Below are 43,589 nucleotides of genomic sequence, written 5' to 3'. Positions count from 1 at the left end.
ATGGCCCGGGCAATCGACGTGGGCGTAATGACGTTCGGTGGATTCGTATTCGACGTGTGCGGTCGAGATCGTGATGCCACGTGCCTTTTCTTCCGGCGCGGCGTCGATCGACGAGTAGTCCTTGAACTCACCGCCAAAGCGCTCGGCACCGATCTTGGTCAGTGCGGCGGTCAGCGTGGTCTTGCCGTGGTCAACGTGACCGATGGTGCCGACATTGACGTGCGGCTTGGTGCGCTCGAACTTACCCTTGGCCATGGCTGCTTATCTCGAAATCGTCTGAATTGGTAGCACTTAGATGGTGCTCACGAAAGGAATCGAACCTTCGACCTCCTCCTTACCAAGGAGGTGCTCTACCGACTGAGCTACGTGAGCGAGTTTTGTATTATGGCACGAATTTGAATATATTCAAACTCATTCAATGGAGCGGGAGACGGGGATCGAACCCGCACCATCAGCTTGGAAGGCTGAGGTTCTACCATTGAACTACTCCCGCATCGGAAGCTCTTGCCACAACATGAAACTGGTGGAGGGAGGTGGATTCGAACCACCGAAGGCGTAAGCCAGCAGATTTACAGTCTGCCCCCGTTGGCCGCTTGGGTATCCCTCCTTACCACCCTGTCCCGTGGCGCCGAAGCGTTTTCGGTGTGGGGTGGAAGAGCCGTGAATTTTGGGGATAAACGGGGGTTCTGTCAACAACCTTTTTGAACTTTTTCACATGAATGTCGAATTGCCTTGCCGGGACGGGCTATTGGCCCGGCAACGGCAGGGTTTCGGTGGCGAAGATCGCCACATGCGGTACGCCATCGGCACCGATCCAGCCGCGATACATGCCCTGGGTGTTGAACGGGGTCGCCGCGCGGCCGTCGGCGGCGAGCACGATCGCGCCGCCATCGCCACCGAGGGCGGGAATGCGCTCGTTGATCACCGCGCGTCCCGCATCCACCGGCCCCTGCTTGAGGTACTGCATGCGGGCACAGATATCGTGCGCGGCCGCCGTGCGGATGTAGTACTCGCCCCAGCCCGTGCCCGATACCGCGCATCCTGCATCGGCATAGGTGCCCGCGCCGATGATCGGTGAGTCGCCCACGCGGCCATAGCGCTTGTTGGTCATCCCTCCGGTGGAGGTGCCGGCGGCAAGCTTGCCGTCCTTGTCCAGCGCGACCGCCCCGACGGTGCCAAAGTGCCGCGCCGTTTCCAGATCCGCATGGGCCTGGCCGCTGGCCTCTTCCTTCAGCGCCTTCTGCAGCTGCTGCCAGCGCTTGTCGGTGCGGAAGTAGGACGGATCCACCAGGGCAATGCCCTGGCTGCTGGCGAACGCCTCGGCGCCCTGCCCGACCATCATCACGTGCGGAGAATGCTGCATCACCGCTTCAGCGAGCAGGATCGGGTTGCGCACGCGCTGCACGCCGGCCACCGCGCCCGCCTTGAGTGTGGCGCCGTCCATCAGCGAGGCATCCAGTTCGTTGCGGCCATCGTGGGTGAACACCGCCCCTTTGCCGGCATTGAAGGTGGGATCGTCCTCGAGCACGGTGATCGCCGCGGTAACGGCTTCCAGTGCCGGCTTGCCCGCCGCCAGCGCGGCATGGCCTTTCAACAGCGCCTGCTGCAGGGCCGCGCGCGCGGCGGTTTCTTCGGCGGGCGACAGATCCTTGCGCTCCACCCCCGCCCCGCCGTGTATGACCAGTACAGGCTCGGCGGCGGCGGCGGCCAGCGGGAGCGACAGGCACAGCGACAACACCACCACAGCAGAACGCGACATGGACAGGCACTCTCAAGGGACGAGGCCGCATCATGGCACGCGCGACGGGCCACCCACGCGCGTGGCCGCGACCTCACAACGCGCGCGACAGCATCCACGCATGGCGTGGATCTACCGGCGCAGCTGCAGGCGCCCCTCGCGGATATCGGCCGTCATCTCGAACGCCGCGTCGTCCACCTGGAAGCCATCCAGATGCAGGCGACTTCCTTCGCCCACCCCGGTCACCGGAATGGCGAGAAAATCCAGCGGTTTACCGCCGCGCAGGCGATCGGCCGCGCGCTGCGGCATCACCAGCCACGCAAAACCGCCGTCGCGGCTGAACACCTGGCCGGTGCCGTCGGCCTCGACACACAGCGCGGTGTCTTCATCCACGCCGAGGCCGACCATGTTCTGCTGCCCACTGCGCTGGGCGGCACGGGCCACGAAGACGATCAGGCGGCCGAGCCGGTCGCGCTTGCCGAAGTGGGTATCGGTGACCACGTTGGACAGGTACGGCATGGCCAGGAAATCACTGTCCAGGGTCACGGCCCTGCCCATCGGATCGCGCAGCGCGCGGCGGGACGTCACGCTGCCGCCATCCAGGGCGCCGTAGCTGTAGCCCCCCAGGATGGCCAACCCGGCACTGGTGCCGGCGATCGGCCGGCCGGCGCGGACGTGTGCATTGAGCGCCGCGTTCACCGCCGTGCCCTTCCAGAAACGGATATAGCGCGCCTGGTCGCCGCCGGCGATGAAGATCGCATCGGCGGCAGCGATCACCCCCAGCACGGCCGGGTCGTCGGCCGCGCGCCGACTGTTGAACACCAGGGTCTGTACCGATGCCACGCCGCCGATCTCCCGATAGAGCCGGTTCTGCAGCTCATCGGCACCGGACGCGCGCAGGATCACCACCCGGCCATGGCCGGCGCGCGCCACCCACCATTGGAAGGCTGCCGGCACCCACTCGCCGCCGCCCATCAGCATCATCGCCGGCTCGGTGTGGGGCGCCCGCGGGGCCTGCAGGGCGCCGACCTCGTAATAGCGGTAGCCCCGATCCTGCAGACTGCGCGGATTCTGGGCGTGGAGGGGGAGCGAGAGCGCTGCAAGCAGCAACCACAGAAGGGAATGGATCGGCCGGAAACCCTTGTGCACGTTGACCTCCCTAAATAAAACGGGCGTGTAAGCGCTTTCACTCTTTGCCAGAGAAATTGGCAGTGGTCAACCCCGTAAAAAAGGCGTTAAATGCGCGCCGTCCATTCACGAAATGTGAATGGGGGACAGGCCTCCCTCGAGGCCGACACTTTCTTCTCGAGAATTCTCATGCGTAAACAGGCGATGGCGTGGTCGATCCAGCTGGCGTTGATGGGTGTGGCCGCAACTGCGGGCGCCCAGACGCCCGCCCCCGGGGTGCAGCAACTGGATACGGTGCAGGTCACCGGCTCGCGCATTCCGCGTGCGCAGGTGGAGGGGCCGGCCCCGGTCACCGTCATCACTGCCGAGCAGATCCAGGCCAGCGGCTTCACCAGCGTGCCGGACGTGCTGCGCTCGATGACCCAGAACGGGGGCGAGACCCAGAGCCAGCAGTCCTCCAGCGGCGCGGACTTCTCCCCCGGTGCGCAGCAGGTCGACCTGCGCGGCCTTGGCCCCAACCACACCCTTGTGCTGGTCAACGGCCGCCGCATCGCCGATTTCCCGATGCCCTTCCAGGGCCGCAGCAACTTCACCGACGTCTCCAACATCCCGATCGGGATGATCGAGCGCATCGAAGTGCTGACCGGCAGCGCCTCGGCGATCTATGGTTCTGACGCGATCGCCGGCGTGGTCAACTTCATCCTGAAGAAGCAGGTGGATGGCACCACGGTCGACATGCGCATGGGCACCACCAGCGAAGGCGGTGGTGAGTCCTTCGACATGAGCATCGCCAGTGGCTTCGACGCCGGCCGTTTCAGCGCGGTCTACAGCCTGGAACTGCAGTCGCAGACCCCGCTGTGGGCCTATGAGCGTGGGCAGCAGGATTCCACGCTGGACGCGCCGACCGAGAGCGCCCGCGCCCTGCGCCGCGCCTACCTGCGCACCGACTACAACGACGACTACCTGGACCCGGGCCAGGCCACCTGCGATGCGCTGGCCGGCCAAAACAACGGCAGCACCCAGTACGCCGAGCGTGCGCGATATGGCTTCTACTGCGGCAGCGACCGCTCGATCGGCTACGGCACGATCCTGAGCAAACGCCGCGGTGCCAACGGCTATGCCTCGCTGCGCTACGCCTTCGACAACGGCGCGGAATGGTTCGCCGATGTGCAGATGGGTTACCACGACCTGGCGCTGATGCGCGATGTCACCCAGTGGGGCCGCATGGCCGCCGACGGCAACGAGGACGGCTACTTCTACAACCAGGCCACCGACCAGGTCGAGTTCTGGCAGCGCCAGTTCTCCCCCGAGGAAATGGGCGGACTCGACAACGGCATGGTGCGCAGCACCCAGAAGACCTTCAGCGTGACCACCGGCTTCAAGGGCGCGCTCGGTGCGGACTGGGAATACGAGGCGTCGCTGAGCCATTCGCAGTACCAGTCCAGCATCCGCTGGCCGCAGATCATCGCCGCCAAGGCCAATGCACTGTTCCTGGGCGAGCAGCTGGGCGAGTACACCGATGACGACGACAACGTGTTCCCGGTGTTCAACGCCGACCCGGCGCGCCTGTACCGGCCGCTGAGCCGCAGCGAGTACGATTCGATCGCCGCACGCACCACCTATACCCCGAAGTCGCGCACCGAGACTGCCGCGCTGACCCTGACCAATGGCGAGCTGTTCGAGCTGCCGGGTGGCAAGGCCGGCTTCGCGGCGACCGCCGAGTTCGGCAATCAGTCCTACGCACTGAACCCGGACCCGCTGGCCACGCAGTACTACTACTACAGCTGGAAGGATTCGGACGGGCACGGCAGCCGCAACCGCTGGGCGACCGCGGCCGAGCTGCGCCTGCCGCTGCATGACACGTTCAACGTCAGCCTGGCCGGCCGCTTCGACCAGTACCGTTACTCCGGCAACACGATCGGCAAGGCGACCTGGAGCGGTGGCCTGGAGTGGCGCCCGATCGACACGCTGCTGGTGCGCGGCTCCTACGGCACCGCGTTCCGCGCGCCCGACCTGCACTACGTGTATGCCGGCCCGGGCAACGATGAAACCAGTGCCAACGACTATTACACCTGTGCGGTGGACGGCGGCGATGACTGTTCGGATTACGAAGAGAACCTGATCCGCACGCGCGAAGGCAACCGCCAGCTGGACCCGGAAACCAGCACGTCGTGGAGTGCTGGTTTTGTGTGGTCGCCGGCAGCGGGCCTGGATCTGTCCGTGGACTGGTTCGATATCGACATGCGCGACCAGGTGCAGGACATGGATGTGAGCACGATTCTGCGCGACGAGGCGGCCTGCCGCCTGGGCGACGCGGACGCGGCGTCGCCGACCTGCGTGGATGCGATCAGCCGGGTTACCCGCACCAGTGATGGCCGCCTGTATGGCGTGCACGTGAGCCCGATCAACATCGCGCGCGAAACGACCCGTGGCATCGATGTGGGCCTGCGCTACCGCCTGAGCACCGGGATCGGCGATTTCATCCTCAGTGGCAACCACACCTGGGTGAAGACGCACGATTTCCAGCAGTTCGAGGGCGATGTGGTCGAGGACCAGTTCGCGATCAACAGCGGTTTCGACATTCCGCGCACCAAGACCAGTGCGAGCGTGACCTGGGAGAACGCGGCGTGGTCGGCCACGCTGTACGGCTCGCGCCTGGGCAAACTGCCAACCTACGACAGCTATGACCAGAGTTTCGATCCGGACAGCGGCGACAGCCCGTGGATCGGGGCGACGTACCGCTACAACGTGTCGTTGCAGTACCGCTTCGATGATCATTCGCGCCTGTCGCTGTCGGTGGTCAACATCGCCAACAAGCTGCCGCCGAAGGATGTGACGTACACGCCGTATCCGTACTACGACGTCTCCTGGTTCGACACCGTGGGCCGGACGATCAACCTGCAGTACACCCACAAGTTTGGCGGTACGGCGTTGTAAGCGCCGTTTCACTGCCGATAGGGGATCAAGGACGGAGGCATTGCCTCCGTCTTTTTTTTGCGCGTAGCCCGCGATGCGGCGCGGCCACCGTGTTTTCCACACGCCACGTGGAAAGCCATGGGGGTTTGGTGTGGACAAGTGCATGCAAGCCATGCGGCACAATGCTTTCAGGGCGTGGCTATTTTTTGTCCAGCCGCGGATCGCGGTTTTCCACACACACCGTGGAAAGCGATGGGGGTTTGCTGTGGACAACCCCGGGTGAGCGATGCACTGCAACGGTTTTCAGTGGTGGTCAGAAATTGTCCACGTCGCTGGCGGGCGGGTCAGATGGGTTGCCGGCCAGCGGCCGGCACTACCGCGCGCGGGTTTTCCACATGGTGCGTGGAGAGGCGTGGGGGTTTGTTGTGGACAAGTGAGGCGGAGGCATACCAGGCAAGGGTTTCGGTGCCTGGTCATTTTTTATCCAGTCCATGTCGGGTGTGGAATGCGCTCCCAAAAACGCAAACGCCCCGCTCAGGGCGGGGCGTTGCGGGCATCAACGTGCGAGGAACTCAGACGTTGAAGCGGAAGTGCAGGATGTCGCCTTCCTGGACGCGGTATTCCTTGCCTTCCAGGCGCAGACGACCCGCTTCCTTGGCACCGGCCTCGCCCTTGTACTTGATGAAGTCGTCATACGCGATGGTTTCGGCGCGGATGAAGCCCTTCTCGAAGTCGGTATGGATCACGGCGGCGGCCTGCGGAGCGGTGGCGCCCTTGCGCACGGTCCATGCGCGGACTTCCTTCACGCCTGCGGTGAAGTAGGTCTGCAGACCCAGCAGCTGGTACGCGGCGTAGATCACGCGGTTCAAGCCCGGCTCGGACAGGCCCAGGTCGGCCAGGAAGGTGTCGCGGTCTTCGTCGTCGAGCTGGGACAGCTCTTCTTCGATCGCGGCCGACACCGGCACCACCTGCGCGCCTTCCTCGGCGGCACGGGCGCGCACGGCATCCAGATGCGGGTTGTTCTCGAAGCCGTCTTCCAGCACGTTGGCGATGTACATCACCGGCTTGAGGGTGAGCAGGAACAGGTCACGGACCAGCGCCTTCTCTTCCTCGTCCAGGCCAGCGGTACGACCGGCCTTGCCGTCGGCCAGCGCAGCCTGCAGCTTGGCCAGCACCGGCTTGCGGGCCGCGGCTTCCTTGTCGCCCCCCTTGGCAGCGCGCTCGGCGCGGTTCAGCGCCTTCTCGACGCTGTCCAGATCGGCCAGGGCCAGTTCGGTATCGATGGTGTCGATATCCGAGAGCGGGTCGACCTTGTTGTTGACGTGGATGACGTCGGCATTCTCGAAGCAGCGCACCACGTGGGTGATCGCATCCACTTCACGGATGTGGGCCAGGAACTTGTTGCCCAGGCCTTCACCACTGGCCGCGCCGGCGACGAGGCCGGCGATGTCCACGAACTCCACCGCGGTCGGGATGACCTTCTGCGGGTTGATGATGGCTGCCAGCTCGTTCAGGCGCGGATCCGGCACCGGCACGATGCCGACGTTCGGTTCAATCGTGCAGAACGGGAAGTTGGCCGCCGCGATGCCCGCCTTGGTCAGCGCATTGAACAGGGTCGATTTGCCGACGTTGGGCAGACCGACGATGCCGCATTTGATACCCATCTTTGACAACCTCTGGGGTGGTAGGTACCGGCCGTTGGTCGGTACACCGTGGTTATTTCGGGGTGTGGAGGCGCTTCATCGCCTCACTGTAATCGCCGGATACCGCCAGCGGCAGCACGTCGATCGCATCTTCGATGGCATGACCAATCAGCACATCATCGTCTTTGCTGGCGCGCCCCAGCACCCACGGGACCACGCGGTCCTTGTGGCCGGGATGGCCGATGCCGATGCGCAGGCGGTGGAATCTGCCATGGCCGAGCAGGCGGATGGTGTCGCGCAGGCCATTCTGGCCGCCGTGGCCACCGTCGAACTTGAGCCGTGCCACGCCGGGCGGCAGGTCCAGCTCGTCGTGCGCCAGCAGCGTTTCTTCCGGTTCGATCTTCCAGAAGCGCTGCGCCGCGGTGACCGATTTGCCACTGAGGTTCATGAAGGTGGCGGGCTTGAGCAGCCATACCGGCTGGCCGGCGATATCGACCTTGGCGGTCTCGCCGAACAACTTGCTGTCCACGCTCCAGCGCGCGCCGGCCTGTTCGACCAGGGCGTCAATGAAACGAAACCCGGCATTGTGCCGGGTCTGGGCGTGCTCGGGTCCGGGGTTGCCCAGACCAACGATCAATCGCAATCCTGTCATTACTCTTCTTTCGTCGGTACCGGCCCTGTGCCGGTACATACAGAAACGGCGCCTGCCCCGAAGGACAGGCGCCGCAATCACTTACTCTGCAGCCGGCGCTTCGTCGGCAGCTTCTTCCTTGCCGAGCTTGGCGGTGACGATCGCGTCGTCATGGTCCTTGCCCTGGGCCAGGGCCGGGATCTCGACGCCCTTCGGCAGCTTGATGTCCGACAGGTAGATCACGTCACCAGCCTTCAGGTCGGCCAGGTCGACGTCGATCGATTCCGGCAGGTCCTTCGGCAGGCAGGTGATGCTCACTTCCTTCAGTTCGTGGGTGACCACGACGTCGGCAGCCTTGCCGGCCGGCGAGGTGTCTTCGTTGATGAAGTGCAGCGGGACGTTGGCGGTCAGCGCTTCGTTCTCGTTCACGCGCAGGAAATCCAGATGCAGGATCAGCTGCTTGAACGGGTGGCGCTGCATGTCACGCAGCAGCACCTTGGTGACCTTGCCATCCAGATTCAGGTCCAGGATGGACGAGTAGAACCACTCGTTCTGCTGGGCCAGCCAGATTTCGTTGTGGTTGAGCTGGATGACGCTCGGCTCGACGTCGCCGCCGTAGATGATCGCCGGGATCTGGCCAGCGCCACGCAGGCGGCGGCTCGCACCCTTGCCTTGCAGTTCGCGCTGGACGACCTTGATTTCATGATTCTTGGCCATGCTGATTTACTACCTTCGTTGTTTGCCGCGCCATGAGGGCGAGGCGATGAGGGGAGATCCGCGACCAGATCTCCCCGGGAAACCACCCACCGTTGCCGGTGGGCGGAAAAATCAATCCACGTACAGCGAGCTGACCGACTCACCGAAGGCGATGCGGCGCATCGTCTCGGCCAGCATTTCCGCCACGCTGAGCTGGCGGATCTTGCTGCACACCCGCGCCTCTTCACGCAGCGGGATGGTGTCGGTCACCACCAGCTCATCGAGCTGGGAGTTGTTGATGTTGTCCACCGCCGGGCCCGAGAGCACGGCGTGGGTGCAGTACGCGGCGACCTTGAGGGCGCCACGCGCCTTCAGGGCTGCAGCGGCCGCACACAGGGTGCCGGCGGTATCGACGATGTCATCGACCATCACGCAGGTCTTGCCTTCGACGTCACCGATGATGTTCATCACGGTGGAGACGTTGGCGCGCGGGCGGCGCTTGTCGATGATCGCCAGATCGGCATCGTCCAGGCGCTTGGCGACGGCGCGCGCGCGCACCACACCGCCCACGTCCGGGGACACCACGATCAGGTTTTCCGTGCCGTAGGCGCGCCAGATATCGGCGAGCAGCAGCGGCGAGGCGTATACGTTGTCCACCGGCATGTCGAAGAAACCCTGGATCTGATCGGCATGCAGATCCACCGTCAGTACCCGGTCAGCCCCGACAGCGCTGAACATCTTTGCAGCCACCTTGGCGGTGATCGGCACGCGCGAGGACCGCATGCGGCGATCCTGGCGCGAGTAGCCGAAATACGGCACCACGGCGGTGACACTGTTGACCGAAGCGCGCTTGAGCGCATCGATCAGGACCAGCAGTTCCATCAGGTTCTCTGCGCTGGGTGCACAGGTCGGCTGGATCACGAACACGTCCTGCTTACGGACGTTTTCCTCGATCTCGACCTGCACTTCACCATCGGAGAAGCGCGACACCAATGCCTTGCCAGGCCGCACCCCCAGTTCCTTGCAGATGCTCTGCGCAAGGCGCTTGTTGGCGTTGCCGGAAAATACCAGCAGGTTGGGGTGTTCTTGCATCATGACGGTCTCGGGCGGGAGCGATTGGCGGAGAACTGGGCCGCCGGCACCCGGAGGTGTCTGCGGTGACAACACCGCGGCGTATGCACCGCGCCCGCGCAGACATGCGCATGGAGTCGCGGCAGATATCCGCTAGTGGCAGGGGCGGGAGGATTCGAACCTCCGAATGCCAGGATCAAAACCTGGTGCCTTGGGCCTCTTGGCGACGCCCCTGCATCAAAATCAGTAACGCTCGAGTACATCAAGCAGTGGCGAGCGCTCCACGCCCGCAGCCACCCATGCCCGCAGTTCCTTCGGCAATTGCGCCAGGCCCTGCTCTGCAGCAGCGCGCGTGGCGAACTCGACGAAACAACCGCTTCCCGACCCGGTGAGTCGTGCCCGGCCGATACTGCTCAACGCTGCGAGCGCTGCCTCTACGGCAGGTTCGCGGCGGCGCAGGACCGGCTCGAACGCATTCCCGAGCAAAGACCCGGAAGCGAAGTCCGCTATTTTCGCCACTGGGGCATCCCGCGTCAAATCCGGTGATGCGAAAAGTGCGGGGGTCGGCACGTGAACGCCGGGGTGGACCAGCACAAACCAGGCCGGCGGCAGGGCGATCGGGGTCAGCAGTTCGCCCACGCCCTCGGCCCAGGCGTTGTGCCCGCGCACGAAAACCGGCACATCCGCGCCCAGCTGCAGACCCAGCGCGGCCAGCGCATCGACCTCCAGACCGGCGCCCCACAGGCGGTTCAGTGCGACCAGGACGGTGGCGGCATCGGAGGACCCGCCGCCGAAGCCGCCGCCAGCCGGAACGCGCTTTTCGACGCCGATATCGGCACCTTGGGCGATGTTCGCTGCAGCCTTCAACAGGTGCGCGGCGCGGATCGCCAGATCATCGGCCTCGGCAACGCCGGCCACGGAGGGGCCCTCACGGCGGATCCGACCATCGTCGCGGACACGCAGATGGATCCGATCGCCCCAATCCAGCAGCCGGAACACGGTCTGCAACTGGTGGTAACCGTCCGGGCGCCGCCCGGTGATGTGGAGGAACAGATTCAGCTTGGCCGGGGCCGGCCAGGTCGACCCGCCGTCGACTGCATCCAGCCTGCTCATGGCGTGGCCAGCACCCAGCTGTCGACCACCAGGCGGACCTTGGCGTCGCCATTGACCGCTTCGATCCGGCGCGGCAGCACCGGGCGACCAGCCTCGGCCGGGTACCAATCCAGGTATTGGATCTCCCAGCCCAGCTGCTGCACGCGACGCGGGCGGCCTTCGCCGTCGCGCTCGATGCGCTCGGCCGGGGCCGCATCGGCGATCAGGCCGCGCACCCAATCGGGCAGCTGGTTGACCGGGATATCCCAGCCGGTGGCGTCCAGCAGGACCCGCTGGGCATCGTCGCCCTCGCGCGTGCCGCCTTCCAGACCTTCCAGTCGGCCGCCCTCGTGATGGCTGTCGCCGGTCAGCTTCCAGCTCTGCCGGGTGACCGGGGCGCTGAGTTCCACCACATATCCCTGGCCCTGCTGCTGCCAGTCGATGCGGCCGTTGCCACCGTTGCGGCCCTTGCTGATCGCCACCCGGCCCTGGAACGACCAGGCCGGCTGCGCGCGCACCGCAGTGACACGCTCGGCCTCGGCCTGCTGCGCAGCGGGAGAGACGGTGGTGACCACGGTCGGGGCGGAGGGCGCATTGCGCTCATCCAGGGACACGCAGGCGGAGAGCGACAACGCCACGGCCGCGGCAAACGCGGCCTTCAGGGACAGCAGATTCATACGCCGTATTTCTCGATCACGCGCTGCAGGGCGCGGTTGTCCGGGTCCAGCTTGCGAGCCTCCTCAAAGAAGTGGCGCGCCTCGTCCTTCCTGTTCAACACCCACAGCACCTCGCCGACATGCGCGGCGATCTCCGCATCCTTGGCCAGCGTCCAGGCGCGGCGCAGCTGCACCAGTGCTTCTTCGTTGCGGCCCAAGCGATACAGCACCCAGCCGTAACTGTCGACGATGGCGGCGTTGTCCGGCTCGGCCACGCGCGCGCGGTCGATCAGTTCCAAGGCTTCCTGATAACGCTGCGTGCGGTCGGCCAAGGTATAGCCGAGCGCGTTGAGCGCGGCGATGTTCTCCGGATCGGTGACCAGCACCTTGCGCAGGTCGGCCTCGGCGCGCGGGATGTCGTCGCGACGCTCCCAGGCCAGGGCGCGGGCATACAGCAGCGCGTTCTCGTCCGGATACGCGGCCAGGCCACGGGCCAGCGCGTCCAGTTCGCCGGCATCGTCGTTGCCGCGCTGGCGCAGCTCGGCCTCGAGCAGATAGGCATCGCGGCGGGCATCGTCATCGACGGTCGCGTCGGACTGGATCGCGTGTACTTCGGCCAGCGCCTTGTCGGTGCGGCCCAGTTCGTTCTGCGCGTTGGCCGCGCGCAGGCGCGACTCATCGCGCTCCGGGCCACCGGGCACGCTGTGATACCAGTTGACCGCTTCCTCGTAGCGCTTGAGGTACTCGGCGATCTTGCCCAACAGCAGGCGCTGGGCCGGATCCGGCTTGGTCGCCTGCCCGGAGAGTTCGGTATACAGGGCCAGCAGGCCCGGGTCGTCCTTCTGCTTGGCCAGCAGCGAGGCGCGCATGCCGTAGGTCTGCACATCCTGCGGGCCGACCGCCAGCACGCGCTCGGCCGCAGCAGGCTGGCCCATCAGGTCGTAGGAGATCGCCACCGCGTTGCGCAGCTCGGGGTCCTGCGTGGTCTTGGGCTCCACGCCCTTCAACAGGGCCAGCGCCTCTTCAGACTTGCCGGCCTGGTTGAGCTGACTGGCGTGCAGCAGGGCCACGCGCGGCTCGTCCGGGAAACGCTTGACCACCTCATCGACCATGCGCCGGGCCAGCTCGGGCTGCTCCATGCGCATGGCCAGACGGCCGAACTCCTGCCAGACCTCCAGGCGGTCGGGGATGGCATTGGCATCCACCAGCTCGCCCAGCACCTGGGCCGGGACCTTGGGGTCGCTGCCGCCGCTGATCAGGGCGCCGATCGCGAACTTCCAGGCGGTGGGGTCCGGGTCCTTGAGCAGCGCCTGCAGTTCGGTGCGGGCGGCCTTCACCTTGTTCTGGCGCATGTCCAGCGCGGCGGTGCTGCTGCGCATGGCCAGTGAGCGCGGCGCACGCTGCTCCCACAGGGCCAGCGCGCGGGCGGCGCGCTTGTCATCGTTGGCCAGCATGGCGATCCGGGAGGCGCGCTCGGCCAGGCCGGCATCGCCTTCACTGGCCTCGGCCGCCTCCAGGTACCAGCGCGCGGCGTCGCCCAGTTTGCCTGCCTGCAGGGCGAATTCGCCCGCCATGACCGGGGCCAGGGGGACCGCCTCGGCCGTGCTGTTCTTGCCTTTGGCCGGGGCTGCCGGGGGGGCGGCCAGGGCGTTGGCGGTGAACAAAGACAGCAGCAGAACGCTGGAGATGCGAATCAATGCGGGCATCGGGGGCATCTGAGCCTTAAAATGACGACTTGAATGGCCAGCAGCTTATCGCAAGCAACTGAACAATGACCCTGTGGGTGCTCGGACTGAATCACCAGACCGCGCCAGTGGAACTGCGCGAACGCGCCTCCTTTGGCGGCGACGCCCTGCCCCAGGCATTGGCGTCGCTGCGCGATACGCCACAGGTGGCCGAGGCGGTCCTGCTCTCCACCTGCAACCGCACCGAGCTGTACGCGGTGGCCGAATCCGGTGACGCGCTGGCGCAGTGGCTGGAGTCACATGCCGGCACCTTGCATGGGTACCTCTACCAGCACGCCGACGCCGATGCGGTGCGCCACCTGTTCCGGGTGGCCACCGGGCTGGATTCCATGGTGCTGGGCGAGCCGCAGATCCTGGGCCAGGTGAAGGATGCCTGGGCCCTGGCGCGTGATCACGGCCTGCTCGGCCAGCGTCTGGACCGATTGTTCCAGCAGACCTTCTCGGTGGCCAAGCGCGCCCGCACCGATACCCGCGTGGGCGCCAATCCGGTCTCGGTGGCCTCCACCGCGGTGCGCCTGGCGCAGAACTCGTTCGCGCGGCTGGAAGATTCCACCGTGCTGCTGGTGGGCGCCGGCGAGACCATCGAGCTGGCCGCGCGCCATCTCAGCGAAGGGCGCGTGCGTCGGCTGCTGATCGCCAACCGCACCCTCGCCCATGCGCAGGAGCTGGCCAGCCGTCATGGCGGCGTCGCCCTGCCCCTGAGTGAGCTGGACCGTCATCTGGGCGAGGCCGACGTGGTGTTCTCGGCCACCGCCGCGCGTGAGCCGGTGATCACCCGCGCGCACGTGGCCGCCGCACTGAAAACCCGCAAGCACAAGCCGATGCTGCTGTTCGATCTGGCCGTGCCGCGTGATATCGAGGCCGGCGTGGGCGAACTGGCCGACGCCTTCCTGTACACCGTGGATGATCTGGAGCGCGCGGTCGAAGACAACCGTCGCAGCCGCCGGGAAGCGGCGGCCGAGGCCGAAGCGATCATCGAGCTGCAGGTCGCCCGTTTCGTGGAGACCCTGCAGGCCAGCGTGCACCAGGCCCCGCTGCGGCAGCTGCGCGCCTATGGCGAAGCGACCCGCGTGGAGATGCTGGAGAAAGCCCGCCAGCAGCTGGCCCATGGCAAATCACCCGAGGAAGTGCTCGAGCTGCTCGCGCACGGCCTGACCAACCGTCTGCTGCACCCGCCGACCGCCGCCCTGCGCGCGGCCGCGCTCAGCGGCGATACTGAACTCACCCGCGCCGCCGAGCGCCTGTTCCCGGCCAAGCCGGGTTACCAGCACCCTGCCGTGCGCACCGATGTAGCGAGGAACGATGACGCCGACCCTGCGCCGTAAGCTGGAAGCGCTGGCCGAGCGCCGCGAAGAACTGGAACGCCTGTTGTCCGACCCGGCCGTGGTCGGCGACAACGACCGTTTCCGCGCGCTCTCGCGCGAGTTTTCGCAGCTGGAGCCGGTCGCCAACGCGCTGGCCGACGAAGCCCGTGCCAAGGCCGATCTCGCCGCCGCCGAAGCGATGCGCGAGGACCCTGACCTGCGCGAGCTGGCCGACGAGGAAATCACCGCCGCGCAGCAGCGCCTGCAGCAGCTGGACGAAGCACTGGCCCTGCTGCTGGTGCCGCGCGATCCGCGCGATGACGGCAACCTGTTCCTGGAAGTCCGCGCGGGCACCGGCGGTGACGAGGCGGCGATCTTCGCCGGCGATCTGTTCCGCATGTACGCCCGCTATGCCGAGCGCCAGGGCTGGAAGGTCGAGATCGAATCGGACAACCCGGGCGAACATGGCGGCTACAAGGAAGTGGTGGCGCGCGTGGTCGGCCGTGGCGCGTTCTCGCGGCTGAAGTTCGAATCGGGCACGCACCGCGTGCAGCGCGTGCCGGCGACCGAGTCGCAGGGCCGCATCCATACCTCGGCCGCGACGGTGGCGATCATTCCCGAGGCGGATGACGTCGAGGACGTGGTGATCAACCCGGCCGACCTGCGCGTGGACACCTACCGCTCCTCCGGCGCCGGTGGCCAGCACGTCAACAAGACCGAATCGGCGATCCGCATCACCCACCTGCCCACCGGCGTGGTGGTGGAATGCCAGACCGAGCGCAGCCAGCACGCCAACCGCGACAAGGCGATGAAGCGCCTCAAGGCGCAGCTGCTGGATGCCGAACGCAGCAAGCAGGCCGCCGCGCAGGCCGAAAGCCGCCGGCTGCAGGTCGGCAGCGGCGACCGCAGCCAGCGCATCCGCACCTACAGCTTCCCGCAGGGACGGATCACCGACCACCGCGTGGAAGGGCTGACCCTGTACGACCTACCCAACATCCTGACCGGCGATCTTGATGCACTGGTGAGCCGGCTGACCCACGAACACCAGGCCGACGAGCTGGCCCGGCTCGCGGAAGGCAACTGAGCATGCCCGCCCGGGCGCGACCGCGATGAGTGCCGATCCGCAGCGCCTGCAGTTGCGCCAGGCGGTGCAGCGGCAACCGGCCGATTTCATTGCGTGGGTGATGCTGGCCGACGCGGAGCTGGAAGCCGGCGATGTGCGCGCCGGCGAACAGGCCGCCACCCGTGCGCTGCAGCTGCGCGGCGACCATCCCGAGGCCCTGGCCCGGCTGGGCCGCGCACGCTGGATGCAAGGCCGCCATGGCGAGGCCGCCACACTGCTGAGGCAGGCGGCGGATCGCGCGCCCCAGCACCCCGGCATCACCCTGTGGCTCGGCCACGCACTGGAAGACGCGGGGCAACCGGAGGCGGCGGCGGATGCGTATCGCCATGCGCACCGTCTGCTGCCGGGCGAGCCCTACATCACTGCGCAGCTGCTCAACTGGCAGCGCCGGCTGTGCGATTGGCGGGATCTGGAGCGATTGTCGTCGCTCGTGCGCCAGGCCGTCGCGCAGGGCCAGGCGGTGGTCGAGCCGTTCGCCTTCCTCAGCGAAGACGGCAGCGCCGCCGAGCAGCTGGCCTGCGCCCGTCAGCGCGCGGCGGCGCTGGCCGAGGGCATCCCGCGGTTGCCGCCGGCCACGGTGCGCCCGCACGGCACGCTGCGGGTCGGCTTCCTCTCCAACGGCTTCGGCGCGCATCCCACCGGCCTGTTGACCGTCGCCCTGTTCGAACAGCTGCGCGCGCTGGACATGCTGGACCTGCATCTGTTCGCGCTCAGCGCGGACGACGGCAGCAGCATCCGCCAGCGTCTGCAGCAGGCCGCCCACACGTTGCACGATGTCAGCGCGCAGCCGCATCAGGTGATCGCCCGGCGCATCCGCGAGGCCGGGATCGATGTGCTGTTCGATCTGCGCGGCTGGGGCGGCGGCGGCACCCCGCAGGTGCTGGCAATGCGCCCGGCCCCGGTACAGGTCAACTGGCTGGCCTACCCGGGCACCTCCGGCGCGCCGTGGATCGATCATGTGCTGGCCGATGCCTTCGTGTTGCCCGAGGTGCTGGCACCGGCGTTCAGTGAGAACGTGCGGCACCTGCCGCGCGCGTTCCAGCCCTCGGACAACACCCGCGTGCTGGAACCGGTGCCCTCGCGCGAGGACTGCGGCCTGCCCGCGCAGGGCGTGGTGCTGTGCTGTTTCAACAACAGCTACAAGCTCAATCCGCGCAGCATGCAACGGCTGTTCGCGGTGCTGCACGGCGTGCCCGGCAGCGTGCTGTGGCTGCTGTCCGGGCCGGGCACTGCCGATGCACGGCTGCGCAGCGCGGCACGCCAGGCGAAGCTGGATCCGGCGCGGCTGGTGTTCATGCCACGCCTGCCGCACCCGCAGTACCTAGCGCGTTACCAGCACGCCGACCTGTTCCTGGACACGCACCCGTACAACGCCCACACCACCGCCTCCGATGCGCTGTGGGCCGGCTGCCCGGTGCTGACCAGCCCCGGCGCGACGTTCGCCTCACGCGTGGCCGGCAGCCTCAACCACCACCTGGGCATGCACGCGTTCAACGTGGCCGACGACGCGGCGTTCGTGGCTACCGCCATCCAGCTCGGCAACGACCCGGCTGCAATACAGGCCGCGCGCGCCACGCTGGCGCAACGCCGCGAGGACAGCGGCCTGTTCGACATGGCCGGTTTCGCGCGCGACCTCACCGAGGTGATCGAAACGCTCGCACGCGAACGCGGCTGGCAGGGCCCACACATCGCCTGAGCATCGGCTGCGCTAGGCTCGGGCTTCCCTGTGAATCACCGAGGCACGCCGATGGGCAAGCTCAAGCGCAAGGACTACCAGGCCCTGCTGGAACCGATGCAACTGGAACTGGCGGCGATGGCGCGCTGGGTGCAGCACACCGGACAGCGGGTGCTGGTGCTGTTCGAGGGCCGCGACACCGCGGGCAAGGGCGGTGCGATCCAGGCGATCGCCGAGCATCTCAATCCGCGCCAGTGCAAGGTGGTCGCGCTGCCCAAGCCGACCGATCGCGAAAGCACGCAGTGGTATTTCCAGCGCTATGTCTCGCACCTGCCGGCGGCGGGCGAGATCGTGCTGATGGACCGCAGCTGGTACAACCGCGCCGGCGTCGAGCATGTGATGGGCTATTGCACCGAGGCGCAGTACCGCAGCTTCCTGGCGCAGACGCCGGTGTTCGAGAAGCTGCTGATCGATGATGGCATCGTGCTGTTCAAGTACTGGCTCAGCGTGGACCAGGCACAACAGGAAAAGCGTTTTGCCGAGCGCCACCTCGATCCGCTCAAGGGCTGGAAGCTGTCGCCGGTGGACCTGAAATCACGCAGCAAGTACAGCGCCTATACCGAGAGCCGCGAAGCGATGCTGCGCGCGACGCATAACGATGATGCCCCGTGGACGCTGGTGGACTTCAACGACCAGAAACGCGGGCGGCTGGGCCTGATCCGCAACCTGCTCGATCGCCTGCCCGATACCCGCGTGGACGAACCGGTGCTGGCGCTGCCGCCGTTGAAGGGCAAGCTGCACAAGGAGCACTTCGGGGTCTTGAAGCCGATTGAACCCTTCGTCGTCGGGTAGATCCACGCATGGCGTGGATCTACCGGCGCTGCGAGGCACAGGCATGCCGGGTATCCGCCGGCATGCCCGTGAGGATCAGCCTTCCTTGATCCGCGCTTCGATGTCATGCGCGGTGACCGGGCCGAGGAATTCCTTGGCGACCTTGCCATCCGGCGCGATCAGGTAGGTCATCGGCAGGCCGCGCGGGATCGCGAAGTCTTCCGGCGGGTTGTACGTATCCACGATCACGATCGGATAGGTGACCGGACGCTTCTCCAGGAAGGCCTTCATCTCGGCCGGTTCGATGTCCTCGAAGGCCAGCCCGACCACCTCGATTTCATTGCGCATCGCGTGCAGCGCGGAGAGCTCGGGCATTTCCTTGCGGCATGGGGCGCACCAGGTCGCCCAGAAGTTCACCACCACCCACTTGCCGCGGTGAGCGGCCAGATCGTAGTCGGTGCCGTCCAGCGCCTTGGCTTTCAGCGTCGGCTGTTCGACGGTCCTGCGTTCGGTCGCCGGCACGGCTTCGGTCGGCGGCGCGGCGGGCTCGCTGATCGGGGCCGGGACGGCGGGCGCAGTGGCCTCGCTCTGTGCGGCGGGCTTGTTGCAGGCGGCCAGCGTCAGCAGGCCCAGGGCCAGCAGCAGGGGCTTGGCGGTCATGGTTTGTCTCCGGGGGTCGAGTAGATGTCGCTGACGCGGCGTTTGAGCAGTTCGCGCAGCGGCAGGCGCAAGGTGTCCAGCGCGGCCACCGAGGCCGTGCCCAGGCTGTCGTCGCGGTAGGGCAGGTAGGCTTCCTTGATCGGGATCCGCATCTGCGTGGTCTCGTACAGGTCGGCCAGGGTGAGTTTGTCCAGGTCGCGCGCGAGCAGCCATTCGCCCTGCTCGTCGCGGCGCACCACGCGGATTGCTTCCAGATCGCAGAGCAGCGTCTGCAGCAGCGAATCGGTCAGCATCGGCTCCAGCCGCAGGATCTCGTCGTCATCCAGGCTGCGGCCGTCGGCACGGGCCTGGTGGAAGCGACCGATCAGGCGCAGCAGGCCATAGATCTCATACCCCACCGGCAGGCGCAGGTCGGCCGGCTGGTAGCGGAACGCGGCGATCGAGGAGGCAAGCGATGCGCCGAGCAGCACCGAGACCCAGCACAGGTAGATCCACAGCAGCAGGATCGGTACGAAAGCGACCGTGCCGTAGAGCTTCTGGTAGGACTGGAAGCTGCCCAGGTAGGCGCCCATGCCCCACTTCACCAGCTCCAGCATGATCGCGGCCAGGATCGCGCCGGGGACGGCATGCCGCCATTTGACCGTGTGGTGCGGCACCACGCGGTACACCAGCATGATGCAGACGAACTCGATCAGGATCGGCGCGACCGTCAATGAGACGTTGGCCAGCCAGCGGCCTTCGCTGGTACCGAACAGCGGCAGCGCGAACACCCGCGCCGAGACCGCCAGCGAGGCGGCGGCCAGCATCGCGCCGAGGGTGAGCACCGTCCAATACACCAGGAAGCGGGTCAGCTTCGGCCGGGTCGAACTCACCCGCCAGATCTGGTTGAAGGTTTCCTCCACGCTGTTGAGCGTGATCAGCAGCGACACCACCAGGGCGATGAAGCCGGCGGCGGTCAGCTGCCCGGCGCTGGCCGAGAACTGTCGCAGGTAGCCTTCGGCGGCGCGCGCGGCGTTGGGCACGAAGTTGGAGAACACGTAGTCGCTGAGGGTGTCGCTCCAGCGGTCGAACACCGGGAACGCCGAGAGCACCCCGAACACCACGATGGCCAGCGGCACCAGCGCGAACACGGTGGTGTAGGCCAGCGAGGCGGCCGCCTGGAACAGGCGGTCATCCAGGAAACGGCGCCACAGGAAGCGGCCGAAGCTGATCGCGCGCGCACGGTCCCGGACGCGTTCGATCCACAGGTTGATCGTATCGAGAGGTTCCATCGGCGCAAGGGTACCCGATGACGGGTGTGGGGCATGCACGCCCGCCACGGTGCCCAGCCCGGGCACGGACCTCGCCCTGAGCGGGCTGCGTTGCCATACTGCCTGCATCGGACGCAATGAGATGAAAGCGAAATGGCGGAGATCCTGGTGCTGTACTACAGCCGTGGCGGTTCAGTGGCACGGCTTGCCCGCCAGATTGCGCGCGGCATCGGCGAGGTGCCCGGCATGAGCGCGCGGCTGCGCACGGTGCCCCCGGTGGCGGCGGTGACGCAGACCGCGCTGCCGCCGGTGCCCGAGGATGGCGCACCGTATGTGAGCGTGGCCGACCTGGCCGAATGCACCGGGCTGCTGCTGGGCAGCCCGACCCGCTTCGGCAACATGGCCGCGCCGGTGAAGCACTTCCTGGACAGCCTGGGCGCGGAATGGGTCAACGGGACATTGGCCGGCAAGCCGGCGGGCGTGTTCACCTCGACGGCCTCGCTGCACGGCGGGCAGGAATCGACGCTGCTGTCGATGCAGGTGCCGTTGCTGCACCACGGCTGCCTGATCGTGGGTATTCCCTTCACCGAGCCGGCGCTGAGCCACACCACCACCGGCGGCACGCCGTATGGCGCCAGCCATGTGGCCGGGGCGGACGACAACCCGGTGCCGAGCGAGGACGAGAGCATCCTGGCGCGGGCGCTGGGGCGGCGGGTCGCCGATATCGCACGGCGGCTGGCGTGAGTACGCGCGCCCAGGAGATCGTGCTGGCCCTGCTGCTGGTGGCGCTGGCGGTGCTGTTCGCGGTCTGGTTCGCGCAGGACAAGCATTGGCTGGCCACCCAGCTGGTGTTCACGCTGCCGCCGCTGCTGCTGGCGCTGGGCGTGCTGGTGCGGCGTGGCAAGGCGACGTTCTGGGCGGGGGTGCTGGCGCTGTTCTGGTTCAGCCACGGGGTGATGAGCGCCTGGAGCCATCCAGAGGTTGCGCTGTGGGCCTGGCTCGAGCTGGGGCTGGCCCTGGCCGTGATCGGGGTGGCCAGCACGCCGGGGCTGCGGCGCCGCTTCGGGCGCAGGACGCCGGCCGGCTGAGGTCGTTGCGGCGCGGCCCTGCATCGGGCCGGCGGCGGCCGTATCATCTACGGGTCGGCGCGGCGGTTCCGTGCCCTTCTGTCTGGTACCCAGGATGCTTGCAATGGAAGAACTACTGATCATCACCACCGGTGGCACGATCGACAAGATCTACTTCGACGACAAGTCGGACTATCAGATCGGTGATCCGCAGATCGGGATGATCCTGCGCGAGCTCGGCGTGACCTTCCGTTTCAATGTGATCCCGATCCTGCGCAAGGATTCGCTGCACATCACCGACGATGACCGTGAGTTGATCCGGGCGACGATCGCCGCGCAGCCGACGCGCCATGTGCTGGTCACCCACGGCACCGATTCGATGGTGCAGACGGGCCAGGTGTTGAAGTCGATCACCGACAAGACGATCGTGATGACCGGTGCGCTGAGCCCGGCGCGCTTCCGCGGCTCGGATGCGGAGTTCAACATCGGGTGTGCGATCGGTGCGGTGCAGTCGTTGCCGAGCGGTGTGTACATTGCGATGAACGGCCGGATCTGGAATCCGGAACAGGTGCGCAAGAACGTGGCCGCCAACCGGTTCGAAGCTGCGTAATCGGTGTTGATTGAACGAACGCCCCGGCATGCCGGGGCGTTCTGCGTTGGGGCGATGGGAAGGCGATCAGTACTGTGCGGTGAGGGTGACCCCGGAGAAGGTCGAGTAGGCCTTCACCCGCACGTGCCAGGTGCCGGCCGCCGGTGAGGTGATCGTGCAGGTCTCGTTGTTGCCGCTGAGATAGGGGCGGCAGGTGTAGACGGTGTCGGTCGGCGCGCTGCCAGAGCGGACGTAGAGATCGGCATCGCCACTGCCGCCGGCGAGGGTGACCTTCAGCTGGCTACGGCCGGACGGCACGGTCACGGTGTAGGCCAGCGAAGCACCGCTGGCGGCGCCAAGGCCCGTGACCGGAACGTTGTTCTGCAGCACGTTGCCGGTACCCGGGTTGGGGTTGGTCCCGCCCAGGGCCGCCGTCACCGCCGCATCGGCATCGACGATGCCCGCGCCGCAGCCGCCGGAGCAGGCGCCCGGCAACGGCCGTGCGGTGCTCTTGAGCAGGCTTTCGATGGCGGCCGGGCTCAGCGCGGTGGGGGCAACGGACTGGATCAGCGCGACCACGCCGGCCACGTGCGGGGCCGCCATCGAGGTGCCGTTGTAGGAGGCATACGATGCGCTGCCCGGAACCGTGGTGCCGCTGTTGAGGGTGGAGAGGATGCCCTGCCCCGGTGCCGAGATGTCGATGCCGGTGCCGTAGTTGGAGAAGCTCGCACGGGCGCCGGCTGACGTGGTGGCGGCGACAGCGATGACGTTGGCGCAGTTGGCCGGCACGGAGGACGAGACGTTGGTATTGCTGTTGCCCGCGGCGACCACCACGGTGGTGCCGCGCGAGACGGCGCCATTGATCGCGGTCTGGTAGGTGGTGGAGCAGCTGCCACCGCCGCCGAGGGACATGTTGATCACTTCGGCGGGGTTGGCATTGGCCGGGACGCCGCTGACAGTGCCGCCGGACGCCCAGACGATCGCGTCGGCGATGTCGGAGGTGTAGCCACCGCACTTGCCGAGCACGCGTACCGGGACGACCTTGGCATTGAAGGCCGTGCCTGCCACGCCGGTGCTGTTGTTGGTCACCGCCGCGACGGTGCCGGCCACGTGGGTGCCGTGCCAACTCGAGTTGGAGGCCGGAATGCCCGAACCGCATTCGTTGGCGGCGTACCAGTCGCCTTCGTCGTTGGGGTTGTTGTCGCGGCCACCGCCGTCGCGCGCCATCGCCGCGTCGCTGATGAAGTCATAGCCGGGCAGGATGTTCGCATTGAGATCGGGATGGTTGGTGATGCCGGTATCGATCACCGCGACCACCACGCCGGTGCCGGTGGCCTTGTCCCAGGCCGGGCGAACGTTGATCGACGCATTACTGGTGCCGAAGCCCCACTGCTCGGAGAAACGCGTGTCGTTGGGCACCAGGGTGGCCTGCATCAGCTGGTCGACCTCGACGTATTCCACGCTCGGGTCGGCGGCCAGGCGGCGCATCAGCAGCTCGGCCTCGGCGCGGTCCAGCGGCCGGTCGGCCTTGACCACGGTCGGCCCGATCGCCAGCTGACGCAGCTTCTGCAGTCCCAGCGCGCGGCCCTGTGCGGCCGGCACCGCCGCGGCGGCGGCCTTGAGCGAGCTGGCCAGCGCGGTCGGGGTGGCGACCCCGGTGCTGCCGTCCTTGTACTTCACGATGAAGCGCTGATGGGTCGGCGCCGAGGACAGGCCGCTCAACTGCACATCGCCGGCGAACGCCGGGGTAGCCAGCAGCAGGGTCGACAGAACGGACGCGCCCAGTACAACCAATGCACGCTGACGCAAACGGTGTTGCGAGACATGAGACATCGGATTTCCCTTTCAGACAGTGAATGCCGTCGTCGCGGCTGAGAATCCAGGTCCGATCCGGGGGCTGCTGCAATCGATGGCGCGGATCGGCCCGGTGAGTGGATCGGTTCCCCTGAATCAAACCGCCCATCACGACGCTAGTGGCTGACTGGCCGATCAACAATGTTTCAGCTGCACTTCAGTGACATGAAATGTCGGATCTGAGACTTTCCGGGTCGAGGGTTTGTGAAAGTGAAGGAACGGACGCCCGTTCGAGGGGTCCGATTACGCCACGGATTGTCTGAAATGGCTGTCGTCGTCGACAAATTCGGGACACCACTTGCGCATCAATGGCTTACGCCAGTGCCACCGCAGGACAGTCATGCCGGCTGATGGCCGGCGGCCGGCAGTACCGATTGCGAACGCTGCGCCGCCGGTCGTGGGGAGCACCACCGGCGCGGTGCCGAACCGGCAACAAAAAACCCGCCTGTCGCCAGGCGGGTTTCAAGGCTTCAGCTCAGACCCGGAGGACTCAGGCGTCCAGGCGGACCAGCCAGCCATGACGGTCCGGCAGGCGGCCGTACTGGATGTCGGTCAGCTCCTTGCGCAGCGACATCGTCACTTCGCCGGCCGGGGCGTTGATGTCGCCCACCGAGAAGCCTTCGCCCTTGAGCTGGCCGATCGGGGTGACCACCGCAGCGGTGCCGCAGGCGAACGCTTCCACGATCTCGCCGGAGCTCACGCCGTCCTTCCACTCATCAAGGGTGACCTTGCGCTCTTCGACCTTCATGCCGCGGTCGCGCGCCAGCTGCAGGATGCTTTCGCGGGTGATGCCTTCCAGGATGCTGCCCGACAGCGACGGGGTCACCAGGGTGCCGTCCTTGTAGACCAGGAACACGTTCATGCCACCCAGTTCTTCCAGGTACTTGCCCTCGACCGGATCCAGGAACAGCACCTGCGAGCAGCCCTGTGCCTGCGCCTTCTGCTGCGGCAGCAGCGAGGCGGCGTAGTTGCCACCGCACTTGGCCGCGCCGGTGCCGCCCTTGCCCGCGCGTGCATAGTCGGTGGACAGCCAGATCGACACCGGGGCCACGCCCTTGGCGAAGTACGGGCCGGCCGGACTGGCGATCACGTAGTAGCCGGCCTTGTGCGCGCCGCGCACGCCGAGGAAGGCTTCATCGCCGATCATGAAGGGACGGAAATACAGGCTGGATTCGTCGGCCGACGGCACCCACGACGCGTCCACCGCAATCATCTGCTTGAGCGATTCAACGAAGATGTCCACCGGCAGTTCCGGCAGCGCCAGGCGCTGGGCCGAACGCTGCAGGCGGCGGCCGTTGGCCTCCGGACGGAAGGTCCAGATCGAGCCGTCGGCGTGGCGGTAGGCCTTGATGCCTTCGAAGATTTCCTGGCCGTAATGCAGCACCGCGGCGGCCGGGTCCAGCTGCAGCGGGCCGTACGGGCGCACCACGGCATCGTGCCAGCCGGTGTCCTTGTCCCAACGCACTTCCACCATGTGATCGGTGAAGTGCAGACCAAAACCGGGGGCGGCCAGGATGCGCTCACGCTCCTCGCTGCTGCGCGGCTGGGCGGAACGGGTGGTGTTGAAGCTCACGGAAGACTGGGACACCGGATATTTCCTGTTCTGGTTACGGGGAACGCCGTGACGCCGGCTGGCGATGGGCGGTTACAGCATGCCGGTTTCGAGCCGGGCGGCCTCGGACATCATGTGGCGGCCCCACGGCGGGTCGAACACCAGCTCGACGTCGGCCTCGGCCACCGTCGGGATCATTTCCAGCTTGCTGCGCACGTCATCGACGAGGATCTCGCCCATGCCGCAGCCGGGGGCGGTCAGGGTCATCTTGATCTCGACCTCGCGCTGGCCGTCGTCCAGGTGCTTGAGGTCCACTTCATAGACCAGGCCCAGATCGACGATGTTGAACGGGATTTCCGGATCGAAACAGGTCCGCAGCTGCTGCCACACCAGTTTTTCGACCTCCTCGTCGGAGGCATCGGCGGGCAGCTCCAGCGCCGGAGGCGCCTCCTTGCCGATGGCATCGCCATCCTTGCCGGCGATGCGGAACAGATTGCCTTCGACAAAGACTGTATAGCTGCCACCCAGGGCCTGGGTGATATAGCCATAGCTGCCAGCGGGCAGCGTGACCGTTTCGCCCTGCGGGACCATGACGGCCTCGCAGTCGCGTTCGAAGTGGACAGGTTCACTGCTACGGGAATACATGTGGATCGATATGGGGGTCGCGGCCAATTCCCGCAAGGCGACCATTTTAGCCCAGTGGCCGCCCACGCGCCGGTCACCGCGCAAGCCGGTATCCTGTGGGGACTTACAGGAAGATTGCATGTCGCCCACGTCCGTGCCTGTCCGGAGCCGCCACTGGCTCTGGCCCCCGCTGTTTCTGCTTGGTGTCGTCACGGCCGTGCTGGCCTGGTTGTTCATCGCCCTGCTCACCGGCCGCCAGGCCGGCTGGATGGCGGTTCTGGCGGCGTTGGAGATCGCCTTCATGCTGCGTCTGGGGACCCTGCGCGCCGGTACCGCCCGGGTGGTGCTGACCCTGCTGGCCACCGTGCTGGTGGCGCTGGCAGCCAACTGGGGGATCGCCTCGGCCTACCTCGGCGGCGCGATGGGGCTCACCCCGTGGGAATCAGCGTTGCGCATGGGGCCCTATCTGGCCTGGACCCTGAGCGGCCTGGCCAATGGCGCCGTGGAATGGCTGTGGCTGGGCGTGGCGCTGGTCGTGGGCTGGTGGGTGGCGAGGTAACGCCCCCTGCACCCCGCCGCCGCATGCCATCGGTAGTGCCGGCCGCTGGCCGGCTCCTCATGACGTCAGAACGGCAACGCGCTGGCATTCAGGCATCGCGTTGAGCCGGCCAGCGGCCGGCACTACCGCAGGTCCAGTGTCGCCGCAGGTCCGGAGTCGCCGTAGATCCGTGGTCGCCGCAGGTCCGGAGTCGCCGTAGATCCGGGGTCGCCGGTAGGTCCGGAGTCGCCGTAGATCCGGGGTCGCCGGTAGGTCACGACCGTTGGTCGTGACCCTTGCATCCGCGCCTCAATGCCCGCCGTCGAGCGCCTTCAGTTCGCTCACCAGCGCGCTCGCCGCACCGGCACCATCGCCGTACAGCATCCGGGCGTTGTCGGCATAGAACAGCGCATTTTCGATGCCGGCAAAGCCGGTGCCCTTGCCGCGCTTGATCACCACCACGTTGCGGGCGTTGACCACGTCCAGGATCGGCATCCCGTAGATCGGGCTGGCCGGGTCGGTGCGCGCCACCGGATTGACCACGTCGTTGGCGCCGATCACCAGCACCACGTCGGTGTTCGGGAATTCCGGGTTGATGTCGTCCATGTCGGCGATCAGGTCGTAGGGCACGCCCGCTTCGGCCAGCAGCACGTTCATGTGCCCCGGCATGCGCCCGGCCACCGGGTGGATCGCGAACTTCACCTTGATGCCGCGATCGATCAGGCGCTGGGCCAGTTCCCATACCTTGTGCTGCGCCTGGGCCACGGCCATGCCGTAGCCGGGCACGATCACCACGCGCTCGGCGAAGGCCAGCATCGCGGCCACGTCGCTGGCCTCGATCGGCTTCTGCGCGCCGCTGATTTCCTGCGCGACACCGCCGCCGCCGAAGTTGGAGAACAGCACACCGCTGATCGGCCGGTTCATCGCCTTGGCCATCAGGCGTGTGAGCAGGATGCCGGCCGCGCCGACCATCATGCCGGCGATGATCAAGGCCTCGTTGCCGAGCACGTAACCCTCGAAGGCCACCGCCAGACCGGTGAACGCGTTGTACAGCGAGATCACCACCGGCATGTCGGCACCGCCGATCGGCAGCGTCATCAGCACGCCCAGCGCCAGCGCGACCACGAAGAAGCTGATGATCGCCACCGGGCTCAGGGTGACCGCGGCCCAGACGCCCAGCACCACCATCGCCAGGGCAACCAGCAGGTTGAACGCCTGCTGCCCGGGGAAAGTAACGCGCCGGTCGAGTCGGCCGTCCAGCTTGGCCCAGGCGATGATCGAGCCGGACAGCGAGACCGCGCCGATCGCCGAACCGATCACAGCCAGCGCCAGCACGGTGGCCGACGGCTGGCGCGCGGCGAGGTCGGCCAGCGCCTGCTCGCTCCAATGGGTGGTATCGCGGTTGGCCAGGAACGAGAAGCGCAGCAGTTCGACCGCACCGATCGCCGCCGCCGAGCCACCGCCCATGCCGTTGTAGAGCGCCACCATCTGCGGCATGTCGGTGATCGCCACGCGCTTGGCCGACCACCAGGCCACGCCGGTGCCGATCGCCACCGCCGCCAGGATCAGCGGGATGTTGTGCAGCTCGGGCAGGAAGAACGTCGCCACCGTGGCGATCAACATGCCCAGCCCGGCCCAGCGGATACCGCTGCGCGCGGTCATCGGCGAGGCCATGCGCTGCAGGCCGAGCAGGAACAGGGTGGCGGCGACCAGATAGCTCACCTGGACCAGCCACTGCAGCAGTTGCGCGGTGGTCACGTTCAAGGCGTCTTCTCCCCGGCGTCGCGCTTGGCGCTGGGCTTGAACATGTCGAGCATGCGTTCGGTCACCACGTAGCCGCCGGCCGCGTTGCCCGCGCCGAGCACCACCGCGATGAAGCCGATGATCTTTTCCAGTGGGGTCTGCGCGTGCCCCAGCACCACCATCGCGCCGATCAGCACGATGCCGTGGATGAAGTTGGAGCCGGACATCAAAGGGGTATGCAGGATCACCGGCACCCGCGAAATGATCACGTGGCCGGCAATGGCGGCCAGCATGAAGATATACAACGCCACGAACCCGTCGCTCATTGCAGTCACTCTCCCAGGCGGTCATCCCGTCCCCTGCATCATAACCATGCGCTGAACCAATCGGGCGGGCCGGTCAACCGCGGCCGCCCTGGGGCGTTCTCACGGTATCCCCCTGCCGGACCGCTACCCTGTGCTGGTGAGCTCTCCCCTACCGTCGACGGATGCCGACCTGCCCGCGCCTGCCGAGGTGGCGCTGCCGGTGTCGCTGGATGCCTTCCTGGCCGGCATCGGCCCGCGCGCGTTCCGCTTCGCCGAGGCCGGCCTGCGCCAGCGCGACGACGCGCTGGATGCGGTGCAGGACAGCATGTTGAAGATGCTCGGCTACCGCGACAAACCTGCCGCCGAGTGGGCCCCGCTGTTCTGGAGCATCCTGCGCCGCCGCGTCGTGGATCTGCAGCGCCGCCGTGGCTTCCGCCTGAAGTTCTGGCGCAGCAGCGACGAGGCCGGCGGCGACCATGACATCGACTGGGCCGACCAGGCGCCCGGCCCGGCCCAGGCCCATGAGCAGCGCGATCAGTACGCACAACTGGTGCAGGCGCTGCGGGAGTTGCCTGCGCGCCAGCGCGAGGCTTTCACCCTGCGCGTGCTGCAGGACCTGGACGGCGCCACCACGGCCAAGGCCATGGGCTGCAGCGAAGGCGCGGTCAAAACCCATCTTTCGCGCGCCCGCCAGGCGCTGCAGCAGTCTTTGGAGATCGCCCTGTGAACCGCCCCCTGCCCCCTTCGATGCATGACGATGCCGCCCTGCGGCAGCTGCACGCGCAGGCGCTGGATACGCTCTCGCCGGCCACGCTGGCGCGGTTGCGCAGCGCGCGTCATGGCGCCTCGCCCGCCAAGCGGCATGTGCCGTCCTGGTGGATGGCCACCGCCTGTTCGGCGGTGGTCGCGCTCGCGTTGGGCTACAGTTTCCTCCTCGGCGAATCGACCGCCCCGCCGGCACCGGTCGTGGCGAGTGCAGCCGATGACGGCAGCGACGTTCTCGACGAAAATCCCGATCTGTATGTGTGGCTGGGCAGTACTGACCTGGCAATGGAGTGATGATGAAACTGCGACTGTCCCTGGGGCTGGTATTGCTGACGCTGAGTGCGGCCGGCTGGGCCCAGACCGCCCCGCTGCCGGACTGGGACACACTCAGCCCGCAGCAGCGTGAGGCGTTGATCGCGCCCGTGCGTGACCGCTGGAACGACGCGCCGGCGCCGCAACGCGAGCGCATGCTGCAGCACGGCCAGCGCTGGCTGACCATGACCCCGGAACAACGCGCGCAGGCGCAGCGGGGCCGCCACCGTTTCGAGAACATGACGCCGGAGCAACGCGAACAGGCGCGCGCACTGTTTGGTCAGATGCGTAGCATGAGCCCTGAGCAACGGCAGGCGCTGCGCGACCGCTGGGCGCGGATGACCCCGGATGAACGCAAGGCGTGGCTCAAGGCCAACCCCGCACCGCCGCCGCCGCCGAAGCGCTGAGCGCCTTAACAGGGACGGAGGGGATGATTAACTACCTCCGTCCCTGTTGTTTCAGGCGGCGACCCAGCGGGTTTTCGCGAGCAGTTCGTCGTCCCAGTCGAAGCTGACCGCGCCGTCTTTCAGGAACAGCGCAACGAAGTTGTAGACGTTGCGGGCATACATCTCGCTGGCATGCACCGCGCCCTGGCTGGCCAGGTTGAGCGGGCCATCGATGACCACGCCGTCCAGATCCACTACTTCGCCCGGCTGGGTGGCTTCGCAGTTGCCGCCGGTTTCCGCGGCGAGATCGACGATCACGCTGCCAGGTTTCATGCCACGCGCCATCGCGGTGCTGACGATCTTCGGCGCAGGCCGCCCGGGAACGGCGGCAGTGCAGATCACCACGTCCACCGTGCGCAGATGCTCGCCAAGGCGACGCTGCTGTTCGGCACGTTCCTCATCGGTCAGCGGGCGCGCATAGCCGCCTTCGCCGACCGCGCTCACGCCCAGATCCAGGAATTTGCCGCCCAGCGATTCGATCTGCTCGCGGGTTTCCGGGCGCACATCGAAGCCTTCCACCTGCGCGCCGAGACGGCGGGCGGTAGCAATCGCCTGCAGGCCGGCCACACCCGCACCGACCACCAGCACCTTGGACGGACGGATCGTGCCGGCGGCGGTGGTGAGCATCGGGAAGAAGCGCGGCGCACGCTGGGCGGCGATCAACGTGGCTTTGTAACCGGCCATGCCGGCCTGCGAACTGAGCACGTCCATCGATTGCGCCCGCGTGGTGCGCGGCAAGCGCTCCAGCGGAAACGCCTGCAGGCCGCGCGACTGGATAAGACCGGCACGCTCGGCGTCGGCCTGCGGATGCAGCATGCCGATCAGGCTGGAACCGGCTTTCAGCCGGGCCAGACGGTCATTGGATGGAGGCTGCACGCACAGCAGCAGGTCGGCCTGGGCCAGGCGGGTGTCATCGGCGGGCTGCGCGCCCACGTCCTGATACACCGCATCGGGGAAGCCCGCCGCCACCCCGGCACCGGGCTCGAATGCGACGCTCGCCCCCAGCGCGATCAATTTGCGCGCCGTTTCCGGCGTCATCGCCACGCGCCGTTCTCCCGGCGCATGTTCCTTTACCACCAACACCTCGACAGCCATGCCTGTCCCCGACGATCAGCGGATTGTGGGCTGATCGTAACCTGATCGTCAGGCCAGGGTGGCCCCCGGGGTCAATGCACTGTGGCGTTCTTGGTATCCAGGCGATCGATCACGCCCTGCATGGCACTGTCGAAAGCGCCGTCGTCGATATGCGCGCGCAGACGCCCCAGGCGCACCATCACCGCCAGCTCTTCCGGCGAGGCCACGCAGAAGCGCACCCCGCGCCGGTTGACGAACAGCAGCCGCTGGGAAATCGGACTGACCCAGGACAGCTTGCCCGCCTGCACCTTGCCGTCCTTGTCGACGAAATCCAGCCAGCTGCCGATCTCCAGGCCGCGGAAGCGGTCGGCATCGGCATTGTCGAAATCGCTGACATCCACCTTGCTGCCCAGCTCCACCGCCGCCGATTCCTGCGCCGGCGGCGAAGGCAACGCCACCTGCGGCAGCTCGGGCAGCGCGCGTTCCAGCTCGGGGCGCGATTCGGCGATGCCCTGCAGGGTGTCGTGCAGCGCATCGATGGCACTGGTCGCCGCGTCGGCATGCACACCCACGCTGGCGAATACCTTGCGCAGCGCGGGGTGCCAGGCCTGCAGCCACGGCTTGCCGACGATATGCCGGCGCGCCTCGGCCACTTCATCCAGGATCCCATCGGCCAGGCTCAGTGCCTCGCCGACCGAGGCGCCGTCTTCGCCTTCGCGCAGCACGGTCAGGGTCAGGTGGTGCTGCCACGGCTGGCGCAGGAATGCACCGATCGCCTGCGGCAAGGTGGTGTCGCCAATCCGCCGGTCCAGTTCGGTGCTGGCCCGCTGGCGCGCCATTTCGAGCTTTTCCTGGCCGCGCTGGGTCTCGGCGGCACGGCGCTCGGCGATCTCGATCCGGCGCCGGTGCTGGGTCAGGAACTCGCGGAATTCTTCTTCCAGGGTCAGGAAGATGGCCAGGTTCTCGTTGAACTCGGCCACCAGGCGCTCGATGATCTCCTCGACCTTGCCCATCAGCACGCGCTCGGCCTGGCTCTCGCCGGTGTTGCCTTCGCAGGCCTCGGCCAGCGAATTGAGCAGCTTGCGCGCCGGGTGGGTCTTCTGCACGAACATGCGGCGGTCGAGCATGGCGACCTTGACGAAGGGCACCACCAGCCGGCCGATCAGCTCGCGCGAGCGGCCCTCCAGGTCGCGCTCATCGAGCATCACGTCGAACAGCATGCCGACCAGATCGATCGCATCCTCGTCCTGCGGGTCCAGCCGCGCCTGCGCGGGATCGACCCCGAGCCGGGTCGCGCCGGACAGCACTTCGCTCTTCAGGCGCTGCGCCAGCGACTCACCGTCTTCACCGATCGCCGCGCGCAGGGTCGCGCTGGGCGTGGCCTGCAGCAGTGACAGCACCGACATCATTTCGCGCTGGCTCAGCGGCCGCTGCTGGCCGACCGCGACGCTGGCCGCCGAGGTGGCGTCCTCGCGCACATGGCGGGTCTGCTGCAGCAGTTCATGCAGGGCATCGAGCAGCATGCCCTGGTTGCCCCCAGGGCTGTCACCGCCCTCGCCATGTGCCTCGTGCGCGGCATGCCCGCCGCCCTGGAGGCGGCCACGGCTCTCGGCCCAGCGGTCGGCGAAGCGGCGGGCCCAGGCCGGTGCCTGGCCCTCTTCGCCCGCCGATCCCATGCTGCTCTCGGGCTCAAAACCCTCGAACGCATCGCGGTCCTCGCGCGGTGGCGATGGCGCGCGCGGGGCAGGCCGGCGCGCGGCCATCTGCGGCATCACGCCCGCTGCGGCCAGTTGTTCATCCAGATACTCGTAACGCTTGCCGATCGGCTGCTGCAGATCGCGCTCGCACAACTTGATGAGCACCAGCCGCACTTCCGGGGCCAGTTCACAATCGGCGAAGGCCTCGTGGATCGCCACACCGAGGTGCTCGGGGCTGATCGGATTGGTATCGGCCTGCAGTTCCAGCCCCCCGGCGATCATGCCCAGGCGGCGGTCCAGACGCGACAGTACCGGCTTGAAGTCACGCAGCAGCACGGTGGCGAAATTGCGCACCGCCAGCCGGGACTCCAGCACGTGTTCGGGCACCAGGCTCAGGCCATCCTCGATCTGGCCGGCCAGGGTGGCTTCGGCCGACAGCGGCTCGCCCCGCTCCAGCGCCTCCCAGGCCTGGGCCAGGTGGGCGCGGAAGCCGGCCACGATGTCGTCCCGGCGGCGGCGCAGCTCGCGCATACCATCCAGGAACAGCAACTGCGACGCGCCGGCGGTACCGGCACGGTCGAACAGCACGTCGTCGAACCGCGCCAGCACCGTCGAGAACGACTCGACCAGCCCCGGCAGCACGGCCTCACGGGCCATCGTCAACAACGCCGGGTCACGGCCCGGGTGCCCCCCTACATTGGGCGTGGCAATCATGCGAAAAGGCTCCCCACCCTCGCAGGCACTGAGTACAACATGGAAACAACGATCGCCGGCGCACCCCATGCGCCCACGTTCGGATGGTAGGCCGGCCGACCGGTCAGAGACAGTGAAACAGTCGACACTTTAAACCTCGTTACCGGTGGCCCGGCAGGCTTTGTATCGTAAGCGCAGCAGGCCCCGGAAGCGAGTACAGCCACGTGAAGGAAGTCCGCTGATTAGGTGATGTTCATCACGTTTTGTCGCAAATTGCACCGAGATCGCCCAAGGCCGTGTCACAAACGGTCGCGACTATAATCGGGGCACCGTGAAGCCAGATCGAGAGCCCATGTCCGTCCCCCCCGCGCTGCATGCCCTGGACGCCCGCCGTTCGGTCCCCGCCAAGCAACTCGGCGAGCCCGGCCCCGACCCGGCGACCCTGATGCGGATGCTGAGCTCGGCCGTACGCGTGCCCGACCACGGCAAGCTGGTGCCCTACCGCTTCCTGCGGATCACCGGCGATGCGCGTCACAGTCTGGGTGCGTTCCTGGCCGAGCGCGCCGTCCAGCGCGACCCCCAGGTGTCGCCGGCCCAGCTGGACAAGGACCGCCAGCGTTTCTCCCATGCCCCGCTGATCATCACCGTCATCGCCAGCCCGCGCCCGAACCCCAGGGTGCCCGAGGCCGAACAGCTGATGACCGCCGGCTGCGTCTGCTTCGCCCTGCTGCAGGCCGCGCAGGCGCTCGGCTTCGGCGCGCAGTGGCTGACCGCCTGGATGGCCTTCGACCCGTCCGTGCACGCCCACCTGGGCCTGGCCGAGGGCGAGCAGATCGCCGGCTTCATCCATATCGGCACGCCGAAGACCGCGGTTCCCGAACGCGAGCGCCCGGATCCGGCCGCGCTGCTGCAGGACTGGGAGGGCTGAGATGTCCGCCCTTGCCGCCGGCCCCGTCATGGCGCCCCCGCCGCTGCGTGCGCCGCTGTACCTGGTCGACGCCAGTCTGTACGTGTTCCGCGCGTGGCATTCGATGCCCGATGAGTTCCAGGATCAGCAGGGCTGGCCGACCAATGCCGTGCACGGCTTCGCGCGCTTCCTGCTCGACCTGCTCGAGCGCGAACGCCCCGCCAACATCGCCATCGCCTTCGATGAAGCCCTGGACAGCTGCTTCCGGCACCGGATCTACGCGGCCTACAAGGCCAACCGCGACCCCGCGCCGGACGCGCTGCGCCGCCAGTTCGCCCACTGCAAGGCGCTGTGCACCGCGCTCGGCCTGGCGGTGCTGGCCCACCACGAGTACGAGGCCGATGACCTGATCGGCAGCGCCCTGCACGCGCGCCGCGATGCCGGCATGCGCGGGGTGATCATCTCCGCCGACAAGGACCTCTCGCAGCTGCTGTTCGAGCATGACGAACAGTGGGATTACGCGCGCAATCAGCGCTGGGGCATGGCCGGTGTCAAAGCCCGCCACGGCGTGCATGCGCACCAGATCGCCGATTACCTGGCCCTGTGCGGTGATGCGGTCGACAACATCCCCGGCGTGACCGGCGTGGGCGCCAAATCCGCTGCGGTGCTGCTGGCCCATTTCGGCAGCCTGGACGTGCTGTACGAGCGTCTGGATGAAGTGCCCTTCCTGCGCCTGCGCGGCGCGGCGCAGATGGCCGTGCGGCTGCGCGAACAGCGCGAGCATGCGCTGCTGTGGCGCCAGCTGACCACCATCGCGCTGGATGCGCCGCTGGACGGTGCCGCCGTCGATTTCAGCCGGGGCGTGGCCGATGCACAGATGCTGCAGGGCCTGTGCGATGCACTGCGGTTCGGGCCGTTGACCCGGCGCCGCCTGTTCACCGCCGCCGGCCTGTCCGATTCCTCTTCCATTGCCAGCGAGTTCGCATGAGCCCCACTACGCAAGCCCCCAAGGTCGTTTTTGAAGGCAAGTACCAGCGCATGGTCGTGCGCGGCACGTGGGAGTACAGCGAGCGCACCCACGCCGGCGGTCTGGCCGCGATCATCATCGCCGTCACCCCGGACGACACGGTGCTGTTCGTCGAACAGTTCCGCGTCCCGCTGCAGGCCAGGACCATCGAGATGCCGGCCGGTCTGGTTGGCGACATCGATGCCGGCGAGTCGATCGAGGTCTCGGCCGTGCGCGAGCTGGAGGAAGAAACCGGCTGGACCGCCGACCACGCCGAGGTGCTGATGATCGGCCCGACCTCCTCTGGGGCCAGCAGCGAAAAGATCGCCTTCGTGCGTGCCACCGGCCTGCGCAAGGTCGGTGAGGGCGGTGGCGATGCCAGCGAAGACATCACCGTGCACGAGATTCCGCGCGCCCGCGCCGCCGCCTGGCTGGTCGAGAAAATGGGCCAGGGTTACGAGCTGGACGCCAAGCTGTGGGCTGGCCTGTGGATGATCGAACACCACCTGGACGGCACCCCGCGTGGCTGATGCGTTTGCCCCTCCGCACACGGGTGCGTCACTGCTCGGGCCGTCCGACCCGGCACCGTTCACCGTGCATCAGGCGCAGGGTCGCTCGTCGTATCTGCTGATCGCCGACCACGCCGGCCAGCGGGTGCCGGCGGCCCTGGCCGACCTTGGCCTGCCGCAGGCCGAGCTGGACCGTCACATCGGCTGGGACATCGGCATCGCCGGCGTCACCGTGGAACTGGCGCGCCTGCTCGATGCGTGGGCGATCACGCAGACGTACTCGCGGCTGGTGATCGACTGCAACCGGCCGCTGGCTTCGCCCACGCTGATGCCGGCGGTCAGCGATCTCACCGTGGTTCCCGGCAACCAGCGCCTGTCCGTGCTGCAGCGCCAGCAGCGCATCGACGCGATCCATGCGCCCTACCATGCACGCATCGATGCCGAGCTGGACACGCGCCAGGCGCAGGCCCGGCCGACGTTGCTGGTGATGATGCACAGCTTCACCCCGGTGATGAACGACGCTGTGCGGCCTTGGCATGCCGGCGTGCTTTACCACCGGGACACGCGTTTTGCGCTTGCGCTGCTGCAGGCGCTGCGCGAGGAAGGCGACCTGGTGGTGGGCGACAACCAGCCCTACGCGGTCAGCAGCACCAGCGACTATGCCGTGCCGGTGCATGGCGAAGGCCGCGGGCTGGTGCACGTGGAGCTGGAGATCCGCCAGGACCTGATTGCCGATGCCGCCGGGCAGTCGGCGTGGGCGCAGCGCTTGGCCCGCATCTTTACTGCACTGCAGCCGCAGCTGGACGCCTTGCCGCCTGTGTAGGGCGTACTGTCGACCGGTACTGGTAGTGCCGGCCGCTGGCCGGCAACCGCAGGTCACGCCAAGGTCGGCGTATCCATCCACGGAAACGCGCGGTATCCCCGTATTTCCAGCGCGATGCCGGCGGCCTGGAACGGCGCGGCAATGGCAGCGGCACGCATGCGTTCCAGGTCACGCCCGAGGTCCATCGGCAAGGCGCGGCACCATGCCAGCGCCTGGCCCACCGGAACATCCAGCACCGCTGCAACGATGCGGGCAGCGTCCTTCACCATCGATGCCGGGCACTGCACCAGCGCCAGATCGAACGTGGCGAAGATCCCCGGTCCGACGCCGCGCACGCGCGCGGCCTGCTGGTCTTCCACGGATGCCTGGTCCAGGGCTTCATCGATGCCCGCCACCTGCGCGAACGCGTCGTACTCGCTGTAGTACGCCAGCGCCTGCGCGTAGTCATCCAGTGTGGACAGTGGACGCTGGCGCTTCTGCACCTCCAGCACATCGGCGAAGGTGGCGGCCTCCAGATACGTGCTCAGCGCATGCTGGGCGGCGAATGCTTCCACGCGGGCGTCGTCATGCTCAGCGTCATGGTCGGACAACCAGAACACGGCATCACGTTCGTCGCCGTCGGTGGCATAGACCCAGCCATACCGGTCCCACACCTCCCGATCGTTGCTGCATCCCGCGATCGCCTCAAGCGTCTGGCCCAGGCTGAGCAGATTGGTCATCGCCTTATCCTTCACTCGCGCACACCGGTGCCGGCGTCGCCGCATCGTGCTGCGGCCGCAGCCACAGCGCCACGCCCACACCCAGCAGCGCGAACAACGCCGCACCGTACTGCGCATGGATCATGCCCTGCAGCGCCGCCTCACTGCTGGCGCCGGTGCTGCCACGACCCGCATTGGCCAACATCACCAGCAACGCCAGGCCCAGCGCGCCGCCAATCTGCTGCGCCGTGGCGGCCATGCCCGAGGCCACGCCCTGCTGCGCGGCCGGCACGCCCTGCCCGGCCACGATCCACATCGCCGTCCAGGTGATGCCCTGACCGAGGCTGAGCACCACGATGCCCGGCAGCAGTGCCCAGTAGGTCGCGCCATACGGCAGCGCGACGGCGACCGCGGCGATGCCGATCGCGCCCGCCAGCATGCCCACCGTCAGCACCTGGCGCGGCGAACGCTGCGCGAGCATGCGCTCGGCGATGCGGATGCCAAACGTGCACACCAGGGTCGGCGGCAGGAACGCCAGGCCCGCCTGCAGCGCGCTCCAGCCGTAGCCATCCTGGTAGTACAGCGCCAGGAAGTAGTACTGCACGCCGTAGCTGCTCATGAACAGCATCGTCAGCAGCATCGCCGCACGCAGACTGCGCAGGCGCAGCAGCGCGAACTGCATCAGCGGGTCGCGGCTGCGGCGTTCGATCTGCACGAAGGCGGCCAGCATGACTGCCGACACGACCAGGCAGATCAGCGTGCGTGGTGCCAGCCAGCCCCACTCCGGACCCTGCACCAGGGTGGTCACCAGCAGGCTGCCGCCGAGGGTCACGGTGAGGCAGCCGGCCAGATCGAACGAGCGGCCCGCCAGCGGCGCGGGATCGCGCGGCAGCCACCAACCGCCGAGCAGCGCGCAGCCGCCGGCGAACGGCACGATCACCAGCAGGACCGAGGCCCAGCCGAAGCTCTGGGTCAGCACGCCACCGAGCAGCGTGCCCAAGGCCAGGCCGCCGGCGCTGGCCATCGACCAGATCGCCAGCGCGCGGTTGCGCGGCGCACCTTCGGCGTAGATCGTGTTGATCAGCGCCAGCGTGGCCGGGAACAGCAACGCCGCGCCGATGCCCTGCACCGCGCGGGCCGCGATCAGCAACCACGCAATGTTGCTGAACCCGCCGACCAGCGAGGCCAGCGCGAACAGCGCCATGCCCAGCCGATAGACCCGGCGGCGACCCAGCAGGTCGGCCGCACGGCCGCCAAGCAGCAGGCACCCGCCGAACGCCACCGTGTAGCCGCTGACGATCCACTGCAGCTGCTGGGCATTGATGCGCAGCTGCGCGCCCATCTCGTGCAGGGCGACGAAGATGATCGTGGAGTCCAGCGCGATGATCAGCTGGGCGGTGGCCAGCAAGGCCAGGGCCAGGCGCGGAAATGCGGGCGCCGGCGCGCCAGCGGGGGACAGGGGGGAGGTCATGCCGACTCGGTACTGCGTAAGAAGGTGGGCAGTCTCATTGATGACGCTGCAGAAATAAACCCGGATACTTCGATATCTGTCATGCATATCCGCATGAATCGGAGAAATCCATGGACCTCAACGCCGTGCGCATGCTGGTGCAGGTGGCCGACGCACGCAGCTTCACCGTCGCCGCCGGGCAGCTGGGCATCAGCCAGTCCGGGCTGTCGCGGGCGATCAGCCGGCTGGAGAGCGCGCTGGGGGTGCGGCTGCTCCACCGCAACACCCGCAACGTCAGCCTGACCCCGGATGGCCGCCAGTTCGTCGAGCACTGCGCGCCGCTGCTGAGTGGGCTGGAGGATGCCGAGCGCCGGCTGGGCGATCGCCCCTCCACGCCCTCGGGCGTGTTGAAACTGACGGCGCCCTCGATGTTCGGGCGCAAGGTACTGGTGCCGCTGGCCGGGCAGTTGATGGCGGCGCACCCGCAGCTGCAGTTCGAGCTGGTGCTCAACGACCGGCTGGTCGACCTGGTCGAAGAAGGCTTCGATGCCGCACTGCGCACCGGGCCGATCAGCGACGTGCGCATGGTGGCGCGGCCCCTGCGGCCGTTGCACTGGGTCACGGTCGCCTCCCCCGCCTACATCGTGCAGCACGGGGAACCGGCCACGGTCGATGCGCTGCACGATCACGCCTGCCTGGCGGTGCGCAATCTGCGCAGCGGGCGGCTGGTGGATTGGCAGTTCCGCGAGGCCGAGGGCCAGCTGCGCGAGTTCACGCCGCCGGCGCGGATGGTGTTCGACAGCGGCGATCCGCTGGTGGAAGGCGCGCTGGCCGGGATCGGCATCGTGCAGGTAATGGATTTCGCGGTGGCCGATGCGTTGGCCGACGGGCGGCTGCAGCGGGTGCTGCAGCCCTTCGAGGGCCGCAGCCGGGTGCTGTCGCTGGTCTATCCACCCTCACGGCAGGCCTCGCCGAAGCTGCAGGTGCTGGCGGAGGCGTTGTTGGGCGGTGATTGGTAACCCGCCGCATCACGACCAACGGTCGTGATCTACCGCATGGTGTACGGGGCGATGGCGGTCACGACCAACGGTCGTGATCCACCGCATGGTGCACGGGGCGATGGCGATCACGACCAACGGCCGTGATCCACCGCGCGACGTCAGGGGGTGAGCCGGTAGGTGCCGACCGTTGGTCGGCACGCCTCCATCAACCCGCGAACCGATCCGTCGCGCGCACCAGCGCGTCGACGTTCTCGGCTTCGAAGGCGGAGTGGCCCGAGGCCGGGCTGATCTCCAGCGTCGAGTTCGGCCACGCCTTGTGCAGTTCCCACGCACTCTGCAGCGGGCAGACCACGTCGTAGCGGCCGTGCACGATCACGCCGGGAATATCGGCGATGCGGTGCGCGTCGCGCAGCAGCTGTTCTTCCACCTCGAAGAAGCCGCCGTTGACGAAGTAGTGGTTCTCGATGCGGGCGAAGGCCAGCGCGAACTGCGGGTCCTGGTGGCTGTTCACGAAGTCGTCGTCCACGTGCAGGAAGCTGGTCGCCCCTTCCCACACGCTCCACGCCTTGGCCGCGGCCAGGCGGGTGGCTTCATCGTCGCTGGTCAGGCGGCGGTGGAAGGCGGAGATCAGGTCGTGGCGCTCCACGGCCGGGATCGGCTTGAGGTAGTGTTCCCACGCATCCGGGAACAGACGGTTGGCGCCTTCCTGGTAGAACCACTCCAGCTCCCAGCGGCGCAGCATGAAGATGCCGCGCAGCACCAGCTCGGTCACGCGCTGCGGGTGGGTCTGCGCGTAGGCCAGCGCCAGCGTCGAGCCCCAGCTGCCGCCGAACACCTGCCAGCGCTCCACCTTGAGGTGCTCGCGCAGTTTCTCGATATCGGCGACCAGGTCCCAGGTAGTGTTGTCGACCAGGTCCGCGTGCGGCGTGGAGCGGCCGGCACCGCGCTGGTCGAACAGGATGATCCGGTACTTGGCCGGGTCGTGGAACTGGCGCATTTTGTCGCTGCAGCCGCCGCCCGGGCCACCGTGCAGCATCACCACCGGCTTGCCGTCGGGATTGCCGCACTGCTCGAAGTACAGCGTGTGGCGGTCATCGACCTTCAGGGTGCCGACGTCGTAAGGGGTGATGGCGGGATACAGCGTACGCATGACAGGAACTCCGTGTGGAATGACAGTCGCCGCATCACGCTGCGCGGCGGCCCGGTGGACAGGTCATTCTAGCCCCGGGGTCGCATCAGGGCCGGCACGCACTCAGGCGGGCAGACAGCCCAGGCTCACCCGGTCACGCTGTTCCAGATCGTGCTCGGTGGCGACCGACTGGAAACCGGCGTCCCGCAGCAGCGCGCGGATCGCCTCGCCCTGGTCCCAGCCGTGTTCGATCAGCAGCCAGCCGCCGGGAAGCAGGTGCGCTGTCGCACCGTCGATGATCTGGCGGATGTCGTCCAGCCCATCAAGGCCGGAGGCCAGCGCGGTGGCCGGTTCAAAGCGCAGGTCGCCCTGGGCCAGGTGCGGGTCGTCGCTGGCGATGTACGGTGGATTGGTCGCGATCAGATCGAAGCGCTCACCCGTCAGCGGGGCGTACCACGCGCCCTGCCGGAAGCTGACGTTGCCCAGTGCGTGGCGCTGCGCGTTGCGTGCCGCGACCGCCAGGGCCGCCTCACTGAGGTCGGTCGCGACCACCTGGGCCTGCGGGCGTTCGCTGGCCAGCGCCAGCGCGATCGCGCCACTGCCGGTGCCAAGGTCCGCGACCCGCAAGGCGGTAGCTTCGGGCAACCGTGTCAGCGCCAGCTCGACCAGCAGCTCGGTCTCCGGGCGCGGGATCAGGGTGGCGGGGCTGACCTCCAGATCCAGGGTCCAGAAGCCGCGGCGGCCCAGCAGGTACGCCACCGGCTCACCGGCCAGGCGTTTGGCCAGCAGCGCCTCGAACGCCGCCACCTGCGCCGGCTCGACCGGATCGGTGGCATGCGCGAACAGCCAGCTGCGCTCGCGTTCCAGCACCTGCAGCAACAGCAGCTCCGCTTCGTGCCGGCCTTCCACGCCGGGCAGGCGGGTGGCGGCATCGGCGAGCAGCTGGCGGACGTGTGGCGGGGTGGCGGTCATGGCGGGACGGAGCAGCATCGGGGCGCGCAGTGTAGTGCACCGGCCCCTGCGCCCCGGGTGCGCGCGACGGCCGTCCGCGACCGGCAGCATGATTGAATCAAGGCATGGCAAATCACATATGCATGCATATGCACTATCGATTTCCGGCTGCTATCGGGCCGTATCGACACCGCGTTGCCTGCGATCGTTCAGCTTTCCCTCGCGACGGATATGCAGAAGCTATTGCACTGATCACGCATCCCGGCGCGCTGGTCATTGCGCTGCAACGGTTCTGACGGATCTGGCCCTCACCCTTCATCGCAGGATCAGACGATTTTGATAGTCTATGACTATCGTATAGATGCAATCAATGGATTGTCCTTATGGGAATGGAGCCGCTAACCTGTGTTGGTCGCTTCACCCACCCCCTTCACCAAGAGGAACAACGATGTCGCTCATCAACACCCAGATCCAGCCGTTCGAAGCCAACGCCTACCAGAACGGCGAGTTCATCAAGGTCTCCGACAGCACCCTGAAGGGTCACTGGTCCGTGCTGATCTTCATGCCGGCCGCGTTCACCTTCAACTGCCCGACCGAGATTGAAGACGCCGCCGATCATTACGCCGAGTTCCAGAAGGCTGGCGCCGAGGTCTACATCGTCACCACCGACACGCACTTCTCGCACAAGGTGTGGCACGAAACCTCGCCGGCCGTCGGCAAGGCCCAGTTCCCGCTGGTCGGCGATCCGACCCACCAGCTGACCAACGCCTTCGGCGTGCACATTCCGGAAGAAGGCCTGGCCCTGCGCGGCACCTTCATCATCAACCCGGAAGGCGTGATCAAGACCCTGGAGATCCACTCCAACGAGATCGCCCGTGACGTCTCCGAGACCCTGCGCAAGCTGAAGGCTGCCCAGTTCACCGCCGCCAACCCGAACCAGGTGTGCCCGGCGAAGTGGAAGGAAGGCGAAAAGACCCTGACCCCGTCGCTGGACCTGGTCGGCAAGATCTAAGCCGCTCCTCACCCCCATCCCCGCCCGCCGGGGATGGGGGTGAACCCAAGCCGGTGCCCCACGCGCCGGTTTCGGTTCACCCCCATGTCGCGCAGATGCACCCGCGGGGTGCGTCGACGCTGCCCCCTTGCCTGATTCAAGGAGTTTTTCGATGTTGGATGCCAACCTCCAGTCCCAGCTGAAGACCTATCTGGAACGTGTCACCCGTCCGATCCAGATCACGGCGCACGTGGATGACGGCGCCAAGTCGCAGGAAATGCTCGAGCTGCTGAACACGCTGACCACGCTCTCCACGCAGATCCGCCTGGACGTGCGTCGCGACAGCAGCGAGCGCACGCCCTCGTTCGCGCTGACCACGCCGGGCCAGGACATCCATCTGGCCTTCGCCGGGCTGCCGATGGGCCATGAGTTCACCTCGCTGGTGCTGGCCCTGCTGCAGGTCGGTGGTCACCCGTCCAAGGCCACCGCCGAGCTGATCGAGCAGGTGCGCAATCTCGAGGGCGAGTACCGCTTCGAAACCTATTTCTCGCTGTCCTGCCAGAACTGCCCGGACGTGGTCCAGGCACTGAACCTGGCGGCGGTGCTGAACCCGCGCATCCAGCACGTCGCGATCGACGGCGGCCTGTTCCCGGCCGAGGTCGAAGCGCGCCAGATCATGTCCGTGCCGACCGTGTACCTCAACGGC

At 67.4% G+C, this 43,589-nt stretch carries 42 protein-coding genes and 4 tRNA genes (1 of these 46 cut by a window edge); 19 read left to right on the top strand and 27 right to left on the bottom strand.

The genetic code is table 11. The features are described from left to right. The 6 genes from ABE422_RS13405 to ABE422_RS13380 all read right to left on the bottom strand — a co-directional run. The coding region (locus ABE422_RS13405; protein ID WP_346464516.1) for a GTP-binding protein at positions 1-255 on the bottom strand (255 nt) is incomplete at its 3' end. A gap of 41 nt (positions 256-296) precedes the next feature. After that, positions 297-372, bottom strand: a tRNA-Thr gene (locus ABE422_RS13400). 47 nt (positions 373-419) lie between these two features. After that, positions 420-493: transfer RNA gene (locus ABE422_RS13395), tRNA-Gly, on the bottom strand. 28 nt (positions 494-521) lie between these two features. After that, positions 522-607 (bottom strand) — tRNA-Tyr (locus ABE422_RS13390). Between the two features lie 138 nt (positions 608-745). Then, positions 746-1,759, bottom strand: a complete 1,014-nt coding sequence (locus ABE422_RS13385; protein ID WP_313209717.1) for an isoaspartyl peptidase/L-asparaginase — start codon at positions 1,757-1,759, stop codon at positions 746-748. Positions 1,760-1,870: 111 nt separating this feature from the next. Continuing rightward, positions 1,871-2,887 carry a cyanophycinase gene (locus ABE422_RS13380; protein WP_313209719.1) on the bottom strand — a complete coding sequence of 339 codons (1,017 nt, stop codon included), beginning with the start codon at positions 2,885-2,887 and terminating at the stop codon, positions 1,871-1,873. Between the two features lie 168 nt (positions 2,888-3,055). Between ABE422_RS13380 and ABE422_RS13375 the strand changes: the two genes are divergently transcribed. Then, the gene (locus ABE422_RS13375; RefSeq protein ID WP_313217309.1) at positions 3,056-5,803 is read left to right on the top strand and encodes a TonB-dependent receptor; all 2,748 of its coding nucleotides are present in this window, start codon (positions 3,056-3,058) and stop codon (positions 5,801-5,803) included. Positions 5,804-6,354: 551 nt separating this feature from the next. Here ABE422_RS13375 and ychF read toward each other — a convergent pair. From ychF to ABE422_RS13335, 8 genes are all read right to left on the bottom strand, one after another. Continuing rightward, on the bottom strand, positions 6,355-7,446 hold the full coding sequence (ychF, locus tag ABE422_RS13370) for a redox-regulated ATPase YchF (protein WP_088434937.1): 1,092 nt from the start codon (positions 7,444-7,446) through the stop codon (positions 6,355-6,357). A 52-nt stretch (positions 7,447-7,498) separates the two neighbouring features. Beyond that, positions 7,499-8,077 carry an aminoacyl-tRNA hydrolase gene (gene pth, locus ABE422_RS13365; protein WP_102789572.1) on the bottom strand — a complete coding sequence of 193 codons (579 nt, stop codon included), beginning with the start codon at positions 8,075-8,077 and terminating at the stop codon, positions 7,499-7,501. Between the two features lie 81 nt (positions 8,078-8,158). Next, positions 8,159-8,773: a 50S ribosomal protein L25/general stress protein Ctc gene (locus tag ABE422_RS13360; RefSeq protein ID WP_102789571.1), complete on the bottom strand. Its 615-nt coding sequence runs from the start codon at positions 8,771-8,773 to the stop codon at positions 8,159-8,161. Between the two features lie 111 nt (positions 8,774-8,884). Beyond that, a complete protein-coding gene (locus ABE422_RS13355) occupies positions 8,885-9,844 on the bottom strand; it encodes a ribose-phosphate diphosphokinase (protein WP_026070235.1) in 960 nt (319 codons plus the stop codon). Between the two features lie 136 nt (positions 9,845-9,980). Continuing rightward, positions 9,981-10,057, bottom strand: a tRNA-Gln gene (locus ABE422_RS13350). Between the two features lie 9 nt (positions 10,058-10,066). Beyond that, a complete protein-coding gene (gene ispE, locus ABE422_RS13345) occupies positions 10,067-10,936 on the bottom strand; it encodes a 4-(cytidine 5'-diphospho)-2-C-methyl-D-erythritol kinase (RefSeq protein ID WP_313212217.1) in 870 nt (289 codons plus the stop codon). Further along, a complete protein-coding gene (gene lolB / locus ABE422_RS13340; RefSeq protein ID WP_346483136.1) occupies positions 10,933-11,592 on the bottom strand; it encodes a lipoprotein insertase outer membrane protein LolB in 660 nt (219 codons plus the stop codon). Before lolB ends, ispE begins: the two co-directional genes overlap by 4 nt. Beyond that, the gene (locus ABE422_RS13335; protein ID WP_346464514.1) at positions 11,589-13,277 is read right to left on the bottom strand and encodes a tetratricopeptide repeat protein; all 1,689 of its coding nucleotides are present in this window, start codon (positions 13,275-13,277) and stop codon (positions 11,589-11,591) included. Before ABE422_RS13335 ends, lolB begins: the two co-directional genes overlap by 4 nt. Positions 13,278-13,342: 65 nt before the next feature. Here ABE422_RS13335 and hemA point away from each other — a divergent pair, with 65 nt between their 5' ends. Genes hemA through ppk2 form a run of 4 tightly spaced genes read left to right on the top strand, consistent with a single transcriptional unit; the run spans position 13,343 to position 18,270 of the window. After that, the gene (hemA, locus tag ABE422_RS13330; RefSeq protein WP_019186102.1) at positions 13,343-14,641 is read left to right on the top strand and encodes a glutamyl-tRNA reductase; all 1,299 of its coding nucleotides are present in this window, start codon (positions 13,343-13,345) and stop codon (positions 14,639-14,641) included. Next, positions 14,619-15,704, top strand: coding sequence for a peptide chain release factor 1 (gene prfA, locus ABE422_RS13325; protein ID WP_313212213.1), 1,086 nt, complete (start codon positions 14,619-14,621; stop codon positions 15,702-15,704). Before hemA ends, prfA begins: the two co-directional genes overlap by 23 nt. A gap of 25 nt (positions 15,705-15,729) precedes the next feature. Further along, on the top strand, positions 15,730-17,439 hold the full coding sequence (locus ABE422_RS13320) for a tetratricopeptide repeat protein (RefSeq protein ID WP_346466719.1): 1,710 nt from the start codon (positions 15,730-15,732) through the stop codon (positions 17,437-17,439). Between the two features lie 51 nt (positions 17,440-17,490). Next, a complete protein-coding gene (gene ppk2 / locus ABE422_RS13315; protein ID WP_121044572.1) occupies positions 17,491-18,270 on the top strand; it encodes a polyphosphate kinase 2 in 780 nt (259 codons plus the stop codon). Between the two features lie 75 nt (positions 18,271-18,345). Here the strand turns inward: ppk2 and ABE422_RS13310 are convergent, their stop codons facing one another. Further along, positions 18,346-18,909 carry a TlpA disulfide reductase family protein gene (locus ABE422_RS13310; RefSeq protein ID WP_313212210.1) on the bottom strand — a complete coding sequence of 188 codons (564 nt, stop codon included), beginning with the start codon at positions 18,907-18,909 and terminating at the stop codon, positions 18,346-18,348. After that, positions 18,906-20,180, bottom strand: a complete 1,275-nt coding sequence (locus ABE422_RS13305; protein ID WP_313212209.1) for a YihY family inner membrane protein — start codon at positions 20,178-20,180, stop codon at positions 18,906-18,908. Before ABE422_RS13305 ends, ABE422_RS13310 begins: the two co-directional genes overlap by 4 nt. Before the next feature lie 132 nt (positions 20,181-20,312). Here ABE422_RS13305 and wrbA point away from each other — a divergent pair, with 132 nt between their 5' ends. The 3 genes from wrbA to ABE422_RS13290 all read left to right on the top strand — a co-directional run bounded on the left by wrbA (position 20,313) and on the right by ABE422_RS13290 (position 21,836). After that, entirely contained in the window at positions 20,313-20,903 is a 591-nt protein-coding gene (gene wrbA / locus ABE422_RS13300; protein ID WP_313212208.1) for an NAD(P)H:quinone oxidoreductase, read from the top strand. After that, positions 20,900-21,247 carry a DUF2069 domain-containing protein gene (locus tag ABE422_RS13295; protein WP_313212207.1) on the top strand — a complete coding sequence of 116 codons (348 nt, stop codon included), beginning with the start codon at positions 20,900-20,902 and terminating at the stop codon, positions 21,245-21,247. The genes wrbA and ABE422_RS13295 overlap by 4 nt, the downstream gene beginning before the upstream one ends. 103 nt (positions 21,248-21,350) lie before the next feature. Continuing rightward, entirely contained in the window at positions 21,351-21,836 is a 486-nt protein-coding gene (locus ABE422_RS13290) for an asparaginase domain-containing protein (RefSeq protein WP_121044584.1), read from the top strand. 66 nt (positions 21,837-21,902) lie between these two features. Here ABE422_RS13290 and ABE422_RS13285 read toward each other — a convergent pair whose 3' ends face one another. The 3 genes from ABE422_RS13285 to sufT form a co-directional block, all read right to left on the bottom strand. Beyond that, positions 21,903-23,648 carry a S8 family peptidase gene (locus ABE422_RS13285; RefSeq protein WP_346466717.1) on the bottom strand — a complete coding sequence of 582 codons (1,746 nt, stop codon included), beginning with the start codon at positions 23,646-23,648 and terminating at the stop codon, positions 21,903-21,905. Positions 23,649-24,159: 511 nt separating this feature from the next. After that, the gene (locus ABE422_RS13280) at positions 24,160-25,257 is read right to left on the bottom strand and encodes a branched-chain amino acid aminotransferase (RefSeq protein WP_313212204.1); all 1,098 of its coding nucleotides are present in this window, start codon (positions 25,255-25,257) and stop codon (positions 24,160-24,162) included. 57 nt (positions 25,258-25,314) lie between these two features. Next, positions 25,315-25,866, bottom strand: coding sequence for a putative Fe-S cluster assembly protein SufT (gene sufT, locus ABE422_RS13275; RefSeq protein ID WP_313212203.1), 552 nt, complete (start codon positions 25,864-25,866; stop codon positions 25,315-25,317). 118 nt (positions 25,867-25,984) lie between these two features. Here sufT and ABE422_RS13270 point away from each other — a divergent pair, with 118 nt between their 5' ends. Continuing rightward, a complete protein-coding gene (locus ABE422_RS13270; protein WP_121044590.1) occupies positions 25,985-26,404 on the top strand; it encodes a hypothetical protein in 420 nt (139 codons plus the stop codon). Between the two features lie 288 nt (positions 26,405-26,692). Here the strand turns inward: ABE422_RS13270 and ABE422_RS13265 are convergent, their stop codons facing one another. Continuing rightward, positions 26,693-28,147 carry an NAD(P)(+) transhydrogenase (Re/Si-specific) subunit beta gene (locus ABE422_RS13265; RefSeq protein WP_314404313.1) on the bottom strand — a complete coding sequence of 485 codons (1,455 nt, stop codon included), beginning with the start codon at positions 28,145-28,147 and terminating at the stop codon, positions 26,693-26,695. Next, a complete protein-coding gene (locus tag ABE422_RS13260; RefSeq protein ID WP_121044596.1) occupies positions 28,144-28,452 on the bottom strand; it encodes an NAD(P) transhydrogenase subunit alpha in 309 nt (102 codons plus the stop codon). Before ABE422_RS13260 ends, ABE422_RS13265 begins: the two co-directional genes overlap by 4 nt. 130 nt (positions 28,453-28,582) lie before the next feature. On the opposite strand from ABE422_RS13260, the gene ABE422_RS13255 reads away from it, so the two are divergent. The 3 genes from ABE422_RS13255 to ABE422_RS13245 are packed head-to-tail and all read left to right on the top strand — an operon-like array spanning position 28,583 to position 29,915. Continuing rightward, entirely contained in the window at positions 28,583-29,158 is a 576-nt protein-coding gene (locus ABE422_RS13255; RefSeq protein WP_313212200.1) for an RNA polymerase sigma factor, read from the top strand. Positions 29,159-29,178: 20 nt separating this feature from the next. Then, complete coding sequence (locus ABE422_RS13250) at positions 29,179-29,490, top strand: hypothetical protein (protein ID WP_313219141.1); 312 nt, start codon at positions 29,179-29,181, stop codon at positions 29,488-29,490. Beyond that, on the top strand, positions 29,490-29,915 hold the full coding sequence (locus tag ABE422_RS13245; RefSeq protein ID WP_313217299.1) for a DUF3106 domain-containing protein: 426 nt from the start codon (positions 29,490-29,492) through the stop codon (positions 29,913-29,915). Before ABE422_RS13250 ends, ABE422_RS13245 begins: the two co-directional genes overlap by 1 nt. 51 nt (positions 29,916-29,966) lie before the next feature. Here ABE422_RS13245 and ABE422_RS13240 read toward each other — a convergent pair whose 3' ends face one another. Together ABE422_RS13240 and ABE422_RS13235 are read right to left on the bottom strand one after the other, a co-directional pair. Then, positions 29,967-31,049, bottom strand: coding sequence for an NAD(P) transhydrogenase subunit alpha (locus ABE422_RS13240; protein ID WP_346483135.1), 1,083 nt, complete (start codon positions 31,047-31,049; stop codon positions 29,967-29,969). A gap of 71 nt (positions 31,050-31,120) precedes the next feature. After that, the gene (locus ABE422_RS13235) at positions 31,121-33,439 is read right to left on the bottom strand and encodes a DUF1631 domain-containing protein (protein ID WP_346483134.1); all 2,319 of its coding nucleotides are present in this window, start codon (positions 33,437-33,439) and stop codon (positions 31,121-31,123) included. Positions 33,440-33,770: 331 nt separating this feature from the next. Here ABE422_RS13235 and ABE422_RS13230 point away from each other — a divergent pair, with 331 nt between their 5' ends. The 4 genes from ABE422_RS13230 to ABE422_RS13215 are packed head-to-tail and all read left to right on the top strand — an operon-like array spanning position 33,771 to position 36,663. Then, positions 33,771-34,346 carry a nitroreductase gene (locus ABE422_RS13230; protein WP_346483133.1) on the top strand — a complete coding sequence of 192 codons (576 nt, stop codon included), beginning with the start codon at positions 33,771-33,773 and terminating at the stop codon, positions 34,344-34,346. A gap of 1 nt (position 34,347) precedes the next feature. Next, entirely contained in the window at positions 34,348-35,313 is a 966-nt protein-coding gene (locus ABE422_RS13225; protein ID WP_313212194.1) for a 5'-3' exonuclease H3TH domain-containing protein, read from the top strand. Then, complete coding sequence (locus tag ABE422_RS13220) at positions 35,310-35,861, top strand: NUDIX hydrolase (RefSeq protein WP_313212192.1); 552 nt, start codon at positions 35,310-35,312, stop codon at positions 35,859-35,861. Before ABE422_RS13225 ends, ABE422_RS13220 begins: the two co-directional genes overlap by 4 nt. Beyond that, positions 35,854-36,663 (top strand): N-formylglutamate amidohydrolase, encoded by an 810-nt coding sequence (locus tag ABE422_RS13215; RefSeq protein ID WP_346464508.1) that lies wholly within the window; start codon positions 35,854-35,856, stop codon positions 36,661-36,663. The genes ABE422_RS13220 and ABE422_RS13215 overlap by 8 nt, the downstream gene beginning before the upstream one ends. Before the next feature lie 53 nt (positions 36,664-36,716). Here the strand turns inward: ABE422_RS13215 and ABE422_RS13210 are convergent, their stop codons facing one another. Beyond that, a complete protein-coding gene (locus tag ABE422_RS13210) occupies positions 36,717-37,382 on the bottom strand; it encodes a hypothetical protein (RefSeq protein ID WP_313217292.1) in 666 nt (221 codons plus the stop codon). Positions 37,383-37,386: 4 nt separating this feature from the next. Further along, positions 37,387-38,832: an MFS transporter gene (locus ABE422_RS13205; protein ID WP_346483132.1), complete on the bottom strand. Its 1,446-nt coding sequence runs from the start codon at positions 38,830-38,832 to the stop codon at positions 37,387-37,389. 110 nt (positions 38,833-38,942) lie between these two features. On the opposite strand from ABE422_RS13205, the gene ABE422_RS13200 reads away from it, so the two are divergent. After that, positions 38,943-39,830 carry a LysR family transcriptional regulator gene (locus tag ABE422_RS13200; RefSeq protein ID WP_313212187.1) on the top strand — a complete coding sequence of 296 codons (888 nt, stop codon included), beginning with the start codon at positions 38,943-38,945 and terminating at the stop codon, positions 39,828-39,830. A gap of 187 nt (positions 39,831-40,017) precedes the next feature. Here ABE422_RS13200 and pip read toward each other — a convergent pair whose 3' ends face one another. Together pip and prmC are read right to left on the bottom strand one after the other, a co-directional pair. Then, positions 40,018-40,962, bottom strand: coding sequence for a prolyl aminopeptidase (pip, locus tag ABE422_RS13195; RefSeq protein ID WP_313212186.1), 945 nt, complete (start codon positions 40,960-40,962; stop codon positions 40,018-40,020). A 102-nt stretch (positions 40,963-41,064) separates the two neighbouring features. Beyond that, the gene (gene prmC, locus ABE422_RS13190) at positions 41,065-41,913 is read right to left on the bottom strand and encodes a peptide chain release factor N(5)-glutamine methyltransferase (protein WP_346483139.1); all 849 of its coding nucleotides are present in this window, start codon (positions 41,911-41,913) and stop codon (positions 41,065-41,067) included. A gap of 427 nt (positions 41,914-42,340) precedes the next feature. Between prmC and ahpC the strand changes: the two genes are divergently transcribed. Both ahpC and ahpF read left to right on the top strand, forming a co-directional pair. Next, positions 42,341-42,904 carry an alkyl hydroperoxide reductase subunit C gene (ahpC, locus tag ABE422_RS13185; RefSeq protein WP_121044636.1) on the top strand — a complete coding sequence of 188 codons (564 nt, stop codon included), beginning with the start codon at positions 42,341-42,343 and terminating at the stop codon, positions 42,902-42,904. 151 nt (positions 42,905-43,055) lie between these two features. Further along, positions 43,056-43,589, top strand: partial view of an alkyl hydroperoxide reductase subunit F gene (gene ahpF, locus ABE422_RS13180; RefSeq protein WP_313212185.1) — the 5' end (the start) only. It continues 1,059 nt past the right edge of the window; 534 of the gene's 1,593 nt are visible here — the first part of the coding sequence; the start codon lies at positions 43,056-43,058; its stop codon lies beyond the right edge, outside the window.

The organism is Stenotrophomonas sp. TWI1151, assembly GCF_039673135.1.
Classification (GTDB): Bacteria; Pseudomonadota; Gammaproteobacteria; order Xanthomonadales; family Xanthomonadaceae; genus Stenotrophomonas.
This window is presented reverse-complemented; position numbering and strand designations above follow the sequence as displayed.

What these genes read in the sequence shown, in the direction of transcription:
- ABE422_RS13385 (WP_313209717.1), bottom strand. Translation starts at nt 1,759, where the DNA reads ATGTCGCGTTCTGCTGTGGTGGTGTTGTCGCTGTGCCTGTCGCTCCCG.
- ABE422_RS13375 (WP_313217309.1), top strand. Translation starts at nt 3,056, where the DNA reads ATGCGTAAACAGGCGATGGCGTGGTCGATCCAGCTGGCGTTGATGGGT.
- ychF (WP_088434937.1), bottom strand. Translation starts at nt 7,446, where the DNA reads ATGGGTATCAAATGCGGCATCGTCGGTCTGCCCAACGTCGGCAAATCG.
- pth (WP_102789572.1), bottom strand. Translation starts at nt 8,077, where the DNA reads ATGACAGGATTGCGATTGATCGTTGGTCTGGGCAACCCCGGACCCGAG.
- ABE422_RS13360 (WP_102789571.1), bottom strand. Translation starts at nt 8,773, where the DNA reads ATGGCCAAGAATCATGAAATCAAGGTCGTCCAGCGCGAACTGCAAGGC.
- ABE422_RS13355 (WP_026070235.1), bottom strand. Translation starts at nt 9,844, where the DNA reads ATGCAAGAACACCCCAACCTGCTGGTATTTTCCGGCAACGCCAACAAG.
- ispE (WP_313212217.1), bottom strand. Translation starts at nt 10,936, where the DNA reads ATGAGCAGGCTGGATGCAGTCGACGGCGGGTCGACCTGGCCGGCCCCG.
- lolB (WP_346483136.1), bottom strand. Translation starts at nt 11,592, where the DNA reads ATGAATCTGCTGTCCCTGAAGGCCGCGTTTGCCGCGGCCGTGGCGTTG.
- ABE422_RS13335 (WP_346464514.1), bottom strand. Translation starts at nt 13,277, where the DNA reads ATGCCCGCATTGATTCGCATCTCCAGCGTTCTGCTGCTGTCTTTGTTC.
- hemA (WP_019186102.1), top strand. Translation starts at nt 13,343, where the DNA reads ATGACCCTGTGGGTGCTCGGACTGAATCACCAGACCGCGCCAGTGGAA.
- prfA (WP_313212213.1), top strand. Translation starts at nt 14,619, where the DNA reads ATGACGCCGACCCTGCGCCGTAAGCTGGAAGCGCTGGCCGAGCGCCGC.
- ABE422_RS13320 (WP_346466719.1), top strand. Translation starts at nt 15,730, where the DNA reads ATGAGTGCCGATCCGCAGCGCCTGCAGTTGCGCCAGGCGGTGCAGCGG.
- ppk2 (WP_121044572.1), top strand. Translation starts at nt 17,491, where the DNA reads ATGGGCAAGCTCAAGCGCAAGGACTACCAGGCCCTGCTGGAACCGATG.
- ABE422_RS13310 (WP_313212210.1), bottom strand. Translation starts at nt 18,909, where the DNA reads ATGACCGCCAAGCCCCTGCTGCTGGCCCTGGGCCTGCTGACGCTGGCC.
- ABE422_RS13305 (WP_313212209.1), bottom strand. Translation starts at nt 20,180, where the DNA reads ATGGAACCTCTCGATACGATCAACCTGTGGATCGAACGCGTCCGGGAC.
- wrbA (WP_313212208.1), top strand. Translation starts at nt 20,313, where the DNA reads ATGGCGGAGATCCTGGTGCTGTACTACAGCCGTGGCGGTTCAGTGGCA.
- ABE422_RS13290 (WP_121044584.1), top strand. Translation starts at nt 21,351, where the DNA reads ATGGAAGAACTACTGATCATCACCACCGGTGGCACGATCGACAAGATC.
- ABE422_RS13285 (WP_346466717.1), bottom strand. Translation starts at nt 23,648, where the DNA reads ATGTCTCATGTCTCGCAACACCGTTTGCGTCAGCGTGCATTGGTTGTA.
- sufT (WP_313212203.1), bottom strand. Translation starts at nt 25,866, where the DNA reads ATGTATTCCCGTAGCAGTGAACCTGTCCACTTCGAACGCGACTGCGAG.
- ABE422_RS13270 (WP_121044590.1), top strand. Translation starts at nt 25,985, where the DNA reads ATGTCGCCCACGTCCGTGCCTGTCCGGAGCCGCCACTGGCTCTGGCCC.
- ABE422_RS13260 (WP_121044596.1), bottom strand. Translation starts at nt 28,452, where the DNA reads ATGAGCGACGGGTTCGTGGCGTTGTATATCTTCATGCTGGCCGCCATT.
- ABE422_RS13250 (WP_313219141.1), top strand. Translation starts at nt 29,179, where the DNA reads ATGCATGACGATGCCGCCCTGCGGCAGCTGCACGCGCAGGCGCTGGAT.
- ABE422_RS13245 (WP_313217299.1), top strand. Translation starts at nt 29,490, where the DNA reads ATGATGAAACTGCGACTGTCCCTGGGGCTGGTATTGCTGACGCTGAGT.
- ABE422_RS13240 (WP_346483135.1), bottom strand. Translation starts at nt 31,049, where the DNA reads ATGGCTGTCGAGGTGTTGGTGGTAAAGGAACATGCGCCGGGAGAACGG.
- ABE422_RS13235 (WP_346483134.1), bottom strand. Translation starts at nt 33,439, where the DNA reads ATGATTGCCACGCCCAATGTAGGGGGGCACCCGGGCCGTGACCCGGCG.
- ABE422_RS13230 (WP_346483133.1), top strand. Translation starts at nt 33,771, where the DNA reads ATGTCCGTCCCCCCCGCGCTGCATGCCCTGGACGCCCGCCGTTCGGTC.
- ABE422_RS13225 (WP_313212194.1), top strand. Translation starts at nt 34,348, where the DNA reads ATGTCCGCCCTTGCCGCCGGCCCCGTCATGGCGCCCCCGCCGCTGCGT.
- ABE422_RS13220 (WP_313212192.1), top strand. Translation starts at nt 35,310, where the DNA reads ATGAGCCCCACTACGCAAGCCCCCAAGGTCGTTTTTGAAGGCAAGTAC.
- ABE422_RS13210 (WP_313217292.1), bottom strand. Translation starts at nt 37,382, where the DNA reads ATGACCAATCTGCTCAGCCTGGGCCAGACGCTTGAGGCGATCGCGGGA.
- ABE422_RS13205 (WP_346483132.1), bottom strand. Translation starts at nt 38,832, where the DNA reads ATGACCTCCCCCCTGTCCCCCGCTGGCGCGCCGGCGCCCGCATTTCCG.
- ABE422_RS13200 (WP_313212187.1), top strand. Translation starts at nt 38,943, where the DNA reads ATGGACCTCAACGCCGTGCGCATGCTGGTGCAGGTGGCCGACGCACGC.
- pip (WP_313212186.1), bottom strand. Translation starts at nt 40,962, where the DNA reads ATGCGTACGCTGTATCCCGCCATCACCCCTTACGACGTCGGCACCCTG.
- prmC (WP_346483139.1), bottom strand. Translation starts at nt 41,913, where the DNA reads ATGACCGCCACCCCGCCACACGTCCGCCAGCTGCTCGCCGATGCCGCC.
- ahpC (WP_121044636.1), top strand. Translation starts at nt 42,341, where the DNA reads ATGTCGCTCATCAACACCCAGATCCAGCCGTTCGAAGCCAACGCCTAC.